52 protein-coding genes and 1 other RNA gene (2 of these 53 running past the window's edge) are annotated in these 56,891 nt (G+C 65.5%); 41 read left to right on the top strand and 12 right to left on the bottom strand.

The features are described from left to right. Positions 1 to 2,023: the 3' portion of a catalase/peroxidase HPI gene (katG, locus tag AC1ROK_RS14450; RefSeq protein ID WP_492848009.1), read on the top strand. Its footprint begins 149 nt before the window's first position; the window shows 2,023 of its 2,172 coding nt (coding positions 150-2,172); its start codon lies beyond the left edge, outside the window; it ends in the stop codon at positions 2,021 to 2,023. 388 nt (positions 2,024 to 2,411) lie between these two features. Next, complete coding sequence (locus AC1ROK_RS14445; protein ID WP_492848007.1) at positions 2,412 to 3,542, top strand: DUF2336 domain-containing protein; 1,131 nt, start codon at positions 2,412 to 2,414, stop codon at positions 3,540 to 3,542. Positions 3,543 to 3,608: 66 nt separating this feature from the next. On the opposite strand, the gene AC1ROK_RS14440 is transcribed toward AC1ROK_RS14445, so the two are convergent. After that, on the bottom strand, positions 3,609 to 4,220 hold the full coding sequence (locus tag AC1ROK_RS14440) for a hypothetical protein (RefSeq protein WP_492848005.1): 612 nt from the start codon (positions 4,218 to 4,220) through the stop codon (positions 3,609 to 3,611). 272 nt (positions 4,221 to 4,492) lie between these two features. After that, the gene (locus AC1ROK_RS14435) at positions 4,493 to 6,055 is read right to left on the bottom strand and encodes a tetratricopeptide repeat protein (protein ID WP_492848003.1); all 1,563 of its coding nucleotides are present in this window, start codon (positions 6,053 to 6,055) and stop codon (positions 4,493 to 4,495) included. 68 nt (positions 6,056 to 6,123) lie between these two features. Between AC1ROK_RS14435 and AC1ROK_RS14430 the strand changes: the two genes are divergently transcribed. The 30 genes from AC1ROK_RS14430 to AC1ROK_RS14285 all read left to right on the top strand — a co-directional run bounded on the left by AC1ROK_RS14430 (position 6,124) and on the right by AC1ROK_RS14285 (position 38,272). Then, positions 6,124 to 7,086 carry an ArsR/SmtB family transcription factor gene (locus AC1ROK_RS14430; protein ID WP_492848001.1) on the top strand — a complete coding sequence of 321 codons (963 nt, stop codon included), beginning with the start codon at positions 6,124 to 6,126 and terminating at the stop codon, positions 7,084 to 7,086. Beyond that, positions 7,083 to 7,982 carry a methylenetetrahydrofolate reductase [NAD(P)H] gene (gene metF / locus AC1ROK_RS14425; protein ID WP_492847999.1) on the top strand — a complete coding sequence of 300 codons (900 nt, stop codon included), beginning with the start codon at positions 7,083 to 7,085 and terminating at the stop codon, positions 7,980 to 7,982. The genes AC1ROK_RS14430 and metF overlap by 4 nt, the downstream gene beginning before the upstream one ends. Positions 7,983 to 8,142: 160 nt before the next feature. Next, positions 8,143 to 8,898: a hypothetical protein gene (locus AC1ROK_RS14420; RefSeq protein ID WP_492847997.1), complete on the top strand. Its 756-nt coding sequence runs from the start codon at positions 8,143 to 8,145 to the stop codon at positions 8,896 to 8,898. Positions 8,899 to 9,021: 123 nt separating this feature from the next. Further along, positions 9,022 to 9,720, top strand: coding sequence for a TerB family tellurite resistance protein (locus AC1ROK_RS14415; protein WP_492847995.1), 699 nt, complete (start codon positions 9,022 to 9,024; stop codon positions 9,718 to 9,720). Between the two features lie 60 nt (positions 9,721 to 9,780). After that, an RNA gene (gene rnpB, locus AC1ROK_RS14410) (RNase P RNA component class A) lies at positions 9,781 to 10,194 on the top strand. Positions 10,195 to 10,568: 374 nt separating this feature from the next. Then, entirely contained in the window at positions 10,569 to 10,994 is a 426-nt protein-coding gene (locus tag AC1ROK_RS14405) for a hypothetical protein (protein WP_492847993.1), read from the top strand. Between the two features lie 5 nt (positions 10,995 to 10,999). After that, positions 11,000 to 11,227: a helix-turn-helix transcriptional regulator gene (locus AC1ROK_RS14400; RefSeq protein ID WP_492847991.1), complete on the top strand. Its 228-nt coding sequence runs from the start codon at positions 11,000 to 11,002 to the stop codon at positions 11,225 to 11,227. Beyond that, on the top strand, positions 11,227 to 12,186 hold the full coding sequence (locus AC1ROK_RS14395; RefSeq protein ID WP_492847989.1) for an NAD(P)-dependent alcohol dehydrogenase: 960 nt from the start codon (positions 11,227 to 11,229) through the stop codon (positions 12,184 to 12,186). The genes AC1ROK_RS14400 and AC1ROK_RS14395 overlap by 1 nt, the downstream gene beginning before the upstream one ends. Before the next feature lie 98 nt (positions 12,187 to 12,284). Next, a complete protein-coding gene (gene rsmH, locus AC1ROK_RS14390; RefSeq protein ID WP_492847987.1) occupies positions 12,285 to 13,271 on the top strand; it encodes a 16S rRNA (cytosine(1402)-N(4))-methyltransferase RsmH in 987 nt (328 codons plus the stop codon). Continuing rightward, positions 13,268 to 13,642: a cell division protein FtsL gene (ftsL, locus tag AC1ROK_RS14385; protein ID WP_492847985.1), complete on the top strand. Its 375-nt coding sequence runs from the start codon at positions 13,268 to 13,270 to the stop codon at positions 13,640 to 13,642. Before rsmH ends, ftsL begins: the two co-directional genes overlap by 4 nt. Beyond that, on the top strand, positions 13,643 to 15,367 hold the full coding sequence (locus tag AC1ROK_RS14380; RefSeq protein WP_492847983.1) for a peptidoglycan D,D-transpeptidase FtsI family protein: 1,725 nt from the start codon (positions 13,643 to 13,645) through the stop codon (positions 15,365 to 15,367). 19 nt (positions 15,368 to 15,386) lie between these two features. Then, the gene (locus AC1ROK_RS14375; protein WP_492847981.1) at positions 15,387 to 16,835 is read left to right on the top strand and encodes a UDP-N-acetylmuramoyl-L-alanyl-D-glutamate--2,6-diaminopimelate ligase; all 1,449 of its coding nucleotides are present in this window, start codon (positions 15,387 to 15,389) and stop codon (positions 16,833 to 16,835) included. Between the two features lie 5 nt (positions 16,836 to 16,840). Then, entirely contained in the window at positions 16,841 to 18,259 is a 1,419-nt protein-coding gene (locus AC1ROK_RS14370) for a UDP-N-acetylmuramoyl-tripeptide--D-alanyl-D-alanine ligase (RefSeq protein ID WP_492847979.1), read from the top strand. Between the two features lie 34 nt (positions 18,260 to 18,293). Beyond that, positions 18,294 to 19,379 (top strand): phospho-N-acetylmuramoyl-pentapeptide-transferase, encoded by a 1,086-nt coding sequence (mraY, locus tag AC1ROK_RS14365; protein WP_492847977.1) that lies wholly within the window; start codon positions 18,294 to 18,296, stop codon positions 19,377 to 19,379. Between the two features lie 451 nt (positions 19,380 to 19,830). Further along, on the top strand, positions 19,831 to 20,991 hold the full coding sequence (locus AC1ROK_RS14360; RefSeq protein ID WP_492847975.1) for an FtsW/RodA/SpoVE family cell cycle protein: 1,161 nt from the start codon (positions 19,831 to 19,833) through the stop codon (positions 20,989 to 20,991). Beyond that, entirely contained in the window at positions 20,988 to 22,091 is a 1,104-nt protein-coding gene (murG, locus tag AC1ROK_RS14355) for an undecaprenyldiphospho-muramoylpentapeptide beta-N-acetylglucosaminyltransferase (protein ID WP_492847973.1), read from the top strand. The genes AC1ROK_RS14360 and murG overlap by 4 nt, the downstream gene beginning before the upstream one ends. Then, positions 22,088 to 23,512, top strand: coding sequence for a UDP-N-acetylmuramate--L-alanine ligase (murC, locus tag AC1ROK_RS14350; RefSeq protein WP_492847971.1), 1,425 nt, complete (start codon positions 22,088 to 22,090; stop codon positions 23,510 to 23,512). The genes murG and murC overlap by 4 nt, the downstream gene beginning before the upstream one ends. Beyond that, positions 23,509 to 24,501: a UDP-N-acetylmuramate dehydrogenase gene (gene murB / locus AC1ROK_RS14345; protein WP_492847969.1), complete on the top strand. Its 993-nt coding sequence runs from the start codon at positions 23,509 to 23,511 to the stop codon at positions 24,499 to 24,501. Before murC ends, murB begins: the two co-directional genes overlap by 4 nt. 248 nt (positions 24,502 to 24,749) lie before the next feature. Next, positions 24,750 to 25,670: a D-alanine--D-alanine ligase gene (locus tag AC1ROK_RS14340; protein ID WP_492847968.1), complete on the top strand. Its 921-nt coding sequence runs from the start codon at positions 24,750 to 24,752 to the stop codon at positions 25,668 to 25,670. Beyond that, positions 25,658 to 26,653 (top strand): cell division protein FtsQ/DivIB, encoded by a 996-nt coding sequence (locus AC1ROK_RS14335; RefSeq protein ID WP_492847966.1) that lies wholly within the window; start codon positions 25,658 to 25,660, stop codon positions 26,651 to 26,653. Before AC1ROK_RS14340 ends, AC1ROK_RS14335 begins: the two co-directional genes overlap by 13 nt. 4 nt (positions 26,654 to 26,657) lie before the next feature. Then, entirely contained in the window at positions 26,658 to 27,971 is a 1,314-nt protein-coding gene (gene ftsA / locus AC1ROK_RS14330; protein WP_492847964.1) for a cell division protein FtsA, read from the top strand. Between the two features lie 183 nt (positions 27,972 to 28,154). Continuing rightward, positions 28,155 to 29,804 (top strand): cell division protein FtsZ, encoded by a 1,650-nt coding sequence (gene ftsZ, locus AC1ROK_RS14325; RefSeq protein WP_492847962.1) that lies wholly within the window; start codon positions 28,155 to 28,157, stop codon positions 29,802 to 29,804. Positions 29,805 to 29,911: 107 nt separating this feature from the next. After that, positions 29,912 to 30,868: a UDP-3-O-acyl-N-acetylglucosamine deacetylase gene (lpxC, locus tag AC1ROK_RS14320; RefSeq protein ID WP_492847960.1), complete on the top strand. Its 957-nt coding sequence runs from the start codon at positions 29,912 to 29,914 to the stop codon at positions 30,866 to 30,868. Positions 30,869 to 30,950: 82 nt separating this feature from the next. After that, positions 30,951 to 31,790 (top strand): outer membrane protein assembly factor BamD, encoded by an 840-nt coding sequence (locus tag AC1ROK_RS14315; RefSeq protein WP_492847958.1) that lies wholly within the window; start codon positions 30,951 to 30,953, stop codon positions 31,788 to 31,790. A 168-nt stretch (positions 31,791 to 31,958) separates the two neighbouring features. Next, positions 31,959 to 33,629, top strand: a complete 1,671-nt coding sequence (gene recN, locus AC1ROK_RS14310; RefSeq protein WP_492847956.1) for a DNA repair protein RecN — start codon at positions 31,959 to 31,961, stop codon at positions 33,627 to 33,629. Then, the gene (gene ligA / locus AC1ROK_RS14305; protein ID WP_492847954.1) at positions 33,626 to 35,842 is read left to right on the top strand and encodes an NAD-dependent DNA ligase LigA; all 2,217 of its coding nucleotides are present in this window, start codon (positions 33,626 to 33,628) and stop codon (positions 35,840 to 35,842) included. The genes recN and ligA overlap by 4 nt, the downstream gene beginning before the upstream one ends. 123 nt (positions 35,843 to 35,965) lie before the next feature. Further along, entirely contained in the window at positions 35,966 to 37,243 is a 1,278-nt protein-coding gene (locus AC1ROK_RS14300; RefSeq protein ID WP_492847952.1) for a hypothetical protein, read from the top strand. A gap of 8 nt (positions 37,244 to 37,251) precedes the next feature. Beyond that, positions 37,252 to 37,554 (top strand): hypothetical protein, encoded by a 303-nt coding sequence (locus AC1ROK_RS14295; RefSeq protein WP_492847950.1) that lies wholly within the window; start codon positions 37,252 to 37,254, stop codon positions 37,552 to 37,554. A gap of 2 nt (positions 37,555 to 37,556) precedes the next feature. Continuing rightward, a complete protein-coding gene (locus AC1ROK_RS14290) occupies positions 37,557 to 37,700 on the top strand; it encodes a hypothetical protein (RefSeq protein WP_492847948.1) in 144 nt (47 codons plus the stop codon). An 80-nt stretch (positions 37,701 to 37,780) separates the two neighbouring features. Beyond that, positions 37,781 to 38,272 (top strand): YqhG/Tai3 family protein, encoded by a 492-nt coding sequence (locus AC1ROK_RS14285; RefSeq protein ID WP_492847946.1) that lies wholly within the window; start codon positions 37,781 to 37,783, stop codon positions 38,270 to 38,272. A gap of 48 nt (positions 38,273 to 38,320) precedes the next feature. Here AC1ROK_RS14285 and AC1ROK_RS14280 read toward each other — a convergent pair whose 3' ends face one another. Continuing rightward, positions 38,321 to 40,153, bottom strand: a complete 1,833-nt coding sequence (locus tag AC1ROK_RS14280; protein ID WP_492847944.1) for an aminopeptidase P family protein — start codon at positions 40,151 to 40,153, stop codon at positions 38,321 to 38,323. A 137-nt stretch (positions 40,154 to 40,290) separates the two neighbouring features. On the opposite strand from AC1ROK_RS14280, the gene AC1ROK_RS14275 reads away from it, so the two are divergent. Next, positions 40,291 to 40,419, top strand: a complete 129-nt coding sequence (locus tag AC1ROK_RS14275; protein ID WP_492847942.1) for a hypothetical protein — start codon at positions 40,291 to 40,293, stop codon at positions 40,417 to 40,419. Positions 40,420 to 40,559: 140 nt separating this feature from the next. After that, positions 40,560 to 40,694, top strand: a complete 135-nt coding sequence (locus AC1ROK_RS14270; protein ID WP_257720968.1) for a hypothetical protein — start codon at positions 40,560 to 40,562, stop codon at positions 40,692 to 40,694. A gap of 319 nt (positions 40,695 to 41,013) precedes the next feature. Here AC1ROK_RS14270 and AC1ROK_RS14265 read toward each other — a convergent pair whose 3' ends face one another. The 3 genes from AC1ROK_RS14265 to cls form a co-directional block, all read right to left on the bottom strand. Next, positions 41,014 to 41,892, bottom strand: coding sequence for a 50S ribosomal protein L11 methyltransferase (locus tag AC1ROK_RS14265; RefSeq protein WP_492847940.1), 879 nt, complete (start codon positions 41,890 to 41,892; stop codon positions 41,014 to 41,016). 69 nt (positions 41,893 to 41,961) lie between these two features. Further along, positions 41,962 to 42,675 carry an endonuclease/exonuclease/phosphatase family protein gene (locus AC1ROK_RS14260; protein ID WP_492847938.1) on the bottom strand — a complete coding sequence of 238 codons (714 nt, stop codon included), beginning with the start codon at positions 42,673 to 42,675 and terminating at the stop codon, positions 41,962 to 41,964. Between the two features lie 36 nt (positions 42,676 to 42,711). Further along, positions 42,712 to 44,160, bottom strand: a complete 1,449-nt coding sequence (gene cls / locus AC1ROK_RS14255; protein ID WP_492847936.1) for a cardiolipin synthase — start codon at positions 44,158 to 44,160, stop codon at positions 42,712 to 42,714. A 221-nt stretch (positions 44,161 to 44,381) separates the two neighbouring features. Between cls and AC1ROK_RS14250 the strand changes: the two genes are divergently transcribed. From AC1ROK_RS14250 to AC1ROK_RS14240, 3 genes are read left to right on the top strand one after another with little or no spacing between them, the layout of a single operon-like run. Next, the gene (locus AC1ROK_RS14250) at positions 44,382 to 45,317 is read left to right on the top strand and encodes a DMT family transporter (protein ID WP_492848375.1); all 936 of its coding nucleotides are present in this window, start codon (positions 44,382 to 44,384) and stop codon (positions 45,315 to 45,317) included. An 11-nt stretch (positions 45,318 to 45,328) separates the two neighbouring features. Further along, the gene (locus AC1ROK_RS14245; protein ID WP_492847934.1) at positions 45,329 to 45,790 is read left to right on the top strand and encodes a DUF5680 domain-containing protein; all 462 of its coding nucleotides are present in this window, start codon (positions 45,329 to 45,331) and stop codon (positions 45,788 to 45,790) included. Between the two features lie 57 nt (positions 45,791 to 45,847). Next, on the top strand, positions 45,848 to 46,300 hold the full coding sequence (locus AC1ROK_RS14240; RefSeq protein WP_492847932.1) for a nuclear transport factor 2 family protein: 453 nt from the start codon (positions 45,848 to 45,850) through the stop codon (positions 46,298 to 46,300). 13 nt (positions 46,301 to 46,313) lie between these two features. Here the strand turns inward: AC1ROK_RS14240 and AC1ROK_RS14235 are convergent, their stop codons facing one another. Genes AC1ROK_RS14235 through AC1ROK_RS14225 form a run of 3 tightly spaced genes read right to left on the bottom strand, consistent with a single transcriptional unit; the run spans position 46,314 to position 49,685 of the window. Beyond that, positions 46,314 to 46,772: a hypothetical protein gene (locus AC1ROK_RS14235; protein ID WP_492847930.1), complete on the bottom strand. Its 459-nt coding sequence runs from the start codon at positions 46,770 to 46,772 to the stop codon at positions 46,314 to 46,316. A 58-nt stretch (positions 46,773 to 46,830) separates the two neighbouring features. Then, positions 46,831 to 47,289 carry a thiol-disulfide oxidoreductase DCC family protein gene (locus AC1ROK_RS14230; RefSeq protein ID WP_492847928.1) on the bottom strand — a complete coding sequence of 153 codons (459 nt, stop codon included), beginning with the start codon at positions 47,287 to 47,289 and terminating at the stop codon, positions 46,831 to 46,833. Beyond that, positions 47,286 to 49,685 carry an ATP-dependent helicase gene (locus tag AC1ROK_RS14225; RefSeq protein ID WP_492847926.1) on the bottom strand — a complete coding sequence of 800 codons (2,400 nt, stop codon included), beginning with the start codon at positions 49,683 to 49,685 and terminating at the stop codon, positions 47,286 to 47,288. Before AC1ROK_RS14225 ends, AC1ROK_RS14230 begins: the two co-directional genes overlap by 4 nt. Before the next feature lie 163 nt (positions 49,686 to 49,848). On the opposite strand from AC1ROK_RS14225, the gene AC1ROK_RS14220 reads away from it, so the two are divergent. From AC1ROK_RS14220 to AC1ROK_RS14205, 4 genes are all read left to right on the top strand, one after another. After that, the gene (locus AC1ROK_RS14220; RefSeq protein WP_492847924.1) at positions 49,849 to 52,008 is read left to right on the top strand and encodes an esterase-like activity of phytase family protein; all 2,160 of its coding nucleotides are present in this window, start codon (positions 49,849 to 49,851) and stop codon (positions 52,006 to 52,008) included. 569 nt (positions 52,009 to 52,577) lie between these two features. Beyond that, positions 52,578 to 54,302, top strand: coding sequence for a dihydroxy-acid dehydratase (gene ilvD, locus AC1ROK_RS14215; RefSeq protein WP_492847922.1), 1,725 nt, complete (start codon positions 52,578 to 52,580; stop codon positions 54,300 to 54,302). Positions 54,303 to 54,387: 85 nt separating this feature from the next. After that, positions 54,388 to 55,134, top strand: a complete 747-nt coding sequence (locus AC1ROK_RS14210; protein WP_492847920.1) for a tetratricopeptide repeat protein — start codon at positions 54,388 to 54,390, stop codon at positions 55,132 to 55,134. A gap of 116 nt (positions 55,135 to 55,250) precedes the next feature. Continuing rightward, positions 55,251 to 55,481 carry a hypothetical protein gene (locus AC1ROK_RS14205; protein ID WP_492847918.1) on the top strand — a complete coding sequence of 77 codons (231 nt, stop codon included), beginning with the start codon at positions 55,251 to 55,253 and terminating at the stop codon, positions 55,479 to 55,481. Between the two features lie 2 nt (positions 55,482 to 55,483). Here AC1ROK_RS14205 and AC1ROK_RS14200 read toward each other — a convergent pair whose 3' ends face one another. The 3 genes in view from AC1ROK_RS14200 to AC1ROK_RS14190 are tightly spaced (at most 28 nt apart) and all read right to left on the bottom strand, a layout consistent with a single transcriptional unit that may run on beyond the window. Beyond that, a complete protein-coding gene (locus tag AC1ROK_RS14200) occupies positions 55,484 to 55,681 on the bottom strand; it encodes a hypothetical protein (RefSeq protein ID WP_492847916.1) in 198 nt (65 codons plus the stop codon). Positions 55,682 to 55,692: 11 nt separating this feature from the next. After that, the gene (gene xth, locus AC1ROK_RS14195; protein ID WP_492847914.1) at positions 55,693 to 56,472 is read right to left on the bottom strand and encodes an exodeoxyribonuclease III; all 780 of its coding nucleotides are present in this window, start codon (positions 56,470 to 56,472) and stop codon (positions 55,693 to 55,695) included. A gap of 28 nt (positions 56,473 to 56,500) precedes the next feature. Beyond that, on the bottom strand, positions 56,501 to 56,891 hold the 3' portion of the coding sequence (locus AC1ROK_RS14190; RefSeq protein ID WP_492847912.1) for a serine hydrolase domain-containing protein. It continues 716 nt past the right edge of the window; the window shows 391 of its 1,107 coding nt (coding positions 717-1,107); its start codon lies beyond the right edge, outside the window; its stop codon occupies positions 56,501 to 56,503.

Below are 56,891 nucleotides of genomic sequence, written 5' to 3'. Positions count from 1 at the left end.
CGACTACGCCCAGGCGTTCAACAAGCTCGACCTCAAGGCGCTGAAGGCCGATCTCACCGCGTTGATGACCGATTCGCAGGATTGGTGGCCGGCCGATTTCGGCCACTACGGTCCGCTGTTCATCCGCATGGCCTGGCACAGCGCCGGCACCTATCGCACCGCCGATGGCCGCGGTGGTGGTGGCGGCGGGCAGCAGCGTTTCGCGCCACTCAACAGCTGGCCCGACAACGTCAACCTCGACAAGGCGCGGCGCCTGCTCTGGCCGATCAAGCAGAAATACGGCTCAGCCATCTCCTGGGCCGACCTGATGATCCTCACCGGCAACGTCGCGCTGGAATCGATGGGCTTCAAGACCTTCGGCTTCGGCGGCGGCCGTGCCGACACCTGGGAGCCCGAGCTCGATATCTACTGGGGAAAGGAAGGCCAGTGGCTCTCCGACGAGGAGCGCTATGGCGGTGAGCGTGATCTCGAAAGCCCGCTGGCCGCGGTGCAGATGGGTCTCATCTACGTCAATCCCGAGGGGCCGGCCGGCAATCCGGATCCGCTCGCTTCGGCGCGCGATATCCGCGACACCTTTGCCCGCATGGCGATGAACGACGAAGAAACGGTGGCGCTGATCGCCGGCGGCCACACCTTCGGCAAAACCCATGGCGCGGGTGACGCCAAGCTCGTCGGCGTCGAGCCGGAAGCGGCGGGGATCGAAGAGCAGGGGCTCGGCTGGGTCAGCAGCTTCGGCACCGGCAAGGGTGGCGACGCCATCGGCTCCGGGCTCGAAGTCACCTGGACCTCTACCCCGACCAAATGGAGCAACAACTTCTTCTGGAACCTGTTCGGCTACGAGTGGGAACTGACCAAGAGTCCGGCCGGCGCGCACCAGTGGACGCCCAAGCATGGCATGGGCGCCAACTCGGTGCCGGACGCGCATAACCCGGAAAAGCGGCACGCCCCGTCGATGCTGACCTCCGACCTGGCGCTGCGCGTCGACCCGATCTACGAGAAGATCTCGCGCCGGTTCTTCGAGAACCCGGATCAGTTCGCCGACGCCTTCGCCCGCGCCTGGTTCAAGCTGACGCACCGCGACATGGGTCCGAAGGTCCGCTACCTCGGCCCGGAAGTGCCGGCGGAAGATCTGATCTGGCAGGACCCGATCCCGGCGGTTACGCATCCGCTGGTCGACGATGCCGACATCGCGGCGCTGAAGGCGAAGATCCTCGCGACCGGCCTCACCGTCTCTGAGCTGGTGAGCACGGCCTGGGCCTCGGCCTCGACCTATCGCGGTTCGGACATGCGCGGCGGCGCCAATGGCGCCCGCATCCGGCTCGCGCCGCAGAAGGATTGGGCGGTCAACCAGCCCGAACAGCTCGGCAAGGTGCTGGGTCATCTCGAAGCGATCCAGTCGGAGTTCGGCAAGCCGGTGTCGCTGGCAGACCTGATTGTCCTCGCCGGCTCGGTTGGGATCGAGAAGGCGGCCAAGGATGCCGGGCTCGATCTCACGGTGCCGTTCACCCCGGGGCGCGCCGATGCGACGGCCGAACAGACCGATGCGGCCTCGTTCGCGCCGCTCGAGCCGACCACCGATGGGTTCCGCAACTATTCGAACGGTCGCCAGCGGCTGTCGCCCGAGGAAAACCTGGTCGATCGCGCCCAGCTGCTGGGCCTCACCGCGCCGGAAATGACCGTGCTGGTGGGCGGGCTCCGCGCCCTTAGGGCGGGCCAGCCGCAGCATGGTGTGCTGACCAACCGGCCGGAAACACTGAGCAACGACTTCTTCGTCAACCTGCTCGATATGGGGACGAAGTGGCGGCCGGCGTCCGAGGATCACAGCGTCTACCAGGGCGTCGATCGCGTCACCGGCGAACCCAAATGGACCGCCACGCGCGTCGATCTGATCTTCGGCTCGCACTCGCAGCTGCGGGCGATTGCCGAAGTCTACGGCCAGTCCGATGCGAGCGAGAAGTTCGCGAAGGATTTCGTCGCCGCCTGGGTCAAGGTGATGAACGCCGATCGGTTTGATCTGGCCTGAGGTCGCAAGAGGGAAGCCATCACAGCGATGGCTTCCCATCCAGAAGGGTAGGGGCCCTGACCCTCCCCAATTACCGGTGTCATCCCAGCGAAAGCTGGGACCCAACCATCGGCTGTCACGGGCCGCGAGCGGACGAGGGCAGGAGCCCTCGCCGCGGGGTCCCTGCGTTCGCAGAGGTGACATGCGTTGGGTTGGCGAGCGACTGCCTCCGACGCACCTCCGTCTGGCTCATTTCTGCAAAGGGGGGAGATGGCCGAGAGGCCGGTGGTCAACGACACCTCACCAAACTCCCTGCAATTTGTATCAAATTTCCGCTCTTACCTTCAGCGCGCGCACTTAACTGGCGAGCCAAATTGCTCCGGTACGGCAGAAGCCGGAGGGAAGTGACATGACTGAGATGGAAGAAGGCACCACCCGAGCGTTCTCGACGTTCAGGGTCCTCAACGGTGACTCCAACATCGTGGAACGCGATCAGCTGTTCCGAAACATGGCCCAGCTCTACTCCTACGTGTCGGATCGCTGCGATGACGAGCAGGTCGCGCAGTACGACGAGGTGTTGTGCCAGCTGGCCGAATTGGTTGAATCCGAGGCGCGGGCCCATGTGGCCAAGCTCCTCGCTCCGCTCGACCGCGCGCCGGGCAACGTGGTGGTCAAGCTCGCCAATGACGAGATCGAGGTAGCGCAGCCGCTGCTCGAATTCTCCAATGTGCTGAGCGACGACGACCTGATCGAGATCATCGCCAACCAGACCGAAGCGCATCGTGTCGCCATTGCCGGCCGCACGCAGGTTCCGGAGCGGGTGGGCGAAGCCATCGTCGAGCACGGCGAGACCGCCTCGGTGATCAAGCTGGTGCGCAATGCCAATGCCGAGATCGGCCAGCAGGCGCTGGAGCGCCTGGCCGAGCGTGCCGCGTCGGATGCGGCGATCGCCGCTGACCTCAGGGGCCGCGAGGATCTCGACTGGAAGAGTCTCGGCGGCAAGATCGAAGCGGTCGGCGACCGGGTCCGCGAGACCATGTCGCGCATCGATCCGCGCGTCGATCCGGTCACCGTCGGCAAAGTGCAGGCGGTGGTCTACAACCGCATGCGCAACCGCGCCGGCTTCTCCAGCCAGGAGTGGAAGGTCGCCTACAACCAGGTGAAGGCGCTTTCGGATCGGAAACAGCTCGACGAGCGCGCCCTGATCCGCTTCGCCCGGTTTGGTTACGGCCATCACACCGCTGCGGCGCTCACCATGCTGCTGCGCGTCGGCCCGGAAGTTTTCGTCAAGTGGCTCGCCATGCAGGATTACGTGGCGATCACCGTGGCGCTCCGCGCCTTGGGCATCCAGCCCGACCTGTTCGAGGCGATGATCGCCTCGATGCCGTGGCGAGATCTGCCGAGCCAGACCGACCTGCAGAATGTCCGCCGGCGCTTCGAAGCGCTGAGCAAGGACGAAGCAGTCGGTATCTTCGAGCTCTGGCGCACCCACGCCTTCCGTCGCCGGCTTCCCAACGAGGATGTCGTCGGCGCTGCCTGAATACGCCGAACTCTGTCCAACTTCCTCAAGGGCGATCCCGCAACGGATCGCCCTCTTTTCGTTCCGTCATTGCTTGAGCTCGGCGAGTACGGATTCGGGTTCAGGCGGAACGATCTCCACCGGAGCGTTCCAGTACTGAGCGAACTCCAGCATGTCGAAATACTGGTTGGCGACCGTCCCGGTTGCGGTGGCCTTGTCGAGGAAAGCCTCCATCATCTCGACGCTGAGCTCAAGCCGGCCGAGGTACCAGCCGAACAGCGCAGTGCCCTCGGCATCGGGCATCCCCTGGCCGGCGCCATAGCGCGCCACCGGCAGGTGATTCAGGATCTTTGCGCCCTCGTCGGCCTGCATGTGCAGCCCGGCGATCCAGATATAGGCGCAGGCTGAGCGGCATTCGCCGACGGCGCGCGTCCACATGTAACGCTCGTGGATGATCACGCCGATGCGCACGGCGCTCAGCAGGTCGCCGCCGGGGCCGGAAAGCTCAACGATCCGCGGCTGCTTGCGATTGACCTCGGCGAGGAAGATGCCGCCATCGACCGGGGTGATAGGGCCGGAGAGGCGCAGCACCAGGTCGCCGTTGGCATTGGTGCGGTAGTCATAGTCGGCCGCGAGTGCGGGCAGGGCCAGGCCGAAAAGCGCAGTTGCGGCGCCGGCGAGCAGTCGAAGGGCATACATTTCTTGTCTCCTTGTCGCCCCGCAGGGCAAGGAGTGCCTCAGGTTCGCTCGCGCCGTCCTTTGGGCGCGATAAAAAGTTCTTAAATGCAGTGCGTGGACGTCCCGGGGTGCCCGGACGTTCCCACATCTCGGTGTCACCCCCGGCGAAGGCCGGGCCCAACCTGAGATGGTGAGGAACTTGCGCAGTAGCCGCCAAATCTCAGGGTGGGGCCCGGCCTTCGCCGGGTGACACCGCGTGAGGCGCTGCTGGTGACGAACTCGGCAGAAAGGCCCTAGCCCTCCCGCAGTCCGGCGAGACGCAATCCCTCGACCAGTACCCGGTCGCGGCCGTCCGGCTGGCCGGTTCGTCCGAGCAGGCTCGATATCGTGAGGTTCGGCCAAATGGCGTGGGCGCGCGCAAGTTGCGCCTGCGCCGCATCGATGCGGCCGAGGTGCGCATAGGCGGCCGCGACGATGCAGTGGGAGAAGTCGACGCCTTCCGAGGCCTCGAGGCCGCGCAGCCCCCAGGCCAGTGCCTCTTCGATCCGACCGGCAGCGAGGTGGGCGCGGGCGATGCCGTTGAGACTCCAGAAGGTTTCGGCGAGGCCTGGCGACAGCTGCAGGAAGCGCTCGTGGCTGGCGATCGCTGCGTCATAGTCGCCCATGAAGAAGTGGGCATAGCCAGCGACATTGGCGATCAACAGGCTGTTGGGGTTGGCCGCCTGGGCTCGCCGGATCAAAGCGAGCCCGGTTGCATGCTCGCCAGAAATGGTCAGGCGGACGATGCCGGCGACCAGCACCACATTGGGATCGTTGTTGTCGGCGGCTAGTCCGCGCGCCGACAGCAGCAGCGCCTCCGCGGCGTCATCGACGCCTGGCGGTGCAGTGCCGCCGCGGGTCAGCCGCATCTCGTGCGCCCAGGCGGCGAGGGCCAGGGCAGGGGCGAAATCCGGGTCGAGCGCAATGGCACGCTCCAGCAACTCGATCGCCCGGTCGAAGTCTTCGAGCTGCACGATCCGGACGCCCTGCATGAGGGGCAGCGCCTGCAGGTAGAGGTCGTAGGCGTCGAGGTTTTCGGGCCGCTTGCGGCGGGCCCGCTCGATTTCAACGCGGCGAAGCTGCGGCTCGATCAGGCCGATCACCGCCTCGGTGATGCTGTCCTGGAAATCGAGGATATCGCCGCGCGCACCGTCGAAGTTCTCGGCCCACAGATGTGCGCCCGAGGCGCCGTCGATCAGTTGCGCGGTAACCCGGACACGCGGTCCGGCGAGGCGCACACTGCCCTCCAGCAGGTAGCGGGCGCCAAGGGCGCGCGCTATGTCGCGCACGTCCACCGCGCGGTCCCTGAAGGCAAAGGAAGAATTGCGAGCGATGACCGCGAAGGTCTTGAAGCGCGACAGCGCCGCGATCAATTCGGCGACGATACCATCGACGAAATAGTCCTCGGCGCGGTCGCCGCTCAGGTTGGCGAAGGGCAGCACCGCAATGGCGGGAATGCCGGATGTGGCGCCGCCGGTTTCGCGCACCAGCCGGTAGCCGACACGCGCCACATTGCCGATCCACTCGGCGCCGTCGGGACGGGTGCCGAGGGTCTTGCGCAACGTCGCGACCTGAACGGCGAGATTACCTTCCTCGACGATGGTGTCGGGCCAGGCCCGGTCCAGCAGCTGCGATTTGGCAACGACCTCGCCATCGGCTTCGAGCAGGGCCTTGAGCACGGCTGCGGCGCGGCCGCCGAGCGCAACGACATCGTCTCCGCGCAGCAGGGTCGCGCTGGTGGTGTCGAACAGGTAGGGGCCGAAGGCGATGCGCTCTCCCATGGCGTGAATGAGCCGTTTGGCGGCCGATTGAGTCAAGCTCCGCCATGGGGCTGGACCTGGCGTTGCAAGGGATATAAAGATATCTTTATATCTCGCGAGGCGGAATGAACGACACGGCGGATTTGGTTGGGGTGCTGCGCGCGGCCGGGGAAACCACCCGGCTGCGGCTCCTGGCATTGCTGGCCGATGGCGAGCAGTCGGTCAAGGACCTCACCGAGATTCTCGGCCAGAGCCAGCCGCGGGTTTCGCGTCATCTCAAACTGCTTGCCGATGCCGGGCTGATCACCCGCAACGCCGAAGGTGCCTGGGCCTATTACGGGCTCGCACCGGATGGCCCAGGCGGCGATCTGGCGCGCTGGCTGATCGGCAGGCTGTCGGCCGATGATGCCGAGCGGCTGCGCGACCGGCAGCGGCTCGAGGCGGTGCGGCTCAACCAGGCCGAGCAGGCTGCGGCCTATTTCGCCAAGGTTGCCGATAGCTGGGATCTGCTGCGCTCGCTGCACGTGCCCGAAGAGGCGGTTGAAGCTGCCATCGTCGAGGCGATGCAGGGCAGGGTGGTCGACACCCTGATCGACCTGGGGACCGGCACCGGCAGGATGCTGGAGCTGCTCGCCGGGCACTACCGGCGCGGCATCGGCATCGATGCGAGCCGTGAGATGATCGCGGTGGCGCGGGCCAAGCTCGCCTCGTGCTCGATCGGCCATGCCCAGGTGCGGCTCGGCGATATTGCCGATCTCGACGCCGGCGCCGGCCGGGCCGACGTGATCGTGATCCACCAGGTGCTGCACTATTTCGACGACCCGGGCCGGGTGCTGGCGCAGGCGCGCCGGGCCCTGAAGCCGGGCGGCGAGATGCTGATCGTCGACTTCGCGCCGCACGGGCTCGAGTTCCTGCGCTCGCACCACGCGCATCGCCGGCTCGGGCTCAGCGAGGCGCAGATGGCCGGCTGGGCGCGCGCCGCCGATCTCTCGGTCAGCGAACTCAAATCCTTCCCACCCACCAATCCGACCGAGGGGCTCACCGTGTGCCTCTGGCGGCTCACCGACGAGACGGACAACCCGATATGAGTACTGACTACACCGACCGCCCGAGCCGCATGCGCCCGGACGAGCGGCCCAAATTCCAGGTCTCGTTCGAATTTTTCCCGCCCAAGACCGACGTCATGGAGGAGCGGTTCTGGGAGTCGATCCATAAGCTCGCGCCGCTGCACCCGCGCTTTGTCTCGGTCACCTATGGCGCCGGCGGATCGACGCGGGAACGGACGCTCAGGATGGTGAGCCGGGTGAAGGCCGAGACCGGCGTCGATGCGGCGGCGCACCTCACCTGCGTCGGGGCGACGCGGGATGAGGTCGATGCGGTGGTGCGCGGCTACCAGGAGGCGGGGATCAGCCGCATCGTGGCACTGCGCGGCGACCCGGCCGAGGGCATCGGCAAGCCGTTCACCCCGCATCCCGACGGCTACCGGAACGCCGCGGACCTGGTCGCCGGCATCCGGGAGATCGGCGAGTTCGACATCTCGGTGGCGGCCTATCCCGAAAAGCATCCGCAGAGCCCGAGCTGGCAAGCGGACATCGACAACCTGAAGCGTAAGCTCGATGCCGGCGCCACCCGCGCCATCACGCAGATGTTCTTCGACAACGACGACTATTTCCGCTTTGTCGAGCGGGCGCGGGCGGCGGGTATCAGCGCGCCGATCGTGCCGGGCATCCAGCCGATCCACTCGTTCAAGCAGATCTCCGGCTTTGCGGCGCGCTGCGGTGCCTCGATCCCCGGTTGGGTTGCAGAGCGGTTCGAGGGGCTGGAGGAGGACCCCGAGACCCATGCGCTGGTTGCATCGGCGGTCGCCGCCGAACAAGTCTTGGAACTGGTCGACAATGGGATTACCGAGTTCCACTTCTATACGCTGAACCGCTCGAACCTGGTTCTGGCATTGGCGCGCCTGCTCGGAGAGAGACCCGATTGAGTCTTGATTGCCTGGGCTGCTGGTAACGTGTTCAGCGTCCGTTCAGGTGGAGTCAGGCAGCGTCCATGGTGGGGCGATGCCCCGGCCATCCACAAAATGGCCACGTTAATTGGCTTCCGTCGGGCAGTGGGGACGGGGGTAAGTTGAAGGACAGCAGCCTATGAAACTCGATGGCAAGGTGAAGGGCGGACTGGCTTGGGCCGGTCTAGTCGTCATCCTCGCGGTGCCCGCCGCGAACATGGTCGTCGGCAACCAGAACAGCAGGGCGGCCAATAGTGCCGTGACGACGTCTGACGCCAGCGCCACCAAGCCTCTGTTGAAGGTTCCTGCCGCGGCCAAGCCTGCCGCGACCGACCCGATCCAGACGGCGAGCGCCACGACGACCGAGGATCCGGTCGACAAGCTGCTGTCGAAGGGCAAGAAGTTGCCCTCTTATATTTCCGACGGCGACAGCGCCACGCCGACCAAGCCGAGCGCGTCGACGACGGACAAGCCGGCCGCTCCGGTGAAGCTGAAGCCGATTTCGCCGACCACCCCGATCAAGGCGCCGACTGAGGTGGCCACCGTTGCCCCGACAGAGACCCCGCCGGTGCCGTTGCCGCGTGATGCGCGGCCCAAGGCCACGGCAGTCGCTTCGCTGCCCGCGGCCGAGAAGCCGCTGATCGTCGACGAGAACAAGGTGCGCCAGCAGGAGAACGCCGCTGTCGAGCCGTTTCCGCTGAGCGACGACGAGGTCGTCACCGGCGACCAGCTCGAGGAGTGGGATTCCGGTTCGCTCGCCGACTACCTCGAGCGCAAGGGCCTGTTGTCGCAGACCTCGGCTGAAGACGGCTACGATCCCGACGGGTTCTTCCTCGATGAGGGACCGAACAAGAAGAAGAAGCCAGTTCAGGACGACGACTTCTTCTTTTTCTAATTTCCTGCGGCCGCCTCACGAGGCGGCCGATTTCTCTAGGGGCCGACGATGCAATCCGCCGCATGTCTCATGGCTATGAAATTCCCGTTCGGCGGCTATTGTGCGCCGAGATCGGAGAGGCATATGTCGGTCTGGCAACGTCTTAGTGCCTTCATTGGGTCGCCTTCGGAACGCACGGGGCTGGTGGGCTCGATCATCAACGCCCTCGATCCCGACACCTGGCTGCCGGGTGGCCGCGACGCCGCGTTCACGCTGGCGCTGATTGCGCTCTCGGCCAAGATGGCGGTGTCGGACGGCGTGGTGACCGCCTCGGAACTGCGCGCCTTCCAGCGCACCGTGGAGATTCCACCGGGAATCGAAGAGCAGGTCGACAAGCTGTTCAAGCTCGCCCAGCAGGATGTGGCCGGCTACGAAGCCTATGCCAAGAAGGTGCGCCGCTTCTTCATCGACAGCCCGGATACGCTGGAGCACGTGCTCGACAGCCTGTTCTTCATCGCCTCGGCCGACGGAATGATTCACGAAGCCGAGCTCGATTACCTCAAGAACGTCAGCGACATTTTCGGCTTCGACGATGCGCGGTTCGAGCAACTGACCTCGCAGCACGTGCTGTTCGACAAGGGCGCCGACCCCTATATCGTGCTGGGCTTGGCGCCGACGGCCGAGCGCGACGAGGTGAAGCGGGTCTACCGCCTGCTGGTGGCCGAGCACCACCCGGACCGGCTGATCGCCAAGGGCGTGCCCGAGGAGCTGATCGATGTGGCGACCGCCCGCATGGCGGCGATCAACAACGCCTACAACCAGATCATGAAGCGCGCCGCCTGACGGCGCGCAACCTGACTGTGCGCTTGACTGGACCCTGCCGCACCCCCCATATGCGCCTCGCCAGTTGACCGGGTGGCCGCTCCTGTTTCCGTGGGAGAGGAAAGTCCGGGCTCCATCGAAATACGGTGACGGCTAACGGCCGCCGGGGGCGACCCCAGGGAAAGTGCCACAGAAAGCAAACCGCCTGTGCCAAGGACTTCGGTTCTTGCCCACGGGTAAGGATGAAAGGGTGCGGTAAGAGCGCACCGCGGACCTGGCAACAGGGACGGCACGGCAAACCCCACCGGGAGCAAGACCAAATAGGGATGACACGGGGATAGGGCGAAAGCCCTTTGCCCCAGCCGGTTTTCGAGGCCTGTCATCCGGGTTGGTTGCATAAGGCCGGCAGTAATGCCGGTCAAAGATGAATGGTCACCACGTCAGCGCCGTGAGGCGCCGGCCCTACAGAACCCGGCTTATAGGTCAACTGGCATTTCCTTTCCGGGGCGCGTGGGGCCCAGATCGTGTGACTTCTGGTAGTGTCAGAGGGCACGAAGGCCACCTTATCCACGGTGTCACCCCGGCGAAGGCCGGGGCCCATCCTGAGCGCTTTCAGTGGATCACCGCTGGCCCGTCTCTCGCGTGCCTCACTTTGCCCGCCGACGGGGCTCTCAAACGCCGCAGCTCGCTCGCAGCATCTCAGGATGGGCCCCGGCCTTCGCCGGGGTGACACCGTGGGTGGGAGAAGTCGGTGCTAACAGCGCTGTTCCATGAAGTCCTCTATTTGCGACATTGTGTATGAAAAACTTGACACCATGTCGCACTCACTTTACATGCCTCGCACATTGAACCGAGGCTGGGAGGCCGTGATGAGCTACAAGGAATGGGAAGCCGTGGTGAACATCATCGCGGCGCTGGTGATCGGCGCCTGGGTGATCTTCGAGGCGCTGGCCAACCCGTCGGCGACGGTCGCGGCCGTGGCCGGCCGGCTGCTGTGGGCGATCCTCTACGGGGTGCTGTTCACCATCGCGGCGATGATCGTGATGTCGATCCTCGTCTCCATCGCGCGGCGCGAGGGGTTCAGGGACGAGAAGGCGGATGAACGCGACAAGCTGGTGGGCCTGCGCGCCATGCGCAATGGCTACGTCATTGCTTCGATCGCCGGCGTCGCCAGCTTGTTCACCCTCACGTTCAGCGCCAATCCGGCCGAGGCCGCCTACGTCCTGTTCTTCGGGCTGATGCTGGCCGGTGTCGTCGATGCGGCGTCGCGGCTCGTCTACTACCGGATCGGCTGAGCGCCATGGGCAAGGGACAGGCGCGGATCGACAACACCATCCGCACGCTGCGCTTCAACGCCGGCGAGATGACCCAGGCGGCGCTCGCCGAGAAGGTGGGCGTTACCCGCCAGACCATCGTCGCCATGGAGCAGGGGCGCTACTCGCCCTCGCTCGAAGTCGCCTTCCGGGTGGCGCGCGCCTTTGGCGTGCCGCTCGAAGAGGTGTTCCAGTATCGCGGGGAGGGAGAGTGATGCTTGCGGCAATCGTCGACCGCTATGGTCCGCCCCAAGCCCTTGCCATCCGCGAGGTGCCGAGGCCTGAGCCCGGACTGGAGCAGGTGCTGGTGCAGATCCATGCCAGCGTCGTGACGCCCTCCGATGTGGCGTTCCGCAACGGCGAACTCTGGATCGCCCGGCTGTTCTCCGGCCCGTTCAAGCCGCGCCTGCCGATCCTCGGCGATGCCTTTGCCGGCGTGGTCGTTCGCATCGGCGCCGGCGTCACGCGCTTTGCGGTCGGGGATCGCGTTGCCGGCTCGACCGGCCCCGAGCTCGGCGCGCACGCCCAGTTCGCCGTCGTCGACGAGGCCGGCGCCATCGTCAGACTGCCAGAGGACGTGGCGTTCGGCGCTGCGGCCGGACTATGCGATGGCGGGCTGACGGCGCTGCCGTTCCTGCGTGACCACGGACAGCTCAAGTCAGGCCAGCACGTGCTGATCAATGGCGCCTCGGGCAGTATCGGCACCTCGGCGGTGCAACTGGCGCGGGCCATGGGCGCCGTGGTGACCGGGGTCACCAGTACGCGCAACGTTGAACTGGTCCGCGCCCTCGGAGCAGATCGGGTGATCGACTACACCAAGGAGGATTTCACTGCTGCCGACGCGGCCTATGACGTGATCTTCGACACGGTCGGCAAATCCAGCTTCGGCCGCTGCCTAGCGGCGCTGAAGCCGGAGGGCATCTACCTGTCGCCGACGCCGATGCTGTCGCCCTCGATGCTGAGAAAAACCGGCCGCCGGGCCCGTTTCGCCGCGACCGGCCTCAGGCGGCCGGCCGACAAGGCGAAGGACCTGGTCCAGCTGTTCGACTGGGTACGGGAGGAGAAACTCCGTACCGTCGTCGAGCGCGAGTACGCCCTGGCCGATATCGCGGCGGCCCATGCCCTGGTCGAGACTGGGCACAAGGTCGGGTCCATCGTGGTGAACATCCCGTAACCTCAATGGAACCTTAACCTAACCACCGCAAAGTGCGCCGATACCCAGTATGGGTGATTTCTTTGTACCGGCGGCGCCGGCGTGGAGTTCGAGCGGGAATGAGTGAGCCCAAGGGCAGCGACAGCCAGGCGCCGCATGTGCCGGTGCTGCTGGCCGAGGTGCTCGATGCGCTGGCCCCGCTGAAGGGGGCGCGTATCCTCGATGGTACGTTCGGGGCAGGGGGCTACTCCCGCGCTTTGCTGGAAGCCGGCGCCTCCGTGGTAGCCCTCGATCGCGACCCCTCCGTCCTGCCGCATGCCGAACGGCTCAGCGCCGATTTCCCGAGTCGTTTCAAATTCGTACCCGGCACCTTTTCCAACCTGGATGAGCTGGCCGACGGGCCGGTCGAAGGCGTGGTGCTCGATATCGGCGTTTCGTCGATGCAGCTCGATCAGGCGCAGCGCGGTTTCTCGTTCATGCAGGAAGGCCCGCTCGACATGCGGATGTCGTCGGATGGCGTGTCGGCTGCCGACCTGGTGAACACGCTCGATGAGGCGGAACTCGCCAACCTGTTGTTCGCCTTCGGCGAAGAGCGTAAATCGCGCCGCATCGCCAGCGCGGTCGTCGCGGCGCGCGCCACGGCGCCGATCTCGACCACGACGCAGCTGGCGCGGCTGATCGAAAAGACCATTGGCCGCAAGCCCGGTGACGCGCATCCTGCGACACGCAGCTTCCAGGCGCTCCGCATCGCGGTGAACGGCGAGTTCGACCAGCTGGTCGAGGGGCTGTTCGCCAGCGAGCGGCTCTTGGCCGAGGGCGGGCGGCTCGCTGTCGTCACCTTCCATTCGCTCGAAGACCGGATCGTCAAACGCTTCTTCGACCCGGAAAAGGGGGCGCCGACGCAATCCCGCCACCTGCCGCAAGTTGTCCTCGAGGCGCCGCGCTGGGCCCGGGCCGCCAAGGCACTGAAGGCTTCCGCCGCCGAACTCGGGCGCAACCCCCGTTCCCGCTCGGCCACGCTGCGTGCCGGCGTCAGGACCGCCGCTCCGGCGCGGGCCGTGAGTTATGCCGGGCTGGGCGTGCCGCTGTCGCGAGGTGCCGCATGATCAAGATGCTCAACGCCGTGATGGTCTGTACCAGCCTCGTCGGGCTGGTCGGCGTCTATGCGCTCAAATACTCGGTCGAGGACATTGCCAGCGACAAGGTGGCGCTGGAGCGCAAGATCGATCGGCAGGAGGGTGACCTCAGCCTGCTCAAGGCCGACTGGTCCTATCTCAACCAGCCCGCCCACGTCGCGCCGATCGTTGCTCGCCACCAGGAGGCGCTGGCTCTGGTGCCGACCGCGCAGGATCAGTTCGGGCGCCTGGACAACCTGCCGATGCGCCCGGCCGCACCCGATCCCGCGGCGCTCGACGCGCTGCTTTCCTCGCTCGATGCGGGTATCGACCCGATCGAACAGCTGATCGAGGCCAACTAGATGGCGATCATCACCGAAGGCGCTGAGACCATCTCGCTCGACGGCGGGCGGAAGTCGCGCGGCAATCTCACCAAGGCGCGGATCCGCTGGGTCATCGTGGCGCTGGTGCTGGTGTTCGGCACGGTCGGCGGCCGGCTGATCCAGCTCGGCGCTACCGTCACCGATTCCACCATCGAAGGCATCGAGCGCGACGTCATCACCGCCAGCCGCCCGCCGGTGCTCGATCGCAACGGGCTCGAGATGGCGGTCGATATCCGCGTCCCCTCGCTGTTCGCCGAGCCGCGCCGCATCATCGACGTCGAGGAGGCGGTGCAGAAGCTCAGGACCGTGTTGCCCGACCTCGACGAGGATTGGCTGCGCAAGCGGCTCAGCGGCGACAAGGGTTTCGTCTGGGTGAAGCGCGAGCTGACCCCGGCGATCGAGGAGAAGATTTTCCAGCTCGGTATCCCTGGGCTCGACTTCGTCACCGAAAGCAAGCGCTTCTACCCCTCGGGGCAGGAGGCATCACACATCCTTGGCTCGGTCAATATCGACAACCAGGGCACCATGGGCATCGAAAAGCACATGGACGACGACAGCCTGGCGCTGCTGCAATCGATCGGGCTGGCGCGCGGCAACGAGATGACTCCGGTGAACCTCGCTATCGACCTGCGTGTGCAGCACGTCATGTACGAGCAGTTGCAGGATGCGCTGGTCCGCTACAAGGCGATCGCCGCCGCCGGCGTGATGATGGACGTGAAGACCGGCGAGATCGTCGCCCTCGCGTCACTGCCGGATTTCGACCCGAACAACCCCTCGACCCTGTTCCAGGACTATAACGGGGTAAAGAACGACCGTTTCAACCGCATCACCTCGGGCATCTACGAGCTCGGCTCGACCTTCAAGACGGTGACCCTGGCCGGGGCGCTCGACAGCGGCAGGGTGCGGATCACCGATCAGTTCGACGCCCGTTTCGGGGTACGCTTCGGCCGCTTCACCATCGACGATTTCCACGGCAAGCACCGCGTGCTGAGCGTGCCCGAGGTCTACAAGTACTCGTCCAACATCGGCACCATCAAGATCATGCAGCAGCTGGGCAAGGACGACTTCCGCGCCTTCCTCAGCAGGATCGGCATGGACAAGCCGGTGCCGTTCGAGTTGCCCGAGATGCGCAAGCCCAAGGTGCCGGACAAGTTCTCCGAGATCGTCGCGGCGACCTCGAGCTTCGGGCACGGCCTGTCGGTATCGCCGCTGCATATGGTTCGTGCCGTCGCGGCCTTCGTCAACGACGGCAACATGGTGCCGCCGACGCTCTACAAGCGCAGCGAAGCCGAAGCGCGCCAGCTCTATGAACGAGTGATTTCGCCCTCGACCAGCGCCGAGGTCCGCTACCTGATGCGGCTCAATGCCCTCGAGGGGTCGGGCACCCAGATGAACAAGCTGGCCAACGGCTACCGGGTCGGCGGCAAGACCGGTACCGCCGAAAAGGTCGTCGGAAGGTCATACTCTTCCGACAAGACCTTCGCGGTGTTCGCTTCCGCCTTCCCGCTCGACAACCCTCGTTACGCCATGGTGGTGATCGTCGACGAGCCACAGGATGAGAACGCTCAGTCGGGCCATACCGCCGGCTGGAATGCCGGCCAGGTAACCGGCCGCGTGGTGCAGAGAGTTGCGCCGATGCTTGGAATCGCACCGGACTTCAGCGAAATGTTGGATACAAGCCTTGTCCCAGTCGAACTCCGCTGAAGCCATTCGAGAAGAAAGCGTGGACGTGCCTTTCGCGCTCACAGAACTACTGAAAGGGGCAGGAGCCCCTACGGTCCCGGCCATTGAGGTCGAGGGCATCAATGCCGACAGCCGCGCTGTCGGACGCGGCGAGGCCTTCTTCGCGTTGCCCGGGACCCGCGTGCATGGCGATGGCTTTGCGGCGCAGGCCGTCGGGCGCGGCGCCAGCGTGATGATCAGCGATCGCCAGCCGGAGGCCGATCCAGGCATTCCGGTGGTGCTGGTCGAGGATGTGCGCGCCGCCTATGCGCAGGCCGCCGCCCGCCAGTTCGCGCCGCAGCCCGATGTTTCGGTCGCCGTGACCGGCACCAACGGCAAATCCTCGATCGTTTCGTTCGTACGCCAGATCTGGGACGCTTGCGGCATCGCGGCGGCCAGCCTCGGTACGGTCGGGGTCGAGACCCGCGCCGGCATCCGGCCGCGCGAGCTCACCACCTCGGACCCGCTGTCGCTGCATCGCGACCTTGGCGAACTCCGGGCCGAGGGGATCGGCCACATCGCCATGGAGGCTTCCAGCCAGGGGCTCGACCAGCGCCGGGTCGACGGCATCCGCTTCAATGCGGTCGCCTTCACCAATCTGAGCCGCGACCATCTCGACTATCACCGCGACATGGACACGTACCGGGATGCGAAGCTGCGGCTGTTCACCGACCTGATCGCCGAGGGCGGCGCGGCGGTGGTCAATGCCGATGACCCCGAGCACATGCCGTTCCTGTTCGCGGCGCTCGATCGCGGTGCGACGTTGATGACGGTGGGCAAGGAAGGCGCGTTCCTCGAGCTTACCGAGATCCGCAACGAGGGCTATGGCCAGCGGGTCACCGCCCGCATGGTCGGGGAGCCCGTCAGCTTCCTGCTGCCGCTGACGGGCGCCTTCCAGGTCAACAATGCCGCCGTGGCGCTGGCCCTCGCTGTCGCCACCGGCGCGCCCGCCGACAAGGCGGTGAAGGCGCTGGAGCATCTCAAGGGCGCCAAGGGCCGGCTCGAGCTGGTGGCCGAGCACAATGGAGCGGCGATCTTCGTCGACTACTCGCACAAGCCGGTGGCGCTGGAGACAGCGCTCGAGTCGCTCCGGCCATATGCCAGGAATCAACTGCGCCTGGTGTTCGGCTGCGGCGGCGACCGCGACAAGGGTAAGCGCCCGATCATGGGTGATGTGGCCGAACGGCTCGCCGACGATGTCATCGTCACCGACGACAACCCGCGCACCGAGGATGCAGCGAGCATTCGCGCCGAGGTCCTCGCCGCAGTGCCCAAGGCGCTGGAGGTGGGCGACCGCCGCAAGGCCATCGAGACCGCCATTTCACGTCTACAGCCGGGTGACGTGCTGCTGATTGCGGGCAAGGGCCACGAGGACTATCAGATCATCGGCACCACCAAGCACCATTTCTCCGACCACGAAGTGGTGCTGGAGACGCTGAAAGGACTCTAGCGCCGATGCGACCGCTCTGGACCGTCGCCGAGGTCGTCAAAGCCACCGGCGGCCGGCCCGAAGGCCTGTCGGACGGCCCGATCTCCTCGATCTCGATCGATTCCCGCGAAATCGCCGCCGAGGCGCTGTTCGTCGCCATCCGCGGCGATACGCATGACGGGCACGATTTCGTGGAGAAGGCGATCGAAGCCGGCGCCACCGCGGCGCTGGTCTCGGAGGCCTATCACGCTGCCCATGGCGGCAAGAACCTGATCGTCGTGCTCGATACGCTCAAGGCGCTGGAGCAACTCGGCATCGCGGCGCGGGCCCGCAATCGCGGCCAGATCATCGCGGTGACCGGCAGCGCCGGCAAGACCACGACCAAGGAAGCGATCCGCACCGTGCTCGCCGCCTCGGGCGAGACGCACTACTCGATCAAGAGCTTCAACAACCATTGGGGCGTGCCGCTGATGCTGGCGCGCCTGCCGCGCGAAGCGCAGTTCGGCGTGTTCGAGATCGGCATGAACCATGCGGGCGAGATCACGCCGCTGGTGCAGATGGTTCGGCCGCATGTCGCCGTCATCACCACGGTGGCGGCGGCGCATCTTGAGTTCTTCACCTCGGTCGCAGACATCGCCGCCGCCAAGGCCGAGATATTCCTCGGGCTCGAGCCCGGCGGCACGGCGCTGCTCAACGCCGACCACGACCACCTGCATATCCTGTTCGCCCACGCGCGGGCGGCGGGTGTCGCCAATGTGGTGACCTATGGTTTCGACGACAGCGCCGACTGGCATATCGGACGCGTCGACACGTCGGCCTCGACGACGCTGGCCGAGGTGACACACGGCGCCGACCGTTATGATCTGCGGCTGCAGGTGCCGGGGCGCCATATGGTGGCGAACGCGGTGGCAGCACTGGCGGTGGCGCAGATTTCGGGCGAGGGCACCCGCTCGGCCGTCGCCGCGCTCGCCAGGTTCGGGGCGCCTGAGGGCAGGGGGCTCACCCTGCGACTCGGTCCCAATGCCAAGCCGCTGCTGCTGGTCGACGAGAGCTACAACGCCAATGTCGCCTCAATGACTGCTGCGATGGACCTCTATAGCTCGATGCGTCCGCCCGATGGCCGGAAGTTCCTGGTGCTCGGCGACATGCTGGAAATGGGGCCGCAAGGCCCGCAACTCCATGCCGGGCTTGCCACTGCGGTGCTGAAGACGGGCGCGACCGAGATCTACCTCGTCGGCGCGGCGATGCGTTCGCTGGCCGATGAACTCAGGCATCGCGCCGAAAACGACCGCGATATCCCCGCTGTGACGCATATGCCGACCGCCGAGGAGATCAGTGATACCGTTCTCTCGGCGCTTGCCTATGGCGACGCAGTTATGGTCAAAGGGTCGAAAGGCGTCCGCCTCTCACCTCTGGTGCAGAAGATCCGCGAGCGCTTCCAGTAAGACGCTCCAGTCCGACGGGTGGGACACCAACAGCATGCTGTATTTCCTCGGGCAGTTGGGCGATAGCCTCGCCGCCTTCAATGTGTTCCGTTACATCACCTTCAGGACGGCCGGCGCGGTGATGACCGCGCTGTTCTTCGTGTTTCTCTTCGGCCCCGGCATGATCGCGGCGCTCCGTATCCGGCAGGGTAAGGGCCAGCCGATCCGCGAGGATGGCCCGGCCGGGCACCTGCTCACCAAGAAGGGCACGCCCACCATGGGCGGGCTGATGATCCTGTCGGCGACGGTGATCTCGATCCTGTTCTGGTCGAACCTCTCCAACGGCTATGTCTGGGTGGTGCTCGGCGTCACGGTTTCGTTCGGCGCTATCGGGCTTTACGACGATTACCTGAAGGTCAAACGCATGTCGCATGCCGGCTTTTCCGGCCGGCAGCGGCTGATCCTCGAGGCGATCATCGGTGCCGTGGCCTGTTACTTCATCTCGGTGCTCGGCGACCCCGCGACCTCGACCTCGCTGTTCTTCCCGTTCGTCAAGGGGCTGGCGGTCAACCTGGGCTGGTTCTTCGTGCTGTTCGGCGCCTTCGTCGTCGTCGCCGCCGGTAACTCGGTGAACCTCACCGACGGTCTCGACGGCCTTGCGATCGTGCCGGTGATGGTTGCGGCCGCCTGCTTCGGGCTCATCGCCTACCTCGTCGGCTCGGCCACTTTTTCGGAATATCTGTTCCTCAACCCCGTTCCCGGCACCGCCGAGCTCTCGGTGGTCTGCGGCGCCTTGATCGGCGCCGGCCTCGGCTTTTTGTGGTTCAATGCGCCGCCGGCGCAGATCTTCATGGGCGATACCGGCTCGCTGGCGCTGGGCGGCGCGCTCGGCACCATCGCGGTGGCCACCAAGCACGAAATCGTGCTGGCCATCATCGGCGGCCTGTTCGTCCTCGAGGCCGTCTCGGTGATCGTGCAGGTCGTGTCGTTCAAGCTCACCGGCAAGCGCGTCTTCAAGATGGCGCCGATCCACCACCATTTCGAAATGATGGGCTGGACCGAAAGCCAGGTGGTGATCCGCTTCTGGATCATCAGCTTCGTCCTCGCCCTGATCGGGCTGAGCTCACTGAAGCTGCGCTAGGGCGTTGTCGCTATCGAAGTGGACGCGAAGCGCAGTTGAGTCGCGAAGCGGCAACGCGATCAGGCGAAGCGCAGGTGCAGCACACGCGGACGTCATTCCCGCGTAGGCGGGAACCCCGTGGGATGCTGTGGCGTCCGCTGAGGTCGAGAGACCCCACTGGGTCCCCGCATTCGCGGGGATGACGCCGGCGGACGGAGCCGGGATCGAGCCCAACGGCGCGGCTAGTGCCGCTCGGTTGTGAACACTCCAGTGCGCGTGCAACGAAAGGTGCGGACCTTCTTTCGCGAGAGCGACATCACCGGAGCTCCGGCCTCTTGAAGCGCTGTAGTTTGCCGTCTGCCCGCGACTCGCAAAACGCGAGTGTCGTTGCGAAGTTGGTAACCAACCGGGCGCTACAATTTGCATCTAGTTGTGCGTACGGGAGGCCGTCCCGATCCGGCGGCGTCAAAGCATGTTTTCACGCGAGCGTAAGACCCCCATCGCCGAGTGGTGGTGGACGATCGACAAGTCATTGCTTGCGGCGTTGATTCTGCTGCTGCTGGTCGGGGTGCTGCTGAGCTTTGCGGCGAGCCCGCCGGTGGCTGAGCGGCTGGGCCTCGGGCCGTGGCACTTCATCATCCGTCAGGCGATCTTCGCGGCGCTGGCCGTGCCGGTGATGATCGCGGCGTCCATGCTGCCGCATCGGGCCGCGCGCATCGCGGCGCTGGCGGTGCTGGTGGTTTCGATCATCATGCTATGGCTGACCTTGCGGTTCGGCGTCGAGGTCAAGGGCGCCAAGCGCTGGATTTCGATCGCCGGCAACACCGTGCAGCCGTCGGAATTCGTCAAGCCGGCCTTCGCCGTCATTGGCGCCTGGCTGTTCTCCGAGAGCATGAAACGGCCGGGCGTGCCTGCCCGTATCATCGCCACCGGCATCATGCTGGTAATCGTCGGCGGGCTGCTGCTGCAGCCTGATATCGGGCAGACGGCGCTAGTGCTCGCCACCTGGGGTGTGCTGCTGTTCCTCTCCGGCATCTCGTGGTTCGTGATCATCGGGCTGGGGGCAGCCGGCATTGGCCTGCTGTTCGCCGCCTACATGTTCTTCCCGCACTTCGCCAAGCGCATCGACAGCTTCGTCAACCCTGAAGGCGGCAATACCTACCAGGTCGACAAGGCGCTGAGCTCGTTGCTCGAAGGTGGCTGGTTCGGGCGCGGCCCGGGCGAGTCGCTGGCCAATAAGGTGATCCCCGACGCCCACGCCGACTACGTGTTCTCGGCCGCGGCAGGGGAGTTCGGCATCCTGTTCTGCCTGTTCATCGTGGCGCTGGTCGGCTTCATCGTGATCAAGGCGCTGATTGGGGCGCAGCAGCAATCGAGCCTGTTCTCGCGGCTCGCGGCCTCGACCCTGGCGATCCAGTTCGGGTTGCAGTGCGCCATCAACCTCGCGGTCAATCTCAGCCTGATCCCGCCCAAGGGCATGACCCTGCCGTTCGTCTCCTACGGCGGCACCTCGATGCTCGCCATCGCCTTCGCGATGGGCCTGATGCTGGCCCTGACCCGCAAGAAGCCGGAAGAGCGCCTTGCGACCGGGCTTCCCGTCTATCGCAGCGGAGTGCTATCCCCCGCCGAATGAGCAGATTCGTCCTAATGGCCGGCGGTACGGGAGGCCATCTCTTCCCGGCAATGGCGTTGGCGCAGGAACTGCGCCGGCGCGGTCATGACATCCAGTTGATGACCGATCATCGTGTTGCCTCCTATGGCGACGGCTTTCCGGCGAGCGCGACGCATATCGTGCCGTCGGCGACGCCGTCGGTCAGCAACCCGATCAAGTTCGTCACCGCCGGGTTCAAGATCCTCGGCGGCATCGGTGTGGCCCATGGCGCGCTGGGGCGGATCAAGCCCGATGCGGTGATCGGCTTTGGCGGCTATCCGGTGTTCCCGCCCTTCGTCGCAGCAAGCCTGCGCGGTATTCCCGGCATCCTGCATGAGCAGAACGCTGTGATGGGGCGGGCCAACCGGGCGCTGGCCAAGATGGCCAGGCTGATCGCGCTGAGCTTTGCGCGCACCCTCAAGGCCGAGGCCTTTGCCGACAAGTCGGTGCTGGTCGGCAACCCGGTGCGCGATCGCGTCCGTAACGTCGCCAAGGTGCCCTATCCCGACCTCGAGGCCGGCGGTTCGATCCGGCTCCTGGTGTTCGGCGGTAGCCAGGGCGCCCGCGTGTTCGCCGATCTGGTGCCGCCGGCCATCGCCGAGCTGCCGCACGAGATCCGCTCGCGGCTGCGCGTGGTGCAGCAGTGCCGGGCCGAGGATCTTGACCGGGTCGCCGAGACCTACCGGCAGGCCAAGGTCAATGTCGAACTCGCCTCGTTCTTCGACGACCTGCCGGAGCGCATGGCCGCTTCGCACCTCGTCGTCTCGCGCTCGGGCGCTTCGACCATTGCCGAACTTACGGCCATCGGCCGGCCCGCCATCCTCGTGCCGCTGCCCGGCGCGATCGATGCCGACCAGAAGAACAATGCGCTGGTGATGGAGGCCGCCGGCGGCGGCTGGATCGCCGAGCAAGCCACGCTTACGCCACTATCGCTTGGCACTCGCTTGGCATCACTTCTGGGTGACCGGGATGTGCTGCAGCGGGCCGCAGCTGCGGCCAGATTGCTGGGTCAGCCCGACGCCGTCACCAAGCTCGCCGACGCGGCAGAACGCCTCGCGGCCAAGGGGAACAAACCACAATGAAGATGCCGCGCAATATCGGACCGGTGCACTTTGTCGGCATCGGCGGCATCGGCATGAGCGGTATCGCCGAGATTCTGCACAACCAGGGCTACAAGGTGCGCGGCTCCGACAGCGCCGAGAACCCGAACGTGCAGCGGCTCAGGAAAATGGGCATCGAGGTGGAGATCGGCCAGAGCGCCGAGAACCTCAAGGATGCGGCCGTCGTCGTCATCTCCTCGGCGATCAAGAAGGGCAACCCGGAGCTGGCCGCCGCACGGGCGCGCGGCCTGCCGGTGGTGCGCCGAGCCGAGATGCTGGCCGAGATCATGCGGTTCAAGAACGCCATCGCGATCGGCGGCACGCACGGCAAGACCACGACGACAACTCTGGTGGCAACGCTGCTCGACGCGGCCAACTACGACCCCACCGTCATCAATGGCGGCATCATCAACGCCTACGGCACCAATGCACGCCTCGGCGACGGCGAGTGGATGGTGGTCGAGGCCGACGAATCCGACGGCACCTTCGTCAAGCTGCCGGCCGATGTTGCCATCGTCACCAATGTCGACCCCGAGCACCTCGACTATTACGGCGACTTCGACAAGGTGAAGCAGGCCTTCATCAACTTCGTCGAGAACGTGCCGTTCTACGGCTTTGCCGTGATGTGCCTCGACCATCCCGAGGTGCAGGCGCTGGTCGGGCAGATTCGCGATCGCCGCGTCATCACCTACGGCCGCAACCCGCAGGCCGACGTGCGGCTGGTCGATCTCGAAAACCACGACGGCGTGCAGCATTTCTCGGTCGAGATCCGCGACCGCATCCGCATGACGCACCTCAGGATCGACGGGCTCGAGCTGCCGATGCCGGGCGAGCACAACGCGCTCAACGCCACGGCGGCCATCGCCGTCGCCGACCAGCTGAAGGTGCCGGCTGAGGCGATCCGCAAGGGGCTGAAGAACTTCTCGGGCGTGAAACGCCGCTTCACCAGGACCGGCACCGTCGGTGGCATCACCATCATCGACGATTACGGCCACCACCCGGTGGAGATCGGCGCGGTGCTGAAGGCGGCCCGGCAATCGAGCCGGCGCGACGTTATCGCCGTGGTGCAGCCGCACCGCTACTCGCGCGTCCACGACCTGTTCAACGAGTTCGCCACCTGCTTCAATGATGCCGATACGGTGATCGTCGCCCCGATCTATGCGGCCGGCGAGACGCCGATCGACGGGGTGACGCATGAAGAGCTGGTTGCCCGCATCCGCGCCCGCGGCCATCGCGATGCGCGGGTCATCGACCGGCCGGAAGCCCTGGCGCCGCTGATCGCCTCGCGCGCCGCGGAGGGCGACTACGTCGTCCTGCTTGGCGCCGGCAACATCACGCAGTGGGCGGCCTCGCTGCCCGCCGAACTTGGCGCCCTGATCGGCAAGGAGCCCGAGCTGCCATGAACGTCCATGTCCCACAGTGGCCCGACCTGATCCCGACGCTCGGCAGCTGGACCGCCGAGGTGCGCGGGCAGTTGATCCCGAACCAGCCGCTCGACGAGATGACGACGCTGAGGGTAGGGGGGCCGGCGCAGCTGTTCTTCCGCCCGGTCGATGAAGACGACCTGGCGTTCTTCCTCAAGCATCTGCCGGCCGAAATCCGCGTCACGGTGATCGGGCTCGGCTCGAACCTCCTGATCCGCGATGGCGGCCTCGACGGCGTGGTGATCCGGCTGCCGGCCAAGGGCTTCGGCGCCATCGACATTCTCGACGGCCACCGCGTGCGAGCCGGCGCTGCCGTGCCCGACGTGAAGGTCGCGACCGCTTCGGCCGAGGCGGGCATCGATGGCTTGTGGTTCTATCGCGGCATTCCCGGCGGTATCGGCGGGGCGCTCTACATGAATGCCGGCTGCTATGGCACCGAGACGCGCAACCGCATGGTCGAGCTGCGCGCGGTGACCCGGCAGGGCGAGATCATCACCCTCACCAATGCCGACATGGGCTATCTCTACCGCAAGTCGAACGGCCCGCGCGGCGCCGTGTTCACTTCGGCCGTCTATCAGGGGTTTGCGGGCGATCCGGAGAAGATTCTCACCGAGATGCGCACCGTCACCGAGCGGCGCGAAAGCACGCAGCCGACCCGCGCCAAGACTGCCGGCTCGACCTTCAAGAACCCCGAAGGGCATTCGAGCTGGAAGGTGATCGACGAGGCCGGTGGCCGCGGCTTCACCTTCGGCCGCGCCCAGATGAGCGAGATGCACTCCAACTTCCTCATCAACATGGGTGAAGCGGATGCGTTCGAGGTCGAGACCGTCGGCGAGTCGATCCGCCAGAAGGTGCGCGACAAGCACGGCATCGAGCTCAAATGGGAGGTCCGCCGCATGGGCCACTTTGTGCCAGGGCGCGAAGTGCGTGAGTTCATGGACGGCGCGCCGTTTACAGGGGCGGTATGATTGGGCGTGCCGCAACCTATCGGTGATCGCCTGCTCCCCTTGTGGTCAGCGGACGAGGGCGTTCGCCCTCGCCGCGAGGTGCCCGAAGGGCGGATGAGGGGTTTCTCTCCTCCGCACGAGACGTTCCTCACTTCGTTCGGACCGCGCAACCGGCGGTTGCGTACCCCTCATCCGCCCTTCGGGCACCTTCTCCCACAAGGGGAGAAGGCGATCGCAGCGCGCTCGAGGCGTGCGGACAGGATCAAAGAATGACCAAGCACGTCGCCGTCCTGATGGGCGGCATTTCGAATGAGCGGCCGGTGTCGATTTCCTCGGGCACGGAGTGTGCTCGTGCGTTGCGCAATGGCGGCTACCAGGTTACCGAGGTCGACGTCGGCTATGACATCGCCGAGGTGCTGCGTGAGCTGAAACCCGACGTCGCCTTCAACGCGCTGCACGGCCGGTACGGCGAGGATGGCACCATCCAGGGCGTGCTGGAGTTCCTGCGCATCCCCTATACGCACTCGGGCGTGCTGGCCTCGGCGCTGGCGATGGACAAGCACCAGGCCAAGATCATGTTCAGGGCGGCCGGCATCCCGGTCACCGACCACACCATTGCCAACCGAGCTGAAGTCGCGCGCGCCCACGTCATGGCGCCGCCCTATGTGGTAAAGCCCATTTCGGACGGCTCGAGCTTCGGCGTCTTCATCGTCAAGGCCGACCAGTCGCACCCGCCGCAGGAACTGCTGCGCGAGGACTGGAACTCGGGCGAAGAGGTGATGGTCGAGCGCTATATCCCCGGCCGCGAGCTCACCTGCGCGGTGATGGGTGACGTGGCGCTCGGCGTTACCGAGATCATTACCGACCTCAGCTTCTACAATTATGAGGCAAAGTACGCCCATGGCGGCTCGCGCCACGTCATTCCGGCTGAAATTCAACCGAAAATTTACGACAAAGTGCAGAAGATGGCGCTTAAGGCGCATGCTGCGCTTGGGTGTCGGGGCGTGTCGCGGAGTGACTTCCGCTACAACGACCAGGCAGGGCCGGACGGCGAGCTCGTCTGCCTCGAGATCAACACCCAACCAGGCATGACCGAAACGTCACTGGTTCCCGAACAGGCCCGCCATGCTGGCCACTCGTTCGAGGAATTGGTTGCCTGGATGGTGGAGGATGCGAGTTGCAACAGGTAGGGGCAAAGAGTTTCGCCAACGCCCAGCCTGTCGATCCCTATCATTTCCCCGTTCCACTTCCCCGCACCGGCCGGCGCGCCCTGGTCAAGGCCAGCCATGTGTGGGTGCTGCACAAGCAGGTCATCACCCGCATCGTCGCGGCGATCCTCGCGCTGCTCGTGGCCTTCGGCCTCTATGAGGCGCGCGATGTCATCGGCTCGGTTGGTCTCACTGCCTACCGGTTCGTCCAGGGCGAGTTCGCCCAGGCCGGCTTCGGCATCGATGCGATCGAGATCACCGGGCAGACGCTGACCGACGACAAGGACATCATCACGCTGTTGACCGTCGGCACCGGCAATTCGACGCTGACCTTCGATGCGCAGAAGGCGCAGGCGCGGCTCGAGTGGCTGCGCGCGGTGAAATCCGCCACGGTCCGCAAGGTCTATCCCAACCGCGTCATCGTCTCGATCGTCGAGAAGGTGCCGGTGGCGCGCTGGCGCATCGGCGACACGACCTGGCTGATCGACGAGACCGGCAAGAAGATCGGCACCGACATCAGCTCCTATACCGATTTGCCGCTCTTGATCGGGGAGGGGGCCGGCGATGACGGCGTCGCCATGGTTCGCGTGCTCGCCCGTCATGAAGGGCTCGACGACCAGTTGGCCGCGCTCAGCCGCATCGGCGATCGCCGCTGGGATCTGATCTATCGCAATGGCCTGCGCGTGCAATTGCCCGAAAGCGGCGTGGCGCAGGCGCTCGACCAGCTCGAAATGTACCAGACCGACTATGCGCTGCTCGAGCGCGACGTATCGGTAATCGACCTGCGCGTTCCCGGCATCGTCACCCTGAAGCCCGGCGAGATCGCTGCGGCGCAGATCGCCGAGGCCAAGGGCGGCAAGGGCAAGAAGCCCGCCAAGAAACTCTCCGGCGCCCCTGCGGCGACCGCTCCTGCCGCGACGCCTCAGGCCGCGGCTCCCGTCGTGCCTGTAACTCGGACTCAGTAAGACCATGATGACCGATGCCCTGACCGCGCGGCTCAAGCCCGTACAGCCCGGCCGCACTTCGCTGGTGACGGTGCTCGATATCGGCTCGACCAAGATCTGCTGCGTCATCGCGCGGCTGGTGCCGCGCCCCGAGGGCAAGTCGCTCAGGGGCCGGACTCACAATGTCGAAGTCATCGGCTTCGGCTACGGCCCCTCGTCCGGCATCAAGAGCGGCGTCATCACCGACCTCGACAAGGCCGAGCAGGCCGTGCGCACCGTCGTCGGCATCGCCGAGCGTGCGGCCGGCGTCACCGTGCAGTCGGTGATCGTCAACGTCACGGCCGGTCGTCTCGGCTCGGAAACTTTCTCGGCCGGCGTCAACCTTGGCGGACAGGAAGTGGAACGCGCCGACATCCAGCGCGTGCTGCGCGCGGTCAACGAGCGGTCGGTCCGCCCCGAGCGCTCGATCGTCCATGCACTGCCGATCGGCTACGCGCTCGATGGTCAGAAGGGCATCAAGGATCCCAAGAACATGGTCGGCGAGAAGCTGTCGATCGATGTCGCGGTGATCTCGGCCGAAACCCTCGCCATGCGCAATATCGAGCTGGTGCTGCACCGCTGCCACCTGCAGATCGAAGCATTGATGGCGACCCCGTATGCCTCGGGCCTTGCCACTCTCGTCGACGACGAGAGCTCGCTCGGCGTCGCCTGCATCGACTTTGGTGGCGCGACCACCACGGTCTCGGTGTTCTCCGAGGGGCAACTCGTCTATGCCGACGCCATCGCGATCGGCGGGCATCATCTGACGCTCGACATTGCTCGCCAGCTCTCGGTCGGCATCGCCGACGCAGAGCGACTCAAGACCATGTATGGTTCGGTGCTGCCGGGGCAGGCCGACGAGCGCGACATGATCGCGATTACGCCGGTCGGGGCGACTCGCGACGAAGCACCGGGGCAGATTCCGCGCTCGCACATCACCCGCATCATCCGTCCGCGCGTCGAGGAAGTCCTTACCGCCATCAAGGACCGCATGCAGGCGACCGGCATGATGGATATCTGCGGCCGCCGATTCGTCCTGACCGGCGGCGCCAGCGAGCTCACCGGCCTGCCGGAAGTGGCGCGGCGCGTCTTGGCCCGCAACGTCCGCAACGGCCGCCCGATGGGTATCTCCGGCCTGCCCGAGATGGCCAAGGGCCCGGGATTCGCGACGGTTGCGGGGATGCTCATCTACCCGCAGGTCTGCGCCCAGGAGTTCGTCGAGCCGCTTCGCTCGGCCCGGCTCACCGGCACCGACGGCTATTTCGCCCGCGTCGGTAACTGGCTTCGCACCAGCTTCTGAGTCTCGGCGCTCCCGGTCCGGGACGCCACCCGACGCCCTCAACTTCATGCTTAACGTAACGTATCCAAACGCTTAGGCTGCCTTGCAAATTGCCATCACGTTAACGGTTTTGAGGGCATTGTTAGGGTCTGGTTAACGAATTGGCGACTAATACTGGTCTCACACGCCACTCATGGGGCCATCATGACCATCAACCTCACCATCCCGGATATTCAAGAACTGAAGCCGCGCATCACCGTGTTCGGTGTGGGCGGGGCTGGCGGCAACGCGGTCAATAACATGATCGCGTCGGGCCTTTCCGGAGTGGACTTCGTCTGCGCCAATACCGACGCACAAGCCCTGGCGCTCTCGAGCGCGCAGCGGATCATCCAGCTGGGCGTCTCGGTCACCGAGGGTCTCGGTGCCGGCTCCCACCCGGAAGTGGGCAGGGCGGCGGCTGAAGAGAGCTTCGACGAGATCAACGATCACCTGAGCGGCGCGCATATGGTGTTCATCACCGCGGGCATGGGTGGCGGCACCGGTACCGGCGCGGCACCGGTGGTGGCTCGCGCAGCCCGCGAGCAGGGTATCCTGACCGTTGGCGTCGTGACCAAGCCGTTCCAGTTCGAAGGCAACCGCCGCTCGCGTCTGGCCGAGGACGGCATCGACGAGTTGCACCGGCATGTCGATACGCTGATCGTCATTCCGAACCAGAACCTCTTCCGCGTTGCCAACGAGAAGACCACCTTCGCAGACGCCTTCAAGATGGCGGACCAGGTGCTCTACTCGGGTGTCGCCTGCATCACCGACCTGATGGTCAAGGAAGGCCTGATCAACCTCGACTTCGCCGACGTGCGCGCCGTGATGCGCGGCATGGGCAAGGCGATGATGGGGACGGGCGAAGCGTCCGGCGAGGATCGGGCGCGGCACGCCGCCGAGGCGGCGATCGCCAACCCGCTGCTCGACGATGTGTCGATGCAGGGGGCGCGTGGCCTCTTGATCTCGATCACCGGCGGTCCTGACCTCACCCTTTACGAAGTCGACGAGGCGGCGAGCCGCATCCGCGAGGAAGTCGACTCGGATGCCAACATCATCCTCGGCGCCACGTTCGATCCGGATATGACCGGTACGATTCGCGTCTCCGTCGTTGCCACCGGCACCGACGCGACGATGGTCCAGGCGCTTGAGCCGATGAAGGCCAACCCGGCCCGCGTGCCGCTGCAGGCCGCGGTGATGCGTCAGGCGATGCCGGAGCGTATTCCGGTGGTCGCTGAAGCTCAGCCTGAGCCTGAATTCGAGACTCAGGTGGAGCAGGCGGTCGCCGAGGCGATCTCCTACGCCGAGCCGGCCTACCAGGAGTATCAGGAAGACGACGGCATCACCGTCGAGCCGTATATCCCGCAGGCCAGCCACACGCACCTAGAGGAAGCGCCGCGACTCATCGAGGCGCCGATTCCCAGCGCTTATGTGCCCTCCAGCGCCGAGCGCCCCGACGGACAGCGCCGGATGCCGCGCACCGAGGAGTTCCCGGCTGTTGCAAGGCAGTCACTCGCAGCGCAAGAAAAGCAGGAGCCGGAGCCGCGTAACGCACGTGCGCTGTTCAAGCGCCTGGCCTCCAATGTCGGCATTAGCCTTAAGTCGAATGAACCGACGCGGGCCGAGCCAGCGGTCGAGCCGAGTGCCGACGACGCCGCGGCTCGCAGCGCCATCGAGGCCGGAGGAGCCCGGAATGCGCGGGTTTCCGGTGGTGCTGAGGGCGCTCGCGGCAATGCCGACCAGTACGGTCGCGTACAGCCGCAGCCGGCTCAGAAAGAGCACATCGAGATCCCTGCCTTCCTCCGCAAACACGGCTAATAGCCGCGGGGGAAAGCCCGAATACATGGCCCCGGCGCGGCTTCCGCGCCGGGATTTTATTGTCTATGACTGCACCGGGTCGCAGACGGGGCTGGAGTCCTTAGAGCATGCATAAACTTTCGGCGCGGCAGCGGACTTTGGCCGATGCGCTCGAATTCAGCGGTTTCGGTGTTCATTCCGGCGCCCCTGTTACCCTCACGCTTGAGCCTGCTGCGCCCGATAGCGGCTACACTATCACGCGCCTGCTCGATGACGGTCGCCGTCACGGGCCGGTGCCGGTGCACTTCTCCCGCGTAACCCGGACCACGTTGTGCACCACGCTCGACCTCGGCGACAGCGTGTCCGTCGCCACCGTCGAGCATGTGGTTTCGGCGCTTTCCGGCATGGGCGTCGACAATGCCCACATGGTGCTGACCGGCGGCGAATGCCCGATTCTCGACGGCAGCGCCTGGCCGTTCGTCGAGGCCATCCAGCAGGTCGGGCTGATGGTGCAGCCGGCGCCGCGCCGCTACATCAAGATCATGCGCCAGGTGCTGGTGCGCAACAACGAGGCCTCCGCTGCGCTGGAGCCGTATAACGGCCGGCTGCTGGACCTCGAGATCGATTTCGACAGCCGCGTCATCGGCCGTCAGCGGATGATCTTCGACTGGACGCCGCGCAAGTATTACGAGGACGTGTCGCGGGCCCGCACCTTCGGGTTCGTGCGCGACGCCAAGATTCTCCGCCAGGCGGGCTATGCGCTCGGCTCCTCGATGGAGAATTCGATCACCGTGCACGAGGATCGGATTCTCAATCCGGGTGGCCTGCGTTACGAGGACGAGTTCGTCCGGCACAAGCTGCTCGACGCCATCGGTGACCTGGCGCTGTGCGGTCTGCCGATCTACGGCCGGTTCCGTTCCTACAAGGGTGGCCACGCCCTCAATGCCCTTGTGCTCCACGGCCTTTTCGCCAGCGAAGCCAATTATGAGATCGTCACGGCGGACCAGTTGCCGGCGGCGTTCGATGCGCTGGATGACATGCCCGAAGGGCTCAACGTACAATCGTACCTGCGGTCGGTTGGCTGACCGCCCGCGCCACAGTTTTGATTTTTTTTGTCAGTAGTTCGCCTGCCACGTTAGGGTAGTGCGTTAAGGGATGGGGCAGGTCGTGACGATCTCTCAGCATGCAGGTGTTTCGAGCCGGTTCGCACGTTTCGTGCTGATGGGCGCTGTCGTGGTGCTGCTCGCCGGCTGCAACCTGTTCGGCCAGCCCAAGATCAAGGAAGAGGCGATCGTTCCGCCCGAGACCCTGTACCAGCAGGCGCTCGATGAAATGGACAAGCAGCGCTACGTCACTGCCGTCAAGACGCTGGAGAAGCTCGAGCGTCAGCATCCGTTCTCGGAGTTCAACGAGAAGGCCAAGCTGATGCAGGTCTACGGCAACTATCGCATCGGCAAGTTCGAGGAAGCGATTCTCGCTGCCGACCGCTATATGGCGCTCTACCCGGGCTCCAAGGAGCTGCCCTACGTGCTCTACCTCAAGGGCAATTCGTATTTCGGGCAGATCAAGGACATCACCCGCGACCAGCAGATCTCGAAGAATGCCATCGAGACCTACAGCATGATCATCGCCAACTATCCTGACAGCAAGTACGCCAAGGATGCGCAGGAAAAGATGGTGGTCGGTGTCGATCAGATCGCCGGCAAGGAGATGTCAGTCGGTCGCTACTATCTGGGTAACGGCAACTATCCGGCGGCGATCAACCGCTTCCGCGTGGTGGCCGAGCAGTTCCAGACCTCGACCCACATCGAAGAGGCGCTGTATCGCCTGACCGAGGCGAACCTGGCGCTCGGCCTGGTCTCCGAGGCGCAGACCGCTGCGGCCGTGCTAGGCCACAACTATCCGCAGAGCAGCTGGTACAAGCAGGCGTTCGACCTGCTCGCCAAGCAGGGCATCTCGCCGCAGGTAAACGCCGGCAGCAGCCTCGCGCAGCTCAAGAAGAGCTGAGGTGATTGCTCGTCGCGCTTTCGAGGGGGAAAAGTCTGTAACTTTTCCTGAAAGCGCGCCGGGCGGGCTACAAGTCTGTTGCCTGTTTGTTCCCCTTTGAGCTAAGCTGCAAAGCGCGAGTTTGTTCGGCCCCGTTCGGCCGGTCGACCACCGAGGGGCCACTCCCGAATGCTCAATGCGCTTTCGGTTCGAAACATCGTCCTGATCGATCAGCTCGATCTCACGCTCGAAGACGGCCTCACCGCGCTCACCGGTGAGACCGGTGCGGGCAAATCCATCCTGCTCGATGCGCTGACGCTGGCCCTGGGCGGGCGCGGTGACGCCTCGCTGGTCAGGGCAGGGGCCGAAAGCGGGCAGGTGGTGGCCGTGCTGCAGCTGCCGCGCAATCACCCGGCACGCGAGGCGCTGCGCGAGAACGCCATCGCCGACGATGAGGATATTATCCTGCGCCGCGTGCAACTGGCCGATGGCCGCACCCGCGCCTTCATCAATGACCAGCCGGTTTCTGCCGGGCTGCTGCAGGCCGTCGGCCGGCTGATCGTCGAAATCCATGGGCAGCATGACGATCGGGCGCTGATCGACGTCGCGACGCACCGCTCGGCGCTCGATGCGTTCGGCGGCCACGAGTCGATGGTCAGCGCGGTGTGGAGCACCTACGAAGCTCTGGTTGAGGCAGACGCCGCCGTCGCCGGCCAGCGCGCCGTGATCGCCGAGGCGATGGCCCGCGAGGAATATGCCCGTCATGTCGTCACCGAACTGGGCGAGATGCATCTGGAGGCGGGCGAGGAGGAGGTCCTCGCCGAGCGCCGGCAGCGGCTGATGACGCTGGAAAAGGCCGCCGAGGAAGTCCGCGACGCCGATGAAATCCTCAACGGCCCGACGGCGCCGGGGCCGGTACTGGCCGGCTTGATGCGGCGGCTGGTGCGCAAGGCCGATGCCGGAGCCGCGGTGTTCCAGCCGATCGTCGAGGCGCTCGATACGGCGCTCGTCTCGCTCGACGCTACTTCCGATGCACTCGAAGTCCTGAAGCGCGACATGGCGTTCGATCCGGCCGATCTTGAAAAGGTCGAGGAGCGGCTGTTCGCGTTGCGCGCCGCCGCTCGCAAGCATCACACCACCTGCGACGGGCTCACCGAGGTGCTGGCCAAGTACCAGAACGATCTCGACATGCTGCAGAGCGGCGAGCAATCGCTGAAGGCGCTGGAGGTCGCAGCCGAGGCCGCCCGCGGCGCCTATTCGGCGGCCGCCTCCGCCCTCAGCGCGGCGCGCGAAAAGGCCGCCGGCGCCCTCACCAAGGCCGTGGAAGCCGAACTGCCGGATCTGAAGCTGGGGGCCGCCAGGTTCATCGTCGACCGGCAAGTCGATCCGGCCCGTGTCGCCGCCTCCGGCCACGATCAGATCGCCTTCCACGTGCAGACCAATCCGGGCACCCAGCCGGGGCCGATCCTCAAGGTCGCCTCAGGTGGCGAGCTCAGCCGGTTCCTGTTGGCGCTCAAAGTGGTGCTGGCCGATCGTGGCTCGGCGCCGGTGCTGATCTTCGACGAAATCGACACCGGGGTGGGTGGCGCCGTCGCCGACGCCATCGGTCGCCGGCTGGCGCGACTCGCCGGCAAGGTGCAGGTGCTCACCGTTACCCACGCCCCGCAGGTCGCGGCGCGGGCGCAGAGCCACCTGTTGATCGAAAAGCAGGCGATCGAAGAGGGGGCGTTCGTGCGCACGCATGTGCGCCGCCTCGACGGCAAGGCGCGGCAGGAAGAGGTGGCGCGCATGCTGGCCGGTGCCAAGGTCACCGACGAGGCGCGCGCCGCAGCCGGGAAGTTGATTTCGGAGGTATCGTGAGCGAGGCGGAACGTGAGATCGAGAGCTTCTCTGAGGCGGAGGCCAAGGCGGAGCTCGACCGGCTGCACGAGGTGCTGAGCGAGGCCGACCGGGCCTATTTCGAGAACGACGCCCCCGAAATCACCGACGCCGAGTATGACGGGCTGAAGCGCCGCTACCAGGCGTTCGAGATTGCCTTCCCCCAGCTCAAGCGAGCGGACAGCCTCAGCGACAAGGTCGCCGGTGCGCCGGTCGAGGGCTTCAGCAAGGTCCGGCACGCGGTGCCGATGCTCAGCCTTGCCAAGGCTTATAGCGACGAGGACGTGGTCGATTTCATCGAGCGCGGCCGCCGCTTCTTCGAGCGCGACAAGGATCTGAAGCTGGTGTTCACCGCCGAGCCGAAGATCGATGGGCTGTCGGCATCGCTGCGTTACGAGAACGGGTTGTTCGTGCAGGGCGCGACCCGCGGCGACGGCACGGTGGGCGAGGACATTACTGCTAACCTCCGCACCATCTCGGACATCCCGCACAAGCTCAAAGGCTCGGGCTGGCCGCAGACCATCGAGATTCGCGGCGAGGTCTATATGACCATGGCCGAGTTTGAGGCGCTGAAGGCACGGTCGGCAGCAGTCGGCGGGCAGGAATACGTCAACCCGCGCAATACTGCGGCCGGTTCGCTCCGGCAGAAGGATCCGTCGGTCACCGCCAGCCGCAACCTCAAGTTCTTTGCCTATGCCTGGGGCGCCAGCTCGGCGGAGCCAGCGGCCACGCAGTACGAGGCAGTGCAGAAGTTCGGCGAGTGGGGCTTTGCCATCAGCCCGCTGATGGTGCGCGCCAGCTCGGTCGAAGAGCTGATCGCCCAGTACAGGAAGATCGAGGAACTGCGCTCCTCGCTCGGCTACGACATCGATGGCGTGGTCTACAAGGTCGACAACCTCGAACTGCAGCGGCGCTGGGGCTTTTCGAGCGGCGAGCCGCGCTGGGCCGTGGCGCACAAGTTCGCCGCCGAGCAGGCAACGACCACCATCCGCGCCATCGACATCCAGGTCGGACGCACCGGCACGCTGGCACCGGTGGCGCGGCTCGCACCGGTCGGCGTGGGCGGCGTGGTGGTGGAGAACGTGACGCTCCACAACGAGGACTACATCGCCGGCATCGACTCGACCGGGGCGCCGATTCGCGGCGACGAGCCGATCGACGTGCGCATCGGCGACACGGTGGTGATCCAGCGCGCCGGCGACGTGATCCCGCAGATCGTGCGCGTGGTGCTGGAAAAGCGCCCGGCGGACGCCGTGCCCTATGTGTTCCCGCATGTCTGCCCGGTCTGCGGTTCGCCGGCGACGCGCGAGCTCAACGAGAAGACCGGCAAGGAAGATTCGCGCCGCCGCTGCACCGGCGAGTTGATCTGCGCGGCGCAGGCGGTCGAGCGGCTGCGCCATTTCGTGTCGCGCGGCGCCATGGATATCGAAGGGCTGGGGTCGGAGAATATCGACCTGTTCTTCAACTCGGGCCTGGTCAAGACCGCCGCGGACATCTTCACCCTGCGCGATCGTCGGCCGGAAGTGCAGCAGGCGTTTGCGGCGCGGCGTGACGAGCAGGCGCGGCTCCGCGAGGCAGCGTCGGGCAAGACGCGCAAGAATGCCCGCAGCGTCGAGGACCGGAGCTTTGAAGGGCTGGAAAAGCTGTTCGCCGCCATCGACGCCAGGCGCGAGCCGGAGCTCGATCGGTTCATCTTCGCGCTCGGCATCCGCCATATTGGGGAGACGACTGCGGCGGTGTTGGCCAAGACGTTCTCGACCATCGAGGAACTGATCCGCGTCGGCAAGGAGACAGCTGCTCATGCCGACGATCCGCATTCGGTGTTCCCATCGGTCGATGGCATTGGTGATACCGTCATCGAGGCGCTGATCGATTTCTTTGGCAACGAGCGCAATGACGATGTGCTGGATGCGCTGCTGCGGCAGGTGCGACCCAGGCCCTATGTGGTCACCGTCTCTGCCACCAGCGAAGTTGCCGGCAAGACCATCGTGTTCACCGGCAGCCTCGAGAAGCTGACCCGCGGCGAAGCCAAGGCGATGGCGGAGCGGCTTGGCGCCAAGGTGGCGGGCTCGGTGTCCAAGAACACCGACATCCTTGTCGCCGGGCCCGGCGCGGGCTCCAAACTGAAGGATGCCCAGGCGCTCGGCATCCTTATTCTCGACGAAGATCAATGGCTTGAGTTGGCGGCCAAGTAGTCGACCTTCGGGCATGCCACTGTTTCGCTGAACCGGTGACATGCTAGGAGTCTTTGTTTTGTCGCGCTTTCGGGGCGGAAGAGCCTGCAACTTTTCCTGATAGCGCTCTAAGGGAGAACCGGGATGCTGAAACTGGCGACTGTCGTGTTGTGCGCGGCGCTGTCCGTCCCTGTGCTGTCTTGCCCGGTGCTCGCCGGCGAGGCGGGGGACCTGGCGCGCAAGCACCTCTATGAGGGAACGATCGGGCAGGGCCTTACCGAGCTGAAGCCGTTCTACGAGCGGCAGGATCTCGAGGGGCGGTTCGGCGTCGGGCTGCTGAGCTTCATCCAGGGTGTCGAGCATTTTGGACAGGGGCTCTACCGCCACGGCTTCGCTTCGCCCGATGCCGGGCCGATCATGGGGGCGCCACTGGCCATGCCGGTGCCGGTCAATCCCAACCCCGAACCGCTCGACTACGACAAGTTCCGGGCTATCCTGCAACTGCTGGTCGACGACATGGACGCGGCCCGCGATGCTCTGCTGACGGCGGGCGAGACCGGCGACTACGTCGTTCCGGTCGAAGTGCTGAAGGTGCGGATCGATCTCGACGGCGATGGCAAGGGCAGCGAAACCGAGACCATCGGCAACGTCCTCAACGCCATGTTCGGCGCGGCAACCGTGCCCGGTCCGACCGACCCGGGCGCGCCGGCGCCGACGCCGCCGACACCTCCCGATTCCACCATCGGCTTCGACCGGGCCGATGCGGTCTGGCTTGCCGGGTATTCGCAGGTGCTCGCCGCGCAGGCGGATTTCCTCCTCGCACACGATTTCCGGGCGCTGTTCGAGACCACCTTCCACCGGCTGTTCCCGCGCGCCGGGCTGCCGATGCAGGAATATACCCGCTCCACCGGCACGCTGATGCTCGATCCGGAATCGGACAACGCCATTGCCGATGCGCTGGCGGCCATCCACCACCTCAACTGGCCGGTCACCGATGCGGACCGGCTGAAGCGCGTGCTGGCCCGCTTCAAGGCGATCACCGGGCTCTCCCGTCGCAACTGGGAGGCGATCCTCGCCGAGACCGACGATAATCGCGAGCTGCTGCCGAGCCCGAAGCAGACCGGCATCACGCCTGATGCCAAGATCACCGATGCGCAGGTGAAGGCGTGGATGGCGACGCTCGACACCGCCGACCTGATCCTCGACGGCAAGCTGCTGGTGCCGCACTGGCGTTTCCAGAAGGGTTTTGATCTCAAAGCCTATTTCGAGAGCGCCAAGAAGACCGACCTGGTGATGCTGATCACCGGGTATGACGCGCTGCCGTTCCTCAAGGACGGCCCGATCGCCAGCGCCGAGTCGTTCGCCGAGGCCAATGCGGTGTTCGGCGATGCGCTGATCGGCTATGCCTTCTGGTTCAACTGAGGTCTGTTATGCGCCTGCTGATCGCTGCCGCCGCGCTTCTGCTCCTGGGACAACCCGTCCTCGCGCAATCGTTCTCCGACCCCAAGGCGCTGCTCGAGGCGCTTTATGCGGGCTACATGCCCCCCAATGCCTATCCGCCCGATGAGGCGCCGCTGCAGAGCGAGCGGCTCAACGGGCTGTTCGAGAAGGATCAGCAGGAAGCGAATGGCGAGATCGGCCGCATCGATTTCGGTCCCTACATCAACGGGCAGGACTATCAGGTCAGCGACCTCGTTATCGGCGAACCCTGGCCGGCGGCAAGGCCGTGGTGAAGGTGACCTTCCGGAACTTCGACACCCCGCAGGAGCTTGGCTTCCTGCTGGTGGACGAGGATGGCTGGAAGATCGACGACGTGTGGGGCGGCAGCCCTGACTACAGCTACGACCTGCTGGATATCCTGCAGTCGCCGCTGCCTTGATTGCAGCACGGCGCAGCCCTCAATGCGCCCAAAGCCCTTGCTAGCCGGGTGCAATCGAAACTGGGCACGACGGGGCGGTCATGCGTCGCATCATAGCAAGTCTCCTGCTGATCATCGGCTTTACCGGCGCGGCGAGCGCCTATGACAATCCGAAGGCGCTGGTCGAGGCGATCTACCAGCCTTACAGCGCCGGCCAGAAGCACGAGGACGGGCTCGAGCAGTTCTACTCGGCGCGGCTCAAGGACCTCTACGCCGCCAATATCGAGCGGCAGAGCGTCGACCAGAAGGGCGCTGCCGTCGATCCGGATGCGCCCGACATGCTGGCGTTCGACCCGTTCATCGAGGGACAGAATTCCTTGCTGCTCGATCTGGTGATCGGCGAGCCGGTGCTGAACGGCGATCGCGCCGTTTCCACCGTGAGCTTCCACAATTTCGACCACCTGAGCCTGATCAGCGTCGCCATGGTACGCGAGGCCGACGGCTGGAAGGTCGACGACGTTGCCTCCCTCGCCGGCAGCCAGAACTGGCTGCTGTCCTGGCTGCTGCAATATGATCCGTTCGGCGTGAACTGAGGGCTATCCTCCCCCGCCACGCGGGGGAGGATCACGGAGAGGCTGGCCTCAAATCTCCCGCGTCGCTTCCTTCAGCCAGGCTTTGGCCTCGCCCTTCAGCTGCGGGCCGATCTCCTTGAAGACGCGCTTGTGGTAGGCGTTGAGCCAGGCCTTCTCCGGGCCGCTGAGCTGCGTTTCGTCGATCAGGCGCAGGTCGATCGGGGCGAGCGTCAGCGTTTCGAACTCGAGGAACTTGCCCTCGCCGCCGACAGCGCTCTCCTGCACGACGAGCAGGTTCTCGATGCGGATGCCATAGGCGCCGGCCTTGTAGTAGCCGGGCTCGTTCGAAGTGATCATCCCTGGCTCGAACGGCACCGAGTAGCGGCTCGAAATCCCGATCGGGCCTTCATGCACCGAGAGGAAGGCGCCGACGCCGTGCCCGGTGCCATGGTTGTAGTTGATCCCGTCTTCCCACAGGAACTGCCGCGCCAGCACGTCGAGCTGGGCGCCGGTCGTGCCCCTGGGGAAGCGCGTCATCGAGATGGCCATCATACCGCGCAGCACGCGGGTGAAACGATCCTTCTGCTCGGCCGTGGCCTTGCCGGTGAACATGGTGCGGGTGATGTCGGTGGTGCCCGACAGGTATTGCGCGCCGGAATCGACCAGCATCAGCTCGCCCGGCTTCAGCTGCCGGTTGGTCTTCTCGTCGACCCGGTAGTGGATCACCGCGCCATTCGGGCCGGCGCCCGAGATGGTGTCGAAGCTGATATCGACCAGACCGGATTCCTCGCGCCTGAAACTCTCGAGCGCGGTGGCGACACCGATCTCGTCGAGCTTGCCCTTGGGCGCCTCCTGGTCGAACCAGTGGAGGAAGCGCGCCATCGCCACGCCGTCGATCTTGTGCGCCTCGCGCATGCCGGCGAGCTCGGCGTCGTTCTTCCGGGCCTTGGGCAGCAGCACGGGGTCGCGCCGCTCGATCAGCGTCGCCTCGCTGACGCCACCGATCGCCTGCGCTACCGCGACCGGTACCGTTGCCGGGTCGAGCATCACTCGCTTGTCGCCGGCGCCGAGCTTGCGCAGCGCGGCGACCATGGTGGTGACATCGGCGACCTTGGCCAGCCCCTCGAGGCCGTGGCGCAACTCGGGCGTGATCTTCTCCTTGTTGAAGAACAGCGTCGGCATGCCGGATTTCGGCACCAGCGCGAAGCACAGCACCACGGGCACATGCGGCACGTCGCGGCCGCGCAGATTGAACAGCCAGTTGATCGATTCCGGCACCGTCAACACCAGGGCGTCGGCATTGTCCTCGCCCATGGTGGCGCGAATCTCGGCCAGCTTGTCGGGCGCGGTCTTGCCGGCTCGGTTATGGCCGAGGAACTCGATCGCGGCGTTCGGCGGAAGAGGGCGGTCCGTCCAGGTCTGGTCGACGAGATTGGCGACCGGCACCAGCGTCGCCTTGCCGCTCAGCTTCTTCTCGAGGTCGGCGATCTCGCTCGGCGTATGCAGCCATGGGTCGAACCCAAGCTTGCCGTTCCTGGGCACGAAATCGGCGAGTTTGGGCGATAGCCCGCCCTGGCTGGCCTCCAGCACGGTGATCAGTTTGGTGTCGGTCTCCGCCGGCGCCTGCAGAGTGTAGCGGCCGTCCACGAACAGTGCGGCCTTCTTGGCCCCGATGATGGCGAGGCCGGCCGAACCGGTGAAGCTTGTGACATAGGCGAGGCGCGCCTCGCTCTCGGGCACCATCTCGCCGCGATGCGCATCGGTGCGCGGCACCAGGAAAGCGTCCACGCCGGCATCCCGCATGGCGGCGCGCAGCGCCTTGAGACGTGGCGCCACGGTCTTGGGGTCGGTGCGGATGTCGAAGCTCTGGTAGACGGTCGGGGCGAAGTCGCTGTCGGTCATGATGTTTTTGCCGGGGAGGAGAATGGCGCGGACCCTAACAGAGGAGGGTGGCCCGCAAAAGCCGCGCCGGCCCATTCATTCCCGGTTCAGCGGGCTGGCGGCATTTGGCACGCCGGGGTTCCCTCAGGGAGAACGAGATGACTGAACGAAAGACCCTATTCCGTCGCGTGTTCGAATCGATGATCGAAGGTCGCACCAGACAGGCGCAGCGCCACGTCACCGAATACCTCCGGGCCAACCCGGTGCGGAGCAAGTGGCGGCCTTGAGCCGATTCACCCGTTGTTAAGCCGCCCTGCACAATTGGCATGGCTGCCTTTCGCAGCAAGGACTTACCCGCGGGCTCCGTCCGCACTACATACCGAACGTCGAGAGAAGCTCGACCTAGTGAAGGAACCGGGAGAACAAGATGCCCGAGAGCAAGAACGATTTCCGCAAGGCGCTCGGCAGCGTCATCGAAGCGCGGGGCCGCGAGGCCACCCGCAGCGTCGGTCGCAGCCGTGAACACCTGCTGCTCGGCGCGCTGACCAAGCGCCCGAACTAAAACCGACGCGCGCCAGCGCGGGGTTGGACTATGCGTTTTGACGAGTCCCCGGATCGTGAGGTCCGGGGACTTTGCTTTTGGTGCGTTGGCGAGATGCCACCACAACCACAGCGCCACCCCGGCGAAGGCGAAGGCCGGGGCCCATCCTGAGGTATCTCCACCGATCGTGCCCACCCACCGGCTGTCATCCCTGCGAAAGCAGGGACCCATCCATCCACCTGCGCTGCGGCAAGTTGGGTCCCTGCTTTCGCAGGGATGACACCGAGCTTGGGGCGCGCATGGCGCATATGACACCGAGTCTTGGGCTGTCAGTAGCGGCCTAAACCCGCTCCAGCACCAGCGTCGTCCATTCCTTCTTGACGATGCGCTGGCGCAGTACGATGCCCTGCTGCGAATAGGCTGAAATCACCCGGTTGGCCTGGGTGTTGAGAATGCCTGAGAGGATGACGGTGGCGCCGATGCCGGTGATTCTGCGCATGCCGGGGGCCAGCGCCACCAGCGGACCAGCGAGGATGTTGGCGACGATCATGTCGTAGGGCGCGCCGGCGGCGATCTGCCGGTGGTCGAGCCCCGTCGCCTCGAAGGCGATGATGTAGCGGCCGACGCCGTTATCGCGCGCATTTTCCACCGTGGTGGCCACGGCGATCGGGTCGATATCGCTGGCCAGCACCGGCAGGTGGGTGCGCTTGGCCAGGGCGATCGCCAGCACGCCCGTGCCGGTGCCCACATCGAGCATCGAGCGATAACGCTTGCGCTTCAGCGCCCGGTCGATCGCTTCGAGGCAACCGGTGGTGGTTTCGTGGTGGCCGGTGCCGAACGCCTGCGCGGCGTCGATGCGGATGGCGGTGAGGCCGGCAGGGGGCGGGCTCTCCTCGTGGCTGCCATGCACGTAGAACCCGCCGGCGACCACCGGCTGCAGCCCCTCGAGCGATTTCGCCACCCAGTTGACCGTCGGGTCGATCGCCTCGACGGCAAAGCTCACATTGCCGCCCAGCGTCTCGCGCGCGATCTGGTTGAACGCCTCGACATCCGGCTCGCTGTCGCAGGTCGCCTCGAACACCCACTCACCGGTGTCTTCGTTCTCGTGCGCCGAAGCGGTGATGGCGATGGGAGAGATGTCCTGGCGGGCCATGACGGCGTCGACCAGCGCATAGGCCTGGTCCTTGGTCAGCGGCACTGAGAGTTGCGAGAGCGTCATGCGAAATGTCCTGTTCGCCGCTGTTTCGGGGCAGCGGCGCGCTAAGTCAATGGTCCGCCGTGCGCAGCGTTAAGCGGCAGCTTCGGCGCGCTCAAGCGACAGGCTGGCCCAGACCGGCAGATGATCGGAGCCGGTGCGCGCCAGCGCGGTGCGGTGCACCCCCGCCGATTCCAGCTTGAAATCGCGGCTGGTGATGATGCGGTCGAGCTGCAGCATCGGTCGGCGCGAGTGAAAGCTCGGCCCCAGCGGGATCACGTCGTGGTGCCTCGCAAAGGCGACGAGGCACTTGCCGTCCTCGGCCCACTGGTTGAGGTCGCCCATGATCACGGTCGGCATATGCTGCTCGAGCCTTTCGAGATGGGCGACGATGGCGTCGGCCTGCTTCATGCGCGAATTGCCGAGCAATCCCAGGTGCATGCCGACGACGCGCATGGCGATGCCGCCGATCATCACATCGGCCATCACTGCGCCGCGCGGTTCGAACGCCGGCAGCTCGATGCGTTGCGGGTTGCGAACCTCGATGCCCTTCTTCACCAGCAGCACGTTGCCGTGCCAGCCGAGGCTCTGTTCACGGATGCCGAAGCGCACCGGCATGTAGTTGGTGTAGTCGACGATCAGGTCGGGCGAGAGCGTGGTGGCGCGCTCGCCGAAGCGGCGGTCCACTTCCTGCAGCGCCACGATATCGGCATCGACCTCGGCGAGGATCTTCATGATACGCTCGGGCTGACGGCGCCGGTCGGTGCCGATGCTTTTTCGGATGTTGTATGAGGCGACTTTGATCATTGGTCCCAAGGGCGTGAGCTAAAGGGTCGGCGTGAGCTAAAGGATGGGCGAGAACAGCCGGGCGGCCTGTGAGATGAAGCGGGGGATCGGGTGGCGCTTCAGCACCTCATCCTTTGTCACTAGGCGGCAATTGGCAAAATCGGTTTCCAGCATTTTCTCCACGGCAGTGATCACGCCGGGGTCCGGCATCCACACCGTCATCTCGAAATTGATGGCGAACGAGCGATTGTCGAAGTTCACCGTACCGACCGTGGCGATCTTGTCGTCCATCAGCAGCACCTTCTGGTGCAGGAAACCCTTCTGGTAGCGGTAGATGGCGATATCGTGTTCTACCATGGCGTCGGCATGGGCGTTGCTGGCGAGCCAGACGAGCAGATGGTCGGGCTTGGCCGGCAGCATGATGCGCACGTCGACGCCGCGCAGGATCGCCGCATAGAGCGCGGTCCGCATGTCGGTATCCGGCACGAAATAGGGGCTGACGATCCAGAGCCGCTGCTGCGCCTGGCCGATCACGTCGGCGAAGGCGATGGCGCACGCCTCGAGCTTGTCGGCGGGACCAGTCGCCATCACCAGCGCCGAAACGTGTCCCGGCTCGTCCACCGGAACGGGCGGCGGCAGGTTGAGGATCTCGCCGGTAGCCCAGAGCCAATCCTCCTGAAAGATCAGCGCCACCGACGATGCCGCCGGCCCCTCTAGCTTCAGCTGCGTATCGCGCCAGGGCCCGAAGCGCTTGTCCTCACCCAGATACTCGACGCCGATATTGGCGCCGCCGGTCCAGGCGACCTTGCCGTCCACCACCACGGATTTCCTGTGGTTGCGGTAGTTGATCCGCATCGGACCGAACAGTCTCAGAAACCTGTGCCGGTGATTGAAGCCGAAGATCTTGATGCCCTCGGCCCACAACCGGTCCTTATACTCGCGAGACAGGCCGCTGCTGCCGACATCGTCGTAGAGCAGGTAGACGGCCACCCCAGCGCGCGCCCGCTCCATCAACGCGGCAGCCAGCCGCTGGCCCAGTGCATCGGCCTTCAGAATGTAGAACTGCACCAGAACGTAGGTTTTGGCGGTGGCGATGCCCTCGAAGATCGATTCGAACGTCGCCTCGCCATCCACCAATAGCTCCGCCGTGTTGCCGGCAAGGAACGGCATGCCGGCGGCGCGGCGCTGCACCGGCCAGCTCGCGCCCGCGTCCCGGTCGATCACCGCCAGGTCTTCGCTGCGGATCAGCCGCGAGGCGCGCACCTGCATGCGGGTCTGGGCATAGCTGTCAAAATGCTTCCAGCCGAACACCAGGTAGATGATGGTGGTGGGGAAGGGGAGGAAGGCCAGCGACACCAGCCAGGCGATCGAGCCCTGCGAGGTCCGCGAGGCGCTGATCTCGCGCGCTGCGCAGATAATGGCCAGGGCGTAGAAGCCGGCGAGGACCATCGCGATGATGGGGATGCTCTCGACGACGGTTTCGACTGCCTCAGTCATGTCGGTCATTGGCGCCCCTGGCTCGTTGATTTCCGGCGCATTCGAAATGGAAAAGCCTGCAACTTTCCTCGAAGCGCTCCCTACGACTAATATCCAACGCGGCATAAGGCAGTTCGAAGGACTCAGCTGCGATCAAGTGTTGCACGGGGCGTCGAAGCCCGCGAATGTAGCGGCGGATCGTTATCGTCCGCTTTCCCGCCTGTCGAAAGATTGCCCTCGTGTCGTCGCCCATGCACTCGTCCCCCAATAACGCAATGGCGGGGATCGGGTTCAAGCTCAGCTCGGTCTGTGTCTTCCTGGGCATGTCGAGCCTGCTCAAGGCGTCGGACGAGATCCCGACGGGCGAGCTGGTGTTCTTTCGCTCCTTCTTCGCCATCCTGCCGATCATCGTTTACCTGATTGCGCGCGGCGAGCTCGGGGTGGGACTCAAGACCAGCCATCCGCTCAGTCACCTGTGGCGCGGTCTCGTCGGTACCGGCGGCATGGTGTTCGGCTTTTATGCACTGACGCAGCTGCCGCTCCCCGAGTCGATCGCCATCAGCTACGCGACGCCGCTGCTGATCGTGGTGTTCAGCGCGGTATTCTACCACGAGCAGGTGCGGCTCTATCGCTGGAGCGCCGTCATCGTCGGGCTGGTTGGCGTGATCATCATCATCTGGCCGCGCTTCACCGTGTTCTCTGATGGCTTCGAGGACATGAGCGGGGCGACGCTGGGCGCCATCTCGGCGCTGATCGCCTGCTGTTTTGCCGCCACTGCGATGATGCTGGTGCGCAAGCTCGTGCAGACCGAGCGTTCCGCCACCATCGTACTCTACTTCTCAGTCGCTTCGTCGCTGATCGGCCTGTGCACGCTGCCGCTCGGCTGGGTGATGCCGACGCTCGAGCAGTTTGCCATGCTGGCGACGGCCGGCATCCTGGGCGGCATCGCGCAGATCCTGCTCACCGAGTCCTACCGCCACGCCGACATGTCGGTGGTGGCGCCGTTCGAATATGCCTCGCTGATCCTCTCGATCATCGTCGGCTACTTCTTCTTCAAGGATATCCCGACCATCGAAATGCTGGTCGGCGGGCTGATCGTCGTCGGCTCCGGCCTGTTCATCATCTACCGCGAACACCGGCTGGGCCTCGAGCGCAAGCGCTCAAGCGAAGTGACGCCGCCGCAGTGAGGAGCCAGCGAATGGACATCGTCGCCCTCGATCGCTTCATCGTGCTCGCCAAGCGCCAGACCTATGTCGGTGACGGCGTCAGAGCCGCGGCAAGCCGCGCTGGCGCGCACGACCTCACCTTTGCCGACGGCGACTGGTCCTATCGCGACAGCTATTTCGGCGGAACCGACTTCCTCGGACAGGAAACCGTGTGGTTACGGGGTGAGCCGGTCTGGGCGATGAACTACTATGGCTACGTCCTTCGCCCCGACCTGATCGATGCCAGTCGCGCCGGCGCGACGATCAAGGCAGCGCTCTCCGCCGTGTACGCCGAAGGCCGCTTCCTGGGTGGCTTCGAGTGGAGCGGTCCGCATGGCATCTATCGCGACACCTCGACCGGCGACGCAGCGCATTTTCATGGACGGGAAGCGATCGAGGTCGGCGGCGTCGAGGCCTACGCGCTCGATTATTTCGGCGGACTGGTGAAGCCCTAGCCGCTGCAGCAAAACGCCAATCGCAACACCATATCATCGGCAAACAGGAGAGCGCCGATGTACCATGCAATCGTCCGACGGGTTGTCGCGGGGCTGTTCGACGCCGTCAATCGCGGCGATGCACGGCCCGTTCTCGATGGCTTCGCGCCGACCTTCGAGCACATCTTCCTCGGCATGAGCGCACTCGGCGGGCGCCGCACTACGCTCAACCAGACCAGCAGCTGGTACGCGCGGCTCTATCGGCTGCTGCCCGACATCCACTTCGATATCGACCGCATCACCGTCAGCGGTACGCCATGGAACACCCTCGCGGTGGTCGAGTGGCGGGAGCGTAACTCCGGCACCGACGGGGTGGTGACCACCAACCAGGGGATCCATGCCGTCCACATCCGATGGGGCAAGATGACCCGCCTGATCATCTGCCCCGACACGACGCTGCTCGCCGCCACGCTCGACCGTCTCGCTCGCGCCGGCGTGGAGGAGGCCCATGCGCCGATGATCGAGGGCTAGGCGACAGCCGGGCTCAGATCTGCACCGCGAAGTCCGATAGCCGCCATTGGCCGCTGCTGAGCGTCAGGGTGATGACCAGGCTCGCCTCGCCGCTCTCGAACACGGCTGGACACTTCCACCGGCTCCAGCCGCTCCAGTTCTCGATCTGCATCCCCTCCATCACGCAGGCCCGAGTGGACTGCATCGCGCCCAGGATCTGCAGGTAGCGGGTGCTGTCGTATTGCCCCTTGGCATGGGCGGTGACGAACTCTGCGGTTGCCAGTGGGTCGAAGGTCGCGCGCCCCCAATCTGCCGATACCGCAGCCACAACCTTGTCAGCCGCCGCGCGGGACTGGCCGACTTGCTGGTCCATGGATGAAAAGAGGTTGACCGCCGCCCAGATGAGACTGACGATCACGACAGCGGCGATGACGATGATGACCGTCCTGAGGCCGCTCGAGGTCTTGCTTTTCGTTGGCCCGGCCCACGGCATCGTCCACGCCCCCTCCAGCGAAACTCACCACCTGCTTAGCCGCCTTCTGCCCTAACGGCTAGGCGAGGAAACGGTCGCGCTCGTCGGGCACCGGCAGGTGGCAGGTGTCGCGTCTGCCGAAGAGCTTCATGCGGTGACGGGCGATCCAGAAATAGAGGCCATCGCGAACGGAGCGGGGCAGGGCGGCGGCCGCCGTGCCCATCGACCACGGCAAGCCAAGCCGTCGCCCGATCTCGATCACAGCATCGGATGAAAACCGCGGCACGCCGTCGGCCAGCACGATAAAGGTCTCGTAGTCGTGCGGGTCGAGGCCATAGTGCCGATAGATCGAGGTACCGAGTTCGCTCTGGGCGGCGATGAAGCGAAACACCCTGCTGCGGTCATGGCGAAGCACGAACTGCACGGCGCTGGAACAGAGCCCGCAATAGCCATCGTAAATCATCACCGGATGATCGTCCGCGAACGCGACGACGCGGTTGTCGTGCCGGTAGCTGTAGGCGTCGCGCGTGACGCTCACGGCTTCTGCACGAAGCTCTCGAGCACTTTCTTGCGGCCGGCTTTCTCGAACTCGATGGTCAGCTTGTTGCCTTCGATCTGATCGATCCGGCCATAGCCGAATTTCAGATGGAAGACGCGCTCGCCGACATCGTATTTCGAGCCGCGGCCGTCATCGACCGAGCGGGCGACGAGGTCGCCGTCGATGGTCACCGGGCCGGCCGATTTGCGGGACGACGCCTGGGCGCGGGCGCGCTGCCAGCCGGGGGTCTCGTAAAGGGAATCGAACGGGTCGCGGGTATCGAAGCGGCCGCCCGCGGTGCGTCCGCCATAGCCATAGCCGCCATAGGCCGAGCCGGTATCCTTCACCTCGACTGCTGCCGCCGGCAGTTCGTCGAGGAAGCGCGACGGGATTGCCGATTGCCAGAGGCCATGCGTCAGCCGGTTCTGCGCCACCGAGACGCGCAGGCGCTTGCGGGCCCGGGTCAGGCCGACATAGGCGAGCCGGCGCTCTTCCTCGAGCCCGGCGCGGCCACTCTCATCAAGGGTGCGCTGACTGGGGAACAGGCCCTCCTCCCAACCGGGGAGGAACACGGTTTCGAACTCCAGCCCCTTGGCCGAGTGCAGCGTCATGATCGACACGGCGTCGTCGGCCTCGCCGGTGTCGCGGTCCATCACCAGCGAGACGTGCTCGAGGAAACCGCCGAGCGAGTCGAACTCGCCCATCGAATTCACCAGTTCCTTCAGGTTCTCGAGGCGACCTTCGGATTCGGCGGATTTGTCGTTCTGCCACATCTCGGTGTAGCCGGACTCGTCGAGCACCTGCTGGGCCAGCGCCACATGCGGCGGTTCCCTGCGCGCCGGCGATCCCACCTCGTCTTCCAGCGAATCGTCCGAGGGCAGGGCGCGTGCGCGCTGGGACCAGTCGTCGAACTGATCCATCAATTGCCGCAGCGTGGTGCGCTGCTTCGGCTTCAGTTCCTCGGTCTGGATCAATGCCCGTACCGCGCCGGTCAACGAAGACCCCTGGTGGCGGGCCGCATCGTGAAGGATCTGCAACGTCGAGTCGCCCAGCCCACGTTTGGGCGTGTTGATGATGCGCTCGAAGGCGAGGTCGTCTGTCGGATTGAATACCAGCCTGAGATAGGCCAGCGCATCGCGGATTTCCTTGCGCTCGTAAAAGCGCGGGCCGCCGATGACCCGGTAGTTGAGGCCGAGGGTGATGAAGCGCTCTTCGAAGGCGCGCATCTGGTGCGACGCGCGCACCAGGATGGCCATCGAATTCAGCGCCTCGCCCTGGCGCTGGAACTGCTCGATCTCCTCGCCGACCTGGCGGGCTTCTTCGTCGGAATCCCACACCGAGGTGACCATCACTAGCTCGCCCGGCTCGCCGACATCGGTCTGCAGCGTCTTGCCCAACCGGCTCTCATTGTTGGCGATGAGGTGCGAGGCGGCCTTCAGGATGTTGCTGGTCGAGCGGTAGTTGCGCTCGAGCCGGATCACCTTGGCGCCCGGAAAATCCTTCTCGAAGCGGAGGATGTTGTCGACCTCGGCGCCGCGCCAGCCATAGATCGACTGGTCGTCGTCGCCCACCACGCAGAGGTTCGCCTCCGAGGCGGGCTTGCCCTGCGCGAGGAGGCGCAGCCACAGGTACTGCGCGATGTTCGAATCCTGGTACTCGTCGACGAGGATGTATTTGAAGCGCCGGTGATACTCAGCCAGCACGTCGGGGTACTCGCGGAACAGCTTGATGCAGAGCAGCAGCAGGTCGCCGAAATCGGTGGCGTTCAGCGTCTTCAGCCGATCCTGGTACTGCTGGTAGAGGTCGGGGATCCGGCCATTGGCAAATGCCGCACGGTCGGCCATCGACACGTCGGCGGGCAGCTGGCCGCGGTTCTTCCAGTTGTCCATCATCCCGGCGAACTGCTTGGCCGGCCAGCGCTTCTCGTCGATGTTGGCGGCTTCCAGCAACTGCTTGATCAGCCGGATCTGGTCGTCGGTATCGAGGATGGTGAAATCCGAGCGCAGCCCTACCAGCTCGGCGTGACGCCGCAGCAGGCGCGCGCCGATCGAGTGGAAGGTGCCGAGCCAGGGCATGCCCTCGACGCCCGAGCCGACCAGCGCACCGATGCGCTCCTTCATCTCGCGCGCGGCCTTGTTGGTGAAGGTCACCGACAGGATCTCGGACGGCCAGGCTTTCCTGGAGTTCAGGATGTGAGCGATGCGGGTGGTCAGCACCCGGGTCTTGCCGGTGCCGGCGCCGGCGAGCACCAGCAGCGGGCCCTCGGTGGTCAGCACGGCGTCGCGCTGCTCCTCGTTGAGGCCCTTCAGGTAGTCGGGCGTCGCCGCTCCCCGGCCAAACTGGCTGGTGATCGAGCCCGCCTGCGGGCGGTCGAGGCGCTGCGGTTCTGCTGCCATAAGGGAAACGACGAATCCTGTTTCGTTCTCATTGGCGAATATAGGGAGTGCAAGCCCTGATGTATATGCGGCGAGGGGCTGTCACAGATCTGTCACCGCATTGTCATGTGGCCGTTGTGCGGCGTGCCTAAGCCGAAGCCCTCGATTTTCAGGGGCGCCAACAATGCAGTTCAAATCCATTCTCCTCGGCCTCACCGCTGGCCTTCTCGCCACCTCGGCCTATGCCGCTCCGGTGTTCAACCGGATCGCCAGCTTCCCGGTCGAGCTGAACAACCCCGAGGCCGAGGCGACCTCGTCGGAAATCATCACCGCCTCGGAAGACGGCCTGACGCTCGTCTATTCCGACAGCCCGGCCGGCGGCATCGGCTTCATCGATATCACCGACGCCAAGGCCCCGAAGGCCGCAGGCTTCCTGGCGCTCGACGGCGAGCCCACCTCGGTGACCATCGTCGGCAACAAGGTCTACGCCGCGGTCAATACCTCCGAGAGCAAGGCCAATCCGTCGGGCAAGCTGGTCGTTGTCGACCTCGGCACCAAGGCCATCGAAAGCACTGTCGAGCTAGGCGGCCAGCCCGACTCGATCGCCCACAATGCCGCCGGGACGATCCTTGCCATTGCCATCGAGAACGAGCGCGACGAGGACGTGAACGACGGCGCCATCCCGCAGGCGCCGGGCGGCTACCTGGTGCTGCTGTCGATCAACGGCGGCGCGCTCGATCCCGAGAGCCTTTCCAAGGTTGAACTGACCGGCCTCGCGGCTATCGCGCCGGAGGATCCGGAAGTCGAGTATGTGAGCTTCAATGGCCTCGACGAAGTCGCGGTGACTCTGCAGGAGAACAACGAGATCGTCATCGTCGACGGCAAGACCGGCGCGGTGAAGTCGCATTTCTCGGCCGGCACCGTCAGCCTCGATGGCATCGACACCAAGAAGGATGGCGCGCTCAAGTTCACCGGCAAGCTGGAAGACGTCGCCCGTGAGCCGGACGCGGTGAAGTGGCTCGACGACAACCGCCTGGTCGTCGCCAATGAAGGCGACTGGAAGGGCGGCTCGCGCAGCTTCACCATCTTCAACAAGGACGGCACTGTCGCCTACGAGAGCGGCCCGTCGATGGAGTATGAGGCGGCCCGCCTCGGCCACTATCCGGATGCGCGCAACAAGAAGGGCGTCGAGCCCGAGGGCCTCGAGGCCGCCACCTACGGCGATACCTCCTACCTGTTCGTCGCAGAGGAACGCGCGTCGCTGGTCGCGGTGTACAAGGACACCGGGGCCCAGCCGGAATACCTGCAGTCGCTGCCCTCCGGCATCGGCCCGGAAGGGTCGGTTGCCATCCCCCAGCGTAACCTGTTCGTTACGGCGAACGAGACGGACCTCCGCGCTGATGGCCTCGCCGGCTCGCACGTCATGCTCTACGAGCTCGGCGAAGGCGAAGCGGCCTACCCGCAGCTGATCTCCGACCTCGATGCCGACGGCAAGCCGATCGGCTGGGCCGCCATCTCGGGCGCCGTGGGCGACGCCGAGAAGCCGGGGATCCTCTACGCCGTCAGCGACAGTGTGCTCTCGGCCCAGCCGGCGATCTATGAGATCGACGCCACCGCCAAGCCGGCGAAGATCGTCAAGAAAACCGTCATCACCCGCGGTGGCGACGCGGCGCAGAAGCTCGATCTCGAGGGCATCACGCTCGACGGTGAGGGCGGTTTCTGGGTGGCCTCGGAAGGCCGCAGCGACAAGCTGACGCCGCATGCGCTGTATCGCGTCGATGCCGAGGGCAAGATCACCGAGGAGGTGGCGTTCCCCGAGGCGCTGCTGCCGAACGAGATCCGCTATGGCGCCGAGGGCGTCACCAAGGTTGGCGACACCCTGTGGGTGGCGATCCAGCGCGAGTGGAAGGATGATCCGAAGGGCCAGGTGAAGCTCCTGGGCTACAACACCAAGGACAAGACCTGGTCGGCCGTCCGCTACCCGCTCGAAGCAGCGGCCGAAGGCGCCTGGAACGGTCTCTCCGAAATCACCGCGCATGGCGACTACGTCTACATCGTCGAGCGCGACAACCAGATCGCGCTCAAGGCCGCGCTGAAGAAGCTCTACCGCGTTCCGGTCTCGGCGCTGGTCGGCGCCGAAATCGGCGGCGAGCTGCCGGTGGTCACCAAACAAGAAGTTCGCGACTTCATCCCCGACCTCGCTTCCAACAACGGCTACGTCGTCGACAAGGTCGAAAGCTTCGCCATCGGCGCCGACGGCACCGGCTACGTCATCACCGACAATGACGGCGTCGCCGACTCCTCGGGCGAGACGTTCTTCTGGTCGGTCGGCACGATCCAGTAACCGAACAGCCTCCTGCTCGCGGGGCTCAGGGGCCGGTCCGAAAGGGCCGGCTCCGCTTCGTTTTGGGGGGGCGGGGCCGCATTGGCCTCACTCACTGGCGTCATCCCCGCGACGGGGACCTACTGCTCGAACCGTTCACCAAGCGCGAACCGTGCCGGTCCATCACGGACGGGTCGGTGAGGTTGGAGGTGATGGAGCCGGCGGAACACTGGGTCCCGACTTTCGTCGGGATGACGGCCGGTGGAGGATTGAAAGGCGAGCGCAAGCCGCCGCCTAGCCCCCATCCTGAACGCCCAATGAATCGCCCGTGACGTTTTTGCAACAGCAAGGTCGAATCCCGATTTGGCCGCCTGGCGGTCAACGTTTTGCTGAGGATCGCCGCCACAATGTGACCCTAAAAGAAGCAGAGGACAAATCTCGGACGGGCAGCGAGGAATGTGGAAGCCATTTGCTTTCGCAGCGAACCATTCGTGTGCTCCCCGCCCTTGTGGCTTGTCAGGCCGAAACCCCATAAACGGCGCCTTGCGAGGGGCGCCGGAGAACAGCGGCCGGGCAAGCGGGACCAAGAAATGGCATCGAACTACGTCGATAAATCGCGTCTTCCCAGCAGGCATGTGACAGAGGGTCCGGAGCGCGCTCCGCATCGCTCCTATCTCTACGCCATGGGCTTGACCACCGAGCAGATTCACCAGCCGCTGGTCGGCGTGGCGACGGCGTGGAACGAGGCGGCACCGTGCAATATTTCGCTCGGTCGCCAGGCACAGGCGGTCAAGAAGGGCGTTGCCGCCAACCGCGGTACGCCGCGTGAGTTCACCACCATCACCGTCACTGACGGCATCGCCATGGGGCATGCCGGCATGAAGTCGTCGCTGGCTTCGCGCGACGTCATCGCCGACTCGGTCGAGCTGACGATGCGCGGCCACTCCTATGACGCGCTGGTCGCCATGGCCGGCTGCGACAAGTCGCTGCCGGGCATGATGATGGCGATGATCCGGCTCAACGTGCCGTCGATCTTCATCTATGGCGGCTCGATCCTGCCCGGCCGCTTCCGTGGCCGCGACGTCGTGGTGCAGGACCTGTTCGAGGCGGTGGGCCTGCACTCGGTCGGCAAGATGGACGACGAGACCCTCGACGAGCTCGAGCGCGTCGCCTGTCCGTCGGCCGGCTCCTGCGGCGGCCAGTACACCGCCAACACCATGGCCATGGTGGCGGAAGCTATCGGGCTTGCACTGCCGTATAGTTGCGGCGCTCCGGCCCCGTACGAAATTCGTGACGCGCTCTGCGCCGCCGCCGGCGAGCAGGTGATGGAACTGCTCAAGGTGCAGCTCCGTCCGCGCGACATCGTCACCCGCAAGGCATTCGAGAATGCCGCCATGACCGTCGCCGCTACCGGCGGTTCGACCAACGCCGCACTGCACCTGCCGGCGATGGCGCATGAGGCGGGCATCGATTTCGACCTGTTCGACGTCGGCGAGATCTTCAAGAAGACCCCCTATATCGGCGACCTGAAGCCGGGCGGCAAATATGTCGCCAAGGACCTGTTCGAGGCCGGCGGCATCCCGCTGGTGATGAAGGCGCTGCTCGATGGCGGGTATCTGCACGGCGACTGCATGACGGTCACCGGCAAGACGGTTGCCGAGAACCTCGCGAAGGTGAAGTTCAACACCGAGCAGGACGTGATCCGCACCACCTCGAACCCGATCTCGCCGACCGGCGGCGTGGTGTCGCTGCGTGGCAACCTCGCGCCCGACGGCGCCATCGTGAAGGTGGCGGGCCTCAAGAACCTGCGTTTCGTCGGGCCGGCCCGCGTCTTCGACACCGAAGAGAAGTGCTTCGAGGCAGTCGAGAAGCGGACCTACAAGGAAGGCGACGTGCTCGTCATCCGCTACGAAGGCCCGAAGGGCGGCCCCGGCATGCGCGAGATGCTGTCGACCACGGCAGCGCTCTACGGGCAGGGCATGGGCGACAAGGTTGCGCTCATCACCGACGGCCGCTTCTCCGGCGCCACCCGCGGCTTCTGCGTCGGCCATGTCGGCCCCGAAGCGGCGATCGGCGGCCCCATCGCCCATATTCAGGACGGTGACATCATCACCTTGGACGCCACGATCGGCGAGATTTCGGTCAACGTGTCGGAGGAAGAGTTTGCCCGGCGCAAGACGAGCTGGGCCCCGCGCGAAACCGAGTATGGCTCGGGCGCGATCTGGAAGTATGCCCAGCTGGTGGGCCCGGCGCGTTACGGCGCGCTGACCAACCCCGGCGCCAAGGGCGAGAAGGAGCAGTATGCGGACATTTAGGGCAGGAGCCCTTGTTTCCGTTGCGTTTTGGGCTGCGCTCGCGATTGCGGGCGTAGCCACCCCGGCTGCCGCCCAGGTGAGTGGCGTGCTGCCGTCGCTGCCGGCTGCGCCCGAGACGGCCGCCGATGCGGCGCTTGCCATGGCCAACCAGCTCGACGGGGCAGGGGGCGGCATTTCCAGCGCCGATCTGATCGCCGCGCTCGAGGATGCGGCGCTGGCCGGCCAGCCGATGGCGCTGTTCCAGCTGGGGCTGATGTACGAGAGCGGCGAGGGCGTCGACAAGGACCCGGTCAAGGCGTTCGGCTATTTCAGCCAGATCGCCGACGAGCATGCCGATACCGCCCCCAAGGGCGTCGAAGCCGATATCGTGGCGCAGTCGTTCCTCAAGATCGGCGAGTATTACCGCCAGGGCCTGCCGGAAGCCGGCATCCCCAAGAACGAGGCCTATTCCAACAAGCTGATCATGCACGCCGCGTCCTATTTCGGCGACGCCGACGCGCAGTACAAGGTTGGCGAGCTCTATCTCGACGACGCCGAGCTCGGCGACAATCCGCTGCAGAGCGCCCGCTGGCTCAACCTCGCGGCCCGCAAGGGCCATGCCGGGGCACAGGCCAAGCTCGGCAGCATGCTGTTCAACGGCGAGGGGATCGACGCCGATCCGATCGAAGGCCTGATGTGGCTCACCGTCGCCTCGCGCCGCGCTGCGGGCACTGTCGACGACAGCTGGATACACGACCTGCTCACCAACGCGATGTCCGTCGCGACGCCCGAGCAGCGCAAGCAGGCCGTCGAACTCGCCGACTCGCTCGGCACCCGCTTCGGCGGGCTGTAAGCCGTTCGCGGCGTGAGGGGCGTCAGCCCTCACGCGGGCTAACTGACAGCCTCGTTCAGCAGCAGTTCAGCCGCGAGGTGGCAACCATCGGGACAGTTAGCCCGTTGGTGTCCATCATGCGTTTGCCGATCATTCTCGCTCTCATCGTCGTCATCACGCTGCCCAAGGATGTCCGTGGGTTCGTGGACGATGTGTCTGCCCAGGCCCGCGTCGCGACGGCCTCGATCAGCCATTTCCTCGATCGCAACAAGGATGACGGCACCGTCAAGGTCGCTGAGGCGAGCGTCAGCAATGTGCTGAAGACGAAGCACGACACCGCCAAGAACTCGGTTGGCAATATCCGCTGAACTCACCGTTTGTCGGGCGCTTCGCCGGCAAACTTCACCAGCATGAGCGCCGACGCCTTTGCGAGCGCGAGATCCCGGCGATCGCTGAGATCGGCCTCGAACTGAGTGCAAAGCCGGCGATAGACGGCAAATAGTGGCTCGGCGCGGTAGCGCGCCTCCATCCGGACCACCGTAGCCTCGATCTCGGCCAGATCGGGCACGCTCGCCATCCTCAGAACGCGAAGTCGCCTTCGACCGGCACGTGGTCGCTGGGCTTGTCCATGCCGCGCACTTCGCGGTGGACGATAACGTCGTTGAGCCGGTCCGCCGCCTGCGGTGAGAGCAGCAGGTGGTCGATGCGGATACCGTCGTCGCGATCCCAGCCGAAGGTCTTGAAATCCCAGAACGTGTAGGACGGCTCGTCCGTAACCGCGCGGATCGCATCGGTCAGCCCCAGGTTGACGAGGGCGCGCCAGCGCTCGGCGCTCTCGGGACGGAACAGCGCATCGCCGACCCACTGCTTGGGGTTCTTGGCATCGATCGCTGCGGGGATGATGTTGTAGTCGCCGAGCAGGATGAACGGCTCCTCGAGCGCCAGGCGGCCTTCGACGAAGCTGTGCAGGCGATCCATCCAGCCGAGCTTGTAGGTGAACTTGTCGGTGCCGACCGGATTGCCGTTGGGCAGGTAGATGCAGCACACCCGCACGACGCCGCCCTCGACCGAGAACACGCCTTCGATCAGTCGCGACTGCTCGTCGCCGTCGTCGCCGGGGAGCCCCCGGGTGACTTCATCGAACCGGTGCTTGGACAGAATCGCAACGCCGTTCCAGCTCTTCTGGCCGTGCGTTTCGACATTGTAGCCGAGCGCCTCGATCTCCATGCGCGGGAAGGCGTCGTCGACTGACTTGATTTCCTGCAGGCAGACGATGTCGGGCGAGACGTCTTCAAGCCATTTGAGAAGAAGTCCCTGCCGAGCTTTGACACCGTTGATATTCCAGGTGGCGATGCGCATGCGGGGACTCCTTGGATGGCAGGAAAACCTACTTGCTGGCGAGCCCAGCGTAAACCGCGTCGCGGATGTCCTCGCGGAACGGCCCGTTGCAGCCCTCGGGTGCGACATTGGTGCACACCACGATCGACAGCTTGTTGGTGCGGTCGATGATCCAGTTGTGCCCCCAGGCGCCGCCCCAGTCGAGCGTGCCGACCGGGCAGGGGCTGCGTGCCGCCTTGGGATCATCGATCACGGCGCCGAGCAGGGTGAAGCGCTTGCCGGCGTCGGTGTCGCGCCGCGGCAGCGTGCCGATCTGGTTGCGGAACGCTTCGTCGACGGTCGCGGCTGAGAGGTGCGTGCCGCCATTGTAGACCTCGAGCATCTTCATGATGTCGTCGGCGGTGCCGCACGAGCCGCCGCCACCCGATTGCGGGGCATCG

This window comes from Devosia sp. GW821-FHT12F11, assembly GCF_058806655.1.
Note: the sequence above shows the minus strand (reverse complement) of the source record. Positions and strands in the feature narration are given on the sequence as shown.

Bases quoted from the DNA above. Each gene is read 5' to 3' on its own strand.
- AC1ROK_RS14445 (WP_492848007.1), top strand. From the start codon at position 2,412: ATGACTGAGATGGAAGAAGGCACCACCCGAGCGTTCTCGACGTTCAGG.
- AC1ROK_RS14440 (WP_492848005.1), bottom strand. From the start codon at position 4,220: ATGTATGCCCTTCGACTGCTCGCCGGCGCCGCAACTGCGCTTTTCGGC.
- AC1ROK_RS14430 (WP_492848001.1), top strand. From the start codon at position 6,124: ATGAACGACACGGCGGATTTGGTTGGGGTGCTGCGCGCGGCCGGGGAA.
- metF (WP_492847999.1), top strand. From the start codon at position 7,083: ATGAGTACTGACTACACCGACCGCCCGAGCCGCATGCGCCCGGACGAG.
- AC1ROK_RS14420 (WP_492847997.1), top strand. From the start codon at position 8,143: ATGAAACTCGATGGCAAGGTGAAGGGCGGACTGGCTTGGGCCGGTCTA.
- AC1ROK_RS14415 (WP_492847995.1), top strand. From the start codon at position 9,022: ATGTCGGTCTGGCAACGTCTTAGTGCCTTCATTGGGTCGCCTTCGGAA.
- AC1ROK_RS14405 (WP_492847993.1), top strand. From the start codon at position 10,569: ATGAGCTACAAGGAATGGGAAGCCGTGGTGAACATCATCGCGGCGCTG.
- AC1ROK_RS14400 (WP_492847991.1), top strand. From the start codon at position 11,000: ATGGGCAAGGGACAGGCGCGGATCGACAACACCATCCGCACGCTGCGC.
- AC1ROK_RS14395 (WP_492847989.1), top strand. From the start codon at position 11,227: ATGCTTGCGGCAATCGTCGACCGCTATGGTCCGCCCCAAGCCCTTGCC.
- rsmH (WP_492847987.1), top strand. From the start codon at position 12,285: ATGAGTGAGCCCAAGGGCAGCGACAGCCAGGCGCCGCATGTGCCGGTG.
- ftsL (WP_492847985.1), top strand. From the start codon at position 13,268: ATGATCAAGATGCTCAACGCCGTGATGGTCTGTACCAGCCTCGTCGGG.
- AC1ROK_RS14380 (WP_492847983.1), top strand. From the start codon at position 13,643: ATGGCGATCATCACCGAAGGCGCTGAGACCATCTCGCTCGACGGCGGG.
- AC1ROK_RS14370 (WP_492847979.1), top strand. From the start codon at position 16,841: ATGCGACCGCTCTGGACCGTCGCCGAGGTCGTCAAAGCCACCGGCGGC.
- mraY (WP_492847977.1), top strand. From the start codon at position 18,294: ATGCTGTATTTCCTCGGGCAGTTGGGCGATAGCCTCGCCGCCTTCAAT.
- AC1ROK_RS14360 (WP_492847975.1), top strand. From the start codon at position 19,831: ATGTTTTCACGCGAGCGTAAGACCCCCATCGCCGAGTGGTGGTGGACG.
- murG (WP_492847973.1), top strand. From the start codon at position 20,988: ATGAGCAGATTCGTCCTAATGGCCGGCGGTACGGGAGGCCATCTCTTC.
- murC (WP_492847971.1), top strand. From the start codon at position 22,088: ATGAAGATGCCGCGCAATATCGGACCGGTGCACTTTGTCGGCATCGGC.
- murB (WP_492847969.1), top strand. From the start codon at position 23,509: ATGAACGTCCATGTCCCACAGTGGCCCGACCTGATCCCGACGCTCGGC.
- AC1ROK_RS14340 (WP_492847968.1), top strand. From the start codon at position 24,750: ATGACCAAGCACGTCGCCGTCCTGATGGGCGGCATTTCGAATGAGCGG.
- ftsA (WP_492847964.1), top strand. From the start codon at position 26,658: ATGATGACCGATGCCCTGACCGCGCGGCTCAAGCCCGTACAGCCCGGC.
- ftsZ (WP_492847962.1), top strand. From the start codon at position 28,155: ATGACCATCAACCTCACCATCCCGGATATTCAAGAACTGAAGCCGCGC.
- lpxC (WP_492847960.1), top strand. From the start codon at position 29,912: ATGCATAAACTTTCGGCGCGGCAGCGGACTTTGGCCGATGCGCTCGAA.
- recN (WP_492847956.1), top strand. From the start codon at position 31,959: ATGCTCAATGCGCTTTCGGTTCGAAACATCGTCCTGATCGATCAGCTC.
- AC1ROK_RS14300 (WP_492847952.1), top strand. From the start codon at position 35,966: ATGCTGAAACTGGCGACTGTCGTGTTGTGCGCGGCGCTGTCCGTCCCT.
- AC1ROK_RS14295 (WP_492847950.1), top strand. From the start codon at position 37,252: ATGCGCCTGCTGATCGCTGCCGCCGCGCTTCTGCTCCTGGGACAACCC.
- AC1ROK_RS14285 (WP_492847946.1), top strand. From the start codon at position 37,781: ATGCGTCGCATCATAGCAAGTCTCCTGCTGATCATCGGCTTTACCGGC.
- AC1ROK_RS14280 (WP_492847944.1), bottom strand. From the start codon at position 40,153: ATGACCGACAGCGACTTCGCCCCGACCGTCTACCAGAGCTTCGACATC.
- AC1ROK_RS14275 (WP_492847942.1), top strand. From the start codon at position 40,291: ATGACTGAACGAAAGACCCTATTCCGTCGCGTGTTCGAATCGATGATC.
- AC1ROK_RS14270 (WP_257720968.1), top strand. From the start codon at position 40,560: ATGCCCGAGAGCAAGAACGATTTCCGCAAGGCGCTCGGCAGCGTCATC.
- AC1ROK_RS14265 (WP_492847940.1), bottom strand. From the start codon at position 41,892: ATGACGCTCTCGCAACTCTCAGTGCCGCTGACCAAGGACCAGGCCTAT.
- AC1ROK_RS14260 (WP_492847938.1), bottom strand. From the start codon at position 42,675: ATGATCAAAGTCGCCTCATACAACATCCGAAAAAGCATCGGCACCGAC.
- cls (WP_492847936.1), bottom strand. From the start codon at position 44,160: ATGACCGACATGACTGAGGCAGTCGAAACCGTCGTCGAGAGCATCCCC.
- AC1ROK_RS14250 (WP_492848375.1), top strand. From the start codon at position 44,382: ATGCACTCGTCCCCCAATAACGCAATGGCGGGGATCGGGTTCAAGCTC.
- AC1ROK_RS14245 (WP_492847934.1), top strand. From the start codon at position 45,329: ATGGACATCGTCGCCCTCGATCGCTTCATCGTGCTCGCCAAGCGCCAG.
- AC1ROK_RS14240 (WP_492847932.1), top strand. From the start codon at position 45,848: ATGTACCATGCAATCGTCCGACGGGTTGTCGCGGGGCTGTTCGACGCC.
- AC1ROK_RS14235 (WP_492847930.1), bottom strand. From the start codon at position 46,772: ATGCCGTGGGCCGGGCCAACGAAAAGCAAGACCTCGAGCGGCCTCAGG.
- AC1ROK_RS14225 (WP_492847926.1), bottom strand. From the start codon at position 49,685: ATGGCAGCAGAACCGCAGCGCCTCGACCGCCCGCAGGCGGGCTCGATC.
- AC1ROK_RS14220 (WP_492847924.1), top strand. From the start codon at position 49,849: ATGCAGTTCAAATCCATTCTCCTCGGCCTCACCGCTGGCCTTCTCGCC.
- ilvD (WP_492847922.1), top strand. From the start codon at position 52,578: ATGGCATCGAACTACGTCGATAAATCGCGTCTTCCCAGCAGGCATGTG.
- AC1ROK_RS14205 (WP_492847918.1), top strand. From the start codon at position 55,251: ATGCGTTTGCCGATCATTCTCGCTCTCATCGTCGTCATCACGCTGCCC.
- xth (WP_492847914.1), bottom strand. From the start codon at position 56,472: ATGCGCATCGCCACCTGGAATATCAACGGTGTCAAAGCTCGGCAGGGA.